Source organism: Rhodococcus sp. NPDC059969 (genome assembly GCF_042738325.1).
Lineage (GTDB): Bacteria > Actinomycetota > Actinomycetes > Mycobacteriales > Mycobacteriaceae > Rhodococcus_F.
Window position 1 is genome coordinate 1 of sequence record NZ_JBHWUF010000003.1, and the last position, 57,671, is coordinate 57,671.

46 protein-coding genes, 1 tRNA gene, 1 rRNA gene and 1 pseudogene (1 of these 49 running past the window's edge) are annotated in these 57,671 nt (G+C 61.3%); 33 read left to right on the top strand and 16 right to left on the bottom strand.

Annotated elements, in window-relative coordinates; all coding sequences use genetic code 11:
* The first annotated feature begins 206 nt into the window (after window positions 1–206).
* From rrf to ACFWAD_RS11790, 19 genes are all read left to right on the top strand, one after another.
* Window positions 207–323 (top strand): 5S ribosomal RNA (gene rrf / locus ACFWAD_RS11700).
* Window positions 324–384: 61 nt separating this feature from the next.
* Window positions 385–1,326 (top strand): hypothetical protein, encoded by a 942-nt coding sequence (locus ACFWAD_RS11705; protein WP_230817910.1) that lies wholly within the window; start codon window positions 385–387, stop codon window positions 1,324–1,326.
* Complete coding sequence (locus ACFWAD_RS11710; protein WP_378543882.1) at window positions 1,323–2,306, top strand: HAD-IIA family hydrolase; 984 nt, start codon at window positions 1,323–1,325, stop codon at window positions 2,304–2,306. Before ACFWAD_RS11705 ends, ACFWAD_RS11710 begins: the two co-directional genes overlap by 4 nt.
* Before the next feature lie 76 nt (window positions 2,307–2,382).
* The gene (locus ACFWAD_RS11715; RefSeq protein ID WP_317829110.1) at window positions 2,383–2,625 is read left to right on the top strand and encodes a hypothetical protein; all 243 of its coding nucleotides are present in this window, start codon (window positions 2,383–2,385) and stop codon (window positions 2,623–2,625) included.
* 1 nt (window position 2,626) lies between these two features.
* Window positions 2,627–3,484 (top strand): TlyA family RNA methyltransferase, encoded by an 858-nt coding sequence (locus ACFWAD_RS11720; RefSeq protein WP_378543885.1) that lies wholly within the window; start codon window positions 2,627–2,629, stop codon window positions 3,482–3,484.
* Window positions 3,481–4,428 (top strand): NAD kinase, encoded by a 948-nt coding sequence (locus ACFWAD_RS11725; protein ID WP_378543890.1) that lies wholly within the window; start codon window positions 3,481–3,483, stop codon window positions 4,426–4,428. Before ACFWAD_RS11720 ends, ACFWAD_RS11725 begins: the two co-directional genes overlap by 4 nt.
* Window positions 4,429–4,430: 2 nt before the next feature.
* Entirely contained in the window at window positions 4,431–6,209 is a 1,779-nt protein-coding gene (recN, locus tag ACFWAD_RS11730; protein WP_003946143.1) for a DNA repair protein RecN, read from the top strand.
* A gap of 86 nt (window positions 6,210–6,295) precedes the next feature.
* Complete coding sequence (gene steA / locus ACFWAD_RS11735; protein WP_378446107.1) at window positions 6,296–7,480, top strand: putative cytokinetic ring protein SteA; 1,185 nt, start codon at window positions 6,296–6,298, stop codon at window positions 7,478–7,480.
* Window positions 7,477–8,430, top strand: a complete 954-nt coding sequence (locus ACFWAD_RS11740) for a copper transporter (RefSeq protein WP_378543893.1) — start codon at window positions 7,477–7,479, stop codon at window positions 8,428–8,430. The genes steA and ACFWAD_RS11740 overlap by 4 nt, the downstream gene beginning before the upstream one ends.
* 155 nt (window positions 8,431–8,585) lie before the next feature.
* Window positions 8,586–10,346, top strand: a complete 1,761-nt coding sequence (locus ACFWAD_RS11745; protein ID WP_003946139.1) for a CTP synthase — start codon at window positions 8,586–8,588, stop codon at window positions 10,344–10,346.
* A gap of 6 nt (window positions 10,347–10,352) precedes the next feature.
* Entirely contained in the window at window positions 10,353–10,985 is a 633-nt protein-coding gene (locus ACFWAD_RS11750) for an NUDIX domain-containing protein (protein ID WP_378446106.1), read from the top strand.
* A gap of 1 nt (window position 10,986) precedes the next feature.
* Window positions 10,987–11,910, top strand: coding sequence for a site-specific tyrosine recombinase XerD (xerD, locus tag ACFWAD_RS11755; protein WP_378543896.1), 924 nt, complete (start codon window positions 10,987–10,989; stop codon window positions 11,908–11,910).
* Between the two features lie 143 nt (window positions 11,911–12,053).
* On the top strand, window positions 12,054–13,067 hold the full coding sequence (locus ACFWAD_RS11760) for a ParA family protein (protein WP_003946138.1): 1,014 nt from the start codon (window positions 12,054–12,056) through the stop codon (window positions 13,065–13,067).
* A gap of 50 nt (window positions 13,068–13,117) precedes the next feature.
* Window positions 13,118–13,939, top strand: a complete 822-nt coding sequence (locus tag ACFWAD_RS11765) for a ScpA family protein (RefSeq protein WP_046379919.1) — start codon at window positions 13,118–13,120, stop codon at window positions 13,937–13,939.
* A complete protein-coding gene (gene scpB, locus ACFWAD_RS11770; protein WP_378446103.1) occupies window positions 13,936–14,664 on the top strand; it encodes an SMC-Scp complex subunit ScpB in 729 nt (242 codons plus the stop codon). Before ACFWAD_RS11765 ends, scpB begins: the two co-directional genes overlap by 4 nt.
* Window positions 14,665–14,741: 77 nt before the next feature.
* On the top strand, window positions 14,742–16,211 hold the full coding sequence (locus ACFWAD_RS11775) for a pseudouridine synthase (RefSeq protein ID WP_378543899.1): 1,470 nt from the start codon (window positions 14,742–14,744) through the stop codon (window positions 16,209–16,211).
* An 11-nt stretch (window positions 16,212–16,222) separates the two neighbouring features.
* Window positions 16,223–16,903, top strand: a complete 681-nt coding sequence (cmk, locus tag ACFWAD_RS11780; protein WP_378544585.1) for a (d)CMP kinase — start codon at window positions 16,223–16,225, stop codon at window positions 16,901–16,903.
* Complete coding sequence (der, locus tag ACFWAD_RS11785; RefSeq protein ID WP_003946199.1) at window positions 16,900–18,327, top strand: ribosome biogenesis GTPase Der; 1,428 nt, start codon at window positions 16,900–16,902, stop codon at window positions 18,325–18,327. The genes cmk and der overlap by 4 nt, the downstream gene beginning before the upstream one ends.
* A gap of 102 nt (window positions 18,328–18,429) precedes the next feature.
* Window positions 18,430–18,503 (top strand) — tRNA-Pro (locus tag ACFWAD_RS11790).
* 58 nt (window positions 18,504–18,561) lie between these two features.
* On the opposite strand, the gene ACFWAD_RS11795 is transcribed toward ACFWAD_RS11790, so the two are convergent.
* Window positions 18,562–18,723, bottom strand: coding sequence for a hypothetical protein (locus tag ACFWAD_RS11795; protein WP_378543902.1), 162 nt, complete (start codon window positions 18,721–18,723; stop codon window positions 18,562–18,564).
* Window positions 18,724–20,501: 1,778 nt separating this feature from the next.
* Between ACFWAD_RS11795 and ACFWAD_RS11800 the strand changes: the two genes are divergently transcribed.
* The 3 genes from ACFWAD_RS11800 (at window position 20,502) to ACFWAD_RS11810 (ending at window position 24,535) form a co-directional block, all read left to right on the top strand.
* Complete coding sequence (locus tag ACFWAD_RS11800; RefSeq protein WP_378543904.1) at window positions 20,502–21,176, top strand: hypothetical protein; 675 nt, start codon at window positions 20,502–20,504, stop codon at window positions 21,174–21,176.
* An 84-nt stretch (window positions 21,177–21,260) separates the two neighbouring features.
* A complete protein-coding gene (locus ACFWAD_RS11805) occupies window positions 21,261–22,697 on the top strand; it encodes a transcriptional regulator (protein WP_378543906.1) in 1,437 nt (478 codons plus the stop codon).
* A complete protein-coding gene (locus ACFWAD_RS11810; protein WP_378543908.1) occupies window positions 22,694–24,535 on the top strand; it encodes a DEAD/DEAH box helicase in 1,842 nt (613 codons plus the stop codon). The genes ACFWAD_RS11805 and ACFWAD_RS11810 overlap by 4 nt, the downstream gene beginning before the upstream one ends.
* 270 nt (window positions 24,536–24,805) lie before the next feature.
* Here ACFWAD_RS11810 and ACFWAD_RS11815 read toward each other — a convergent pair whose 3' ends face one another.
* Complete coding sequence (locus ACFWAD_RS11815; RefSeq protein WP_378543911.1) at window positions 24,806–25,510, bottom strand: HNH endonuclease; 705 nt, start codon at window positions 25,508–25,510, stop codon at window positions 24,806–24,808.
* A gap of 239 nt (window positions 25,511–25,749) precedes the next feature.
* Here ACFWAD_RS11815 and ACFWAD_RS11820 point away from each other — a divergent pair, with 239 nt between their 5' ends.
* Window positions 25,750–27,036 (top strand): DNA cytosine methyltransferase, encoded by a 1,287-nt coding sequence (locus tag ACFWAD_RS11820; protein WP_378543914.1) that lies wholly within the window; start codon window positions 25,750–25,752, stop codon window positions 27,034–27,036.
* A 9-nt stretch (window positions 27,037–27,045) separates the two neighbouring features.
* The gene (locus ACFWAD_RS11825; RefSeq protein WP_378543917.1) at window positions 27,046–27,372 is read left to right on the top strand and encodes a hypothetical protein; all 327 of its coding nucleotides are present in this window, start codon (window positions 27,046–27,048) and stop codon (window positions 27,370–27,372) included.
* A 3-nt stretch (window positions 27,373–27,375) separates the two neighbouring features.
* On the opposite strand, the gene ACFWAD_RS11830 is transcribed toward ACFWAD_RS11825, so the two are convergent.
* From ACFWAD_RS11830 to ACFWAD_RS11845, 4 genes are all read right to left on the bottom strand, one after another.
* Window positions 27,376–27,831, bottom strand: coding sequence for a very short patch repair endonuclease (locus ACFWAD_RS11830; protein WP_378543920.1), 456 nt, complete (start codon window positions 27,829–27,831; stop codon window positions 27,376–27,378).
* 316 nt (window positions 27,832–28,147) lie between these two features.
* Window positions 28,148–29,074, bottom strand: coding sequence for a NaeI family type II restriction endonuclease (locus ACFWAD_RS11835; protein ID WP_378543923.1), 927 nt, complete (start codon window positions 29,072–29,074; stop codon window positions 28,148–28,150).
* A gap of 108 nt (window positions 29,075–29,182) precedes the next feature.
* Window positions 29,183–29,548 (bottom strand): hypothetical protein, encoded by a 366-nt coding sequence (locus tag ACFWAD_RS11840; protein WP_378543926.1) that lies wholly within the window; start codon window positions 29,546–29,548, stop codon window positions 29,183–29,185.
* Window positions 29,549–29,742: 194 nt separating this feature from the next.
* Window positions 29,743–29,883, bottom strand: coding sequence for a hypothetical protein (locus ACFWAD_RS11845; protein WP_378543929.1), 141 nt, complete (start codon window positions 29,881–29,883; stop codon window positions 29,743–29,745).
* An 875-nt stretch (window positions 29,884–30,758) separates the two neighbouring features.
* Between ACFWAD_RS11845 and ACFWAD_RS11850 the strand changes: the two genes are divergently transcribed.
* Window positions 30,759–33,731, top strand: coding sequence for a hypothetical protein (locus tag ACFWAD_RS11850; RefSeq protein WP_378543932.1), 2,973 nt, complete (start codon window positions 30,759–30,761; stop codon window positions 33,729–33,731).
* Between the two features lie 9 nt (window positions 33,732–33,740).
* A complete protein-coding gene (locus ACFWAD_RS11855; RefSeq protein ID WP_378543934.1) occupies window positions 33,741–39,005 on the top strand; it encodes a DEAD/DEAH box helicase in 5,265 nt (1,754 codons plus the stop codon).
* A 305-nt stretch (window positions 39,006–39,310) separates the two neighbouring features.
* On the opposite strand, the gene ACFWAD_RS11860 is transcribed toward ACFWAD_RS11855, so the two are convergent.
* The 3 genes and pseudogenes from ACFWAD_RS11860 to ACFWAD_RS11870 all read right to left on the bottom strand — a co-directional run bounded on the left by ACFWAD_RS11860 (window position 39,311) and on the right by ACFWAD_RS11870 (window position 42,859).
* Window positions 39,311–40,444 (bottom strand): hypothetical protein, encoded by a 1,134-nt coding sequence (locus ACFWAD_RS11860; protein ID WP_378543937.1) that lies wholly within the window; start codon window positions 40,442–40,444, stop codon window positions 39,311–39,313.
* Between the two features lie 247 nt (window positions 40,445–40,691).
* Complete coding sequence (locus ACFWAD_RS11865) at window positions 40,692–41,555, bottom strand: hypothetical protein (protein WP_378543939.1); 864 nt, start codon at window positions 41,553–41,555, stop codon at window positions 40,692–40,694.
* 80 nt (window positions 41,556–41,635) lie between these two features.
* Window positions 41,636–42,859, bottom strand: a pseudogene (locus ACFWAD_RS11870) (IS3 family transposase).
* A gap of 585 nt (window positions 42,860–43,444) precedes the next feature.
* Between ACFWAD_RS11870 and ACFWAD_RS11875 the strand changes: the two are divergent.
* Entirely contained in the window at window positions 43,445–44,314 is an 870-nt protein-coding gene (locus ACFWAD_RS11875; protein WP_378543944.1) for a hypothetical protein, read from the top strand.
* 45 nt (window positions 44,315–44,359) lie between these two features.
* Here ACFWAD_RS11875 and ACFWAD_RS11880 read toward each other — a convergent pair whose 3' ends face one another.
* From ACFWAD_RS11880 to ACFWAD_RS11890, 3 genes are all read right to left on the bottom strand, one after another.
* On the bottom strand, window positions 44,360–44,716 hold the full coding sequence (locus ACFWAD_RS11880; RefSeq protein WP_378543947.1) for a hypothetical protein: 357 nt from the start codon (window positions 44,714–44,716) through the stop codon (window positions 44,360–44,362).
* On the bottom strand, window positions 44,716–45,264 hold the full coding sequence (locus tag ACFWAD_RS11885; RefSeq protein ID WP_378543950.1) for a hypothetical protein: 549 nt from the start codon (window positions 45,262–45,264) through the stop codon (window positions 44,716–44,718). Before ACFWAD_RS11885 ends, ACFWAD_RS11880 begins: the two co-directional genes overlap by 1 nt.
* A gap of 172 nt (window positions 45,265–45,436) precedes the next feature.
* Entirely contained in the window at window positions 45,437–46,081 is a 645-nt protein-coding gene (locus tag ACFWAD_RS11890) for a hypothetical protein (protein WP_378543953.1), read from the bottom strand.
* A gap of 577 nt (window positions 46,082–46,658) precedes the next feature.
* Between ACFWAD_RS11890 and ACFWAD_RS11895 the strand changes: the two genes are divergently transcribed.
* Complete coding sequence (locus ACFWAD_RS11895; RefSeq protein WP_378544588.1) at window positions 46,659–46,874, top strand: QsdR family transcriptional regulator; 216 nt, start codon at window positions 46,659–46,661, stop codon at window positions 46,872–46,874.
* 85 nt (window positions 46,875–46,959) lie between these two features.
* Here ACFWAD_RS11895 and ACFWAD_RS11900 read toward each other — a convergent pair whose 3' ends face one another.
* Together ACFWAD_RS11900 and ACFWAD_RS11905 are read right to left on the bottom strand one after the other, a co-directional pair.
* Window positions 46,960–47,781 (bottom strand): class II glutamine amidotransferase, encoded by an 822-nt coding sequence (locus tag ACFWAD_RS11900; protein WP_378543956.1) that lies wholly within the window; start codon window positions 47,779–47,781, stop codon window positions 46,960–46,962.
* 21 nt (window positions 47,782–47,802) lie between these two features.
* Window positions 47,803–48,246, bottom strand: coding sequence for a hypothetical protein (locus ACFWAD_RS11905; RefSeq protein ID WP_378532856.1), 444 nt, complete (start codon window positions 48,244–48,246; stop codon window positions 47,803–47,805).
* Window positions 48,247–48,587: 341 nt separating this feature from the next.
* On the opposite strand from ACFWAD_RS11905, the gene ACFWAD_RS11910 reads away from it, so the two are divergent.
* The 5 genes from ACFWAD_RS11910 (at window position 48,588) to ACFWAD_RS11930 (ending at window position 54,714) form a co-directional block, all read left to right on the top strand.
* A complete protein-coding gene (locus ACFWAD_RS11910) occupies window positions 48,588–49,322 on the top strand; it encodes a hypothetical protein (RefSeq protein ID WP_378543959.1) in 735 nt (244 codons plus the stop codon).
* Window positions 49,319–49,933, top strand: a complete 615-nt coding sequence (locus ACFWAD_RS11915; protein ID WP_378543962.1) for a class F sortase — start codon at window positions 49,319–49,321, stop codon at window positions 49,931–49,933. Before ACFWAD_RS11910 ends, ACFWAD_RS11915 begins: the two co-directional genes overlap by 4 nt.
* 93 nt (window positions 49,934–50,026) lie before the next feature.
* Complete coding sequence (thiD, locus tag ACFWAD_RS11920) at window positions 50,027–50,827, top strand: bifunctional hydroxymethylpyrimidine kinase/phosphomethylpyrimidine kinase (protein ID WP_317829079.1); 801 nt, start codon at window positions 50,027–50,029, stop codon at window positions 50,825–50,827.
* Window positions 50,828–50,875: 48 nt separating this feature from the next.
* Window positions 50,876–53,359: an aminopeptidase N gene (pepN, locus tag ACFWAD_RS11925; RefSeq protein ID WP_378543965.1), complete on the top strand. Its 2,484-nt coding sequence runs from the start codon at window positions 50,876–50,878 to the stop codon at window positions 53,357–53,359.
* A gap of 65 nt (window positions 53,360–53,424) precedes the next feature.
* Window positions 53,425–54,714 (top strand): alpha/beta hydrolase, encoded by a 1,290-nt coding sequence (locus ACFWAD_RS11930; protein WP_378543968.1) that lies wholly within the window; start codon window positions 53,425–53,427, stop codon window positions 54,712–54,714.
* Here ACFWAD_RS11930 and ACFWAD_RS11935 read toward each other — a convergent pair.
* On the bottom strand, window positions 54,676–56,943 hold the full coding sequence (locus ACFWAD_RS11935) for a DUF2254 family protein (RefSeq protein WP_378543970.1): 2,268 nt from the start codon (window positions 56,941–56,943) through the stop codon (window positions 54,676–54,678). The genes ACFWAD_RS11930 and ACFWAD_RS11935 overlap by 39 nt on opposite strands.
* Window positions 56,944–56,947: 4 nt before the next feature.
* Window positions 56,948–57,671, bottom strand: the final stretch of a protein-coding gene (locus ACFWAD_RS11940) for a bifunctional lysylphosphatidylglycerol flippase/synthetase MprF (protein WP_378543973.1). Its footprint extends 1,412 nt past the window's final position; only the last 724 of its 2,136 coding nucleotides appear in the window; its start codon lies beyond the right edge, outside the window — the gene reads right to left on this strand; it ends in the stop codon at window positions 56,948–56,950.

Genomic DNA, 57,671 nt, shown 5'->3' on the forward strand with positions numbered 1-57,671 from the left:
GTAATGCATGCAGGTGACTGGTACTAATAGGCCGAGGACTTACCACAAAGAAGCTACGCGTCCACTGTGCGGTATCTGAAACAACACACAGATACTGATGAGAAACCCTGTTTTCTCCGTCACCCATCCACCCGGTAACGGGTTCGGGTTGGTGCACGGTGAAACCAGGTGATCCAAGGTTGGTTACTGTGACAGTTTCATAGAGTTACGGCGGTCATAGCGAAGGGGAAACGCCCGGTCCCATTCCGAACCCGGAAGCTAAGCCCTTCAGCGCCGATGGTACTGCACTCGACAGGGTGTGGGAGAGTAGGACACCGCCGAACACCCGTTAACCGAAAGGGGACCCAACATACTGGGTCCCCTTTCGTGCGTTGTATGAAAGGAATGACTGTGTCGGAGAATGGCGACGAGCGTCGGTCCTTCCGTGGGGGAGGAGCGCCTCGATCAGGTGGCCCCCGTCGTGACAACGACGGGCGTGGATCACGCAGCGCTGCAGGCGGAGACCGCCGCGGTGGTGCCGGAGACAACAACCGTGGCGGGGCTGGAAACAGCAATCGCGGCGGCGGATTCAGTGGCGGACAGCGCCGCGGCGGCGAGGGTGGGTTCACCCCTCGTGGGCGCGACGGCGACCGCAACCGTCAGCAAGCTCGACCTGACGAACCAGATTTGCCCGATAACGTAGAGCCGACCGAGTTGGATCCGGCTGTTCGTCGGGATCTGCTCAGCCTCGACAAGGACAACGCCAACACAGTTGCGCGTCACCTCGTCATGGCGGGCAAGCTCGTTGACGAAGACCCGGAACTTGCACTGCTCCACGCTCGCGCTGCTCGTCAGCGTGCCGGCCGCATTGCTGTCGTTCGTGAAGCTGCCGGAATCACTGCCTACCACGCGGGTGAATGGGCCGAGGCTCTCTCCGAGCTCCGTGCTGCCCGTCGAATGGCTGGTGGACCGGGTCTGATCGCTGTGATGGCCGATTGCGAACGCGGTTTGGGTCGACCCGAACGCGCGATCGAACTCGGTCGCAGTGACGAGGCTGCGCTGCTTTCAGGCGACGAGGCTTCGGAGTTGCGGATCGTCGTCGCCGGTGCTCGGATGGATCTCGGACAGTTCGATCAGGCAGTTGTCACACTGCAGACCAAGGATCTTGATGCAGCGCGTACCGGTGAAGCTGCGGCTCGCTTGTTCTACGCGTACGCCGATGCCCTCGTTGCAGCCGGTCGTATCGAAGACGGTCTGAAGTGGTTCCTCAACGCTGCAGCTGCAGACCTCGAGGGTGACACGGATGCTGAAGAACGGGTGGCCGAGTTGACCGGAGAAGATCAGTGACCGTGCTTCGTACCCAGTACGACGTACTTTTGCTCGATCTTGACGGCACGCTGTACGCCGGAGCTCATGCGATTCCCGGTACCCAGGCTGCTTTGGCTCAAGGCTCGCAGGCTTTGTACTACGTGACCAACAACGCAAGTCGCTCACCTTCGGCAGTGTCGGCGCACCTGACCGAACTCGGTTTCGATTCCGAAGACGATCGTGTGGTCACCAGTTCCCAGACTGCCGTGCGTCTGTTGGCGGAGCGCCTCGAACCCGGTGCCGCTGTTCTGGTCGTCGGCACCGACGCGCTTGCGGACGAGGTGACGCGCGTCGGATTGCTGCCGGTTCGTGAGTTCGCCGATTCCCCGGTTGCTGTCGTTCAAGGACATTCGACGGAGACCAACTGGTCGATCCTTGCCGAAGCATGTCTGGCGATCAGGGCCGGCGCGCTGTGGGTGGCTGCGAACCTGGACACCACACTGCCGTCGGAACGGGGTTTGGTTCTCGGCAACGGCTCGATGGTGGCGGCTCTGCGCGCTGCGACGAGCCAGGAGCCCCTGGTCGCCGGTAAGCCTGCTGCACCTCTGATGGAGGATGCGCTAGCTCGCAGCGGGTGTTCGCGTCCTCTGGTGGTCGGCGATCGTTTGGACACCGATATCGAAGGCGCACATGCTGTTTCGATCGATTCGCTGTTGGTTCTCACCGGTGTGAGCACGCCGGGTGACGTACTGCGGGCTCCGATTCAGCAGCGTCCCACCTACATTGCAGCAACTCTGGATTCGCTCAATCAGCCGGCCGTCGAGTCGCTGGTCGGTGCGGACTCCAAGTGGTCCGTCTCGGTGAACGGGTCGACGCTGATAGTCGACGGCCCGGTTGTCGGGGACGAGATGTCACTTCTACGTGCGGTTGCGCCTGTCGCATGGGCTAATCCGTCGTTCCAGACCCTGGAAGCGTCCGATGCCGGCGTAGCGGATCTGTTTGCTTCCTGGCTTGTTTGATTCCTCGCAAATGTGTTCGACTCGCGGGGGTGCGGGTGTATGCGTAACCGAGAGTCATGCACTAACGTTGTGCCCGATGAGCACGCCGACACCGCACCCCGGAAACACGAGTAACGGATCTCCGTTGCCCGGGCCACGCCCTACCGTCGATCCGGAACGCATACGTTCTGACGTCGACGGTTTGCTGGCGCGCCTCGGCGGCATCGAACATGATCCGAACGATCAGCACGGAGCAGGTGTGATCCCGCAGAAGGCACATATTTTGGAACAGGCACACGAGGTGCTCGTCCAGGCACTCGCCTCTGTGGACAGGGCTTGACGTGGCACGTAGAGCACGGGTGGACGCCGAACTGGTCCGGCGCGGACTCGCACGGTCGCGAGATCATGCGCAAGAACTGATTTCCGCCGGCCGAGTTCTCATCTCGGGAGCGGTTGCTACCAAGCCTGCGACGGCGATCGAAGCCGGTACTCCGCTTCGGGTCGTCGAGGTGGAGCAGGAAGTCTCATGGGCCTCGCGAGGGGCGCATAAATTGATCGGCGCCCTAGACGCTTTCGGGTCCGAAGGATTGACGGTCGAAGGCCGACGCTGCCTTGACGCCGGCGCATCCACCGGTGGGTTCACCGATGTTCTGCTGACGCGTGGTGCGAAGGAAGTCGTCGCAGTCGACGTCGGTTACGGACAACTGGTGTGGCGGCTGCAGTCCGACGACCGGGTGCACGTCATCGACCGAACCAATGTTCGTGCAATTGATGCGGAGACCATCGGCGGAACCGTCGATCTGGTTGTGGCGGATCTGTCGTTCATATCTCTCAAGCTCGTACTCGGTGCGTTTGTCGCCTGTACTGCTGATGGTGCGGACCTGGTTCCGATGGTCAAGCCTCAGTTCGAGGTGGGCAAGGACCGCGTCGGTGCCGGTGGCGTCGTACGAGATCCGGAATTGCGAATCTCCGCGGTGCTCGACGTGTCGGAGGCTGCTGCAAAGGTAGGCCTGCGGACGTTAGGTGTGGTGGCCAGCCCACTGCCCGGTCCGTCGGGAAACGTCGAGTATTTCCTGTGGCTTCGAAAGACAGGTGTGCCCGGCGATCAAGAGACGGACACCGACACAGACACCGACACCGAGGGAGTCCCCACGGTGGAGGACATGATTCGCAAGGCTGTAGAGGAAGGGCCCCAGTGAACGCGGTCACGAACGGCGAGTCGCGCGAGATCCTTCTTGTCGCACATCCCGGCCGACGCGACATCACGGAAACCGCCAAGCGAGTCGGAAAGATCTTCGAGCGCGCGGGAATCGGACTGCGAGTCCTCGTCGACGAAGCCGACAGTTCGCGCATCGAAGCAATGACGGAGCCCGCGGGATTCTCTGCGCCGGGTCTGGACGTCACGGTTGTTCATCCCAGCCCTGATGCTGCTGTCGGATGCGAGTTGGTACTGGTTCTCGGTGGCGACGGCACATTTCTGCGCGCCGCCGAACTCGCGCAAGAAGCGTCCATCCCGGTATTGGGCATCAATCTCGGACGCATCGGATTTCTGGCAGAGACCGAGGCCGAGCATCTCGACGAGGCTCTCGCACAGGTAGTTCGCAAGGAGTATCGCGTCGAGTCCCGCATGACACTCGACGTCGTGATTCGGGTGGATGACGAAATCATCGACCGCGGGTGGGCGCTCAACGAAGCCAGTATCGAGAACCGTTCGCGCCTCGGTGTTCTCGAAGTTGTTCTCGAAGTCGACGGCCGACCCGTTTCTGCCTTCGGTTGCGACGGCGTTCTCGTGTCCACTCCGACCGGCTCGACCGCCTATGCATTTTCCGCAGGCGGCCCCGTCGTGTGGCCTGAACTCGAAGCATTGCTCGTCGTACCCAGCAACGCGCATGCGCTGTTCGCGCGGCCGTTGGTCACGAGCCCAAATTCGATCATCGCGGTGGAGACCGTCGCCGGTAGCCACGACGGCCTGGTCTTCTGTGACGGCCGTCGTACGTTGGAACTGCCTGCCGGCGGCCGTGTCGAGGTCGTTCGCGGCGCCACTCCCGTCAAGTGGGTCCGGTTGGACTCTGCGCCTTTCGCTGATCGGATGGTTCGCAAGTTCGAGCTTCCGGTTACCGGATGGCGAGGAAGGAAGCCTTAATCGTGCTCGCAGAGATCCGTATCGACAGTCTTGGTGTGATCTCCGAGGCCAGCGCCCAGTTTCACGAGGGCCTGACCGTCCTGACCGGTGAAACCGGCGCGGGTAAAACCATGGTCGTCACGAGCTTGCACCTCCTCAGCGGTGCGCGAGCCGATGCCGGTCGCGTGCGGTTGGGTGCGTCGCGAGCCGTCGTCGAGGGACGATTCATCGCCGATGATGTCTCACCGGCCACCGAGCGTGAGATCGTCCGAATCCTGGAATCGTCCGGCGCCGAGCGCGACGAGGACGGGACCATCATCGCCGTACGCACTGTTGGCAGCGACGGGCGTTCACGTGCACATCTCGGCGGTCGAAGCGTGCCGGCGGGCGTCCTCTCCGAATTCACGGATCCACTTCTGACGGTTCACGGACAGAACGATCAGCTGCGTTTGCTTCGTCCCGACCAGCAACGCAATGCGCTGGACCGCTTCGGGGACAAAGCAATCGGGACACTCCTGACGCGGTATCGCAAACACCGTCGTGAGTGGTTGGATGCTCGTTCGGAGTTGATCGAGCGCACGTCGAAAGCTCGTGAACTGGCGCAAGAGGCAGACCAGTTGACCTTCGCGCTCAACGAAATCGACGGCGTGGCACCCGAGCCGGGTGAGGATACGGCCATCGTTGCCGAGGTGCGTCGACTCAGCGAACTCGATTCACTCCGCTCCGCTGCCGAAGAGGCGCACGCTGCGCTCGCCGGGAGTGACGATATGGCCAGCGGTGACGTCGGGGTCATGCCGGCGCTCGACCTGATGTCCGAAGCGCGAGCGCGTATCGAGTCGGTCACCGATGCCGATCTGGACGGCCTCGGTTCCCGTTTGGCCGACGCTATTGCCGTCGTCACCGATGTTGCCGGAGACCTCAACACCTATCTCTCCGGGCTACCCGCCGATCCGGGTGCTCTGGACTCGCTGCTGTCGCGGCAGTCCGAACTGAAGACTCTGACTCGCAAGTACGCCGCCGATGTCGACGGTGTTCTCGAATGGGCGGATACCGCTCGCGCTCGTCTGTCCAAACTCGACGTGTCCTCGGATGCGTTGTCGCTGTTGGCCAAGCAGGTCGAGGAAACGGCTGGACTGACCGCGGAGGCAGCTACCAAGCTGAGCGCCGCCAGAGTCAAGGCGGCGGCAAAGCTCGCCAAGGCTGTCAGCGCGGAACTCGCCGGTCTGGCGATGGGGCGTGCGGGCCTCGAGGTGACGGTTCGTTCGCAGCCTGCGGGCCCGCAGGATTCGGCGCCGCTCAGTGTCGGGGGAGTAGACCTGCATGCCGGATCTGCCGGCGTCGACGAGGTGGAATTTCGTCTGTCCGCGCACAGTGGGGCGCCCTCGTTGCCCATCAGTAAGAGCGCTTCCGGCGGCGAGCTTTCGCGCGTCATGCTTGCGCTCGAGGTGGTTCTCGCCGGTAGCGACACCGGCGCGACGATGGTTTTCGACGAGGTGGACGCTGGGGTCGGTGGCCGTGCTGCCGTCGAGATCGGCCGCCGATTGGCGAAACTCGCTCGGACGCATCAGGTTATCGTCGTCACTCACCTTCCGCAGGTCGCTGCGTTTGCCGACACCCACCTCGTGGTGGACAAGGTGGACGACAAGGGCGGAGTGGTCAGCAGTGGTGTGCGGACATTGTCGGATTCTGATCGTGTGGTCGAGTTGGCCCGTATGTTGGCAGGATTGGACGACACCGAGACCGGGCGTGCACACGCCGAAGAACTGCTCGAGATCGCGAATGCGGCCCGCGTCACAGATTGAAGGTTCTGTGGTGTTGGTGTGACTGATGTGGTAGTTGTCGGCGCGCCTCCACCGGTCAAGGCGGTTTCAGGTTCATCATCGAAGCCATGAAGATGCCCGGATTGCTCTCACGTAACACCGAATCCTTGCCTGGGATCAGTGGCATCGCCAGGGCCGATCGGAACACGGCGAAGCTTTTACGCCGTGTCGGTCCTGGAGACATCGTGATCCTCGACGAAGTCGACATCGATCGCCGGACCGCCGATGCTCTGGTGAAAGCCGGAGTCATGGCCGTGGTCAACGCGTCACCGTCGATTTCGGGGCGCTACCCCAACCTCGGACCGGAAGTGATCGTCGCCAACGACATCGTTCTGATCGATGCCGTCGACGGTGACGTCTTCAAGAACGTCAAGGACGGCAGCAAGATCCGCCTGCACGAGGGCGAGGTCTTCAACGGCGAGAAGAGTCTCGTCAAGGGTGAAGAGCAGACCGAGGCCGAGATCTCCGACCGGATGATCGAGGCCAAGACCGGCCTGGTCGATCACCTCGAAGCGTTCTCGGGCAACACCATCGAGTTCATCCGCACCGAAAGCCCGTTGCTGATCGACGGAATCGGTGTCCCGGACATCGACATCGATTTGAAGGATCGCCACGTCGTGGTCGTCTCCGACGGCCCCGAACACGAGGCCGATCTGAAAAACCTCAAGCCCTTCATCAAGGAGTACTCGCCGATTCTGATCGGTGTCGGTGCAGGTGCGGACGTGTTGAGCAAGGCCGGATACCGCCCCGATCTGATCGTGGGCGACCCGGAAGAAATCACCAGTTCCACCCTCAAATCCGGAGCCGAAGTTGTTCTGCCCGCAGACCAGGACGGTCATGCTGCAGGACTTTCCCGAATCCAGGATCTCGGTATCGGGGCGATGACGTTCCCCGCGACCTGCTCACCGACCGACCTTGCTTTGCTCCTTGCCGATCATCACGGGGCTTCGCTGATCGTGACGGTCGGCAACGTGGTGTCCTTGGACGAATTCTTCGACCGCGGACGCCGTGAAAGCAATCCGTCGGCATTCATGACGCGCCTCAAGGTGGGACCGAAACTGGTCGACGCCAAGGCCGTCGCCACGCTGTATCGAAGTCGAGTGTCCGGCGGCGCGATCGCGCTCCTGGTGCTTGCCGCCCTGGTGGCAGTGATCGTCGCCCTGGTCGTGTCCAATGCCGGTAGTGAAGTTCTCGACTGGGCAGTCGCAACGTGGAACAGCTTCGCGCTGTGGGTTCAGGGGCTCTTCAAGTGATTTCGATGCGTCAACATGCAATTTCCATAGCGGCAATCTTCCTGGCCCTCGCGATCGGCGTGGTGCTGGGTTCCGGAATGCTGTCCAGTGGATTGCTTTCGGGTCTGCGTGACGACAAGGCAGACCTGCAGAACGAGATCGAAGACCTCAATCAACAGTCCAATCAGCTTCAGCAGCAACTCAATTCCGCGGACGGCTTCGATGCCGCTGTCGGTGGTCGCGTCGTGCGTGACAGTCTCGCTGGTCGCACCGTCGTCGTCATCACGACGCCGGATGCCGATCCCGGTGATCTCGACGGTGTCAACCGACTCGTCACTGCCGCCGGCGGCGCCGTGACCGGACGTGTCTCGCTCACCGATTCGTTTGTCGACGCCACGGGTGGTGACCGCTTGCGGACCGTCGTCACCAATGTCATTCCTGCGGGCATCACCCTCAAGACCGGTGCGGTCGATCAGGGCAGTCTCGCGGGCGATCTGCTCGGTTCGGTTCTGCTTCTCAACGGGCAGAGCAGCGAACCGCAGAGCACTCCGGACGAGATGAATCTCGCGCTCGACTCGCTGCGCAGCGCCGGCTTCATCAGTTACGACGACGGCGCGGTCAAGCCGGCTCAGCTCGCGGTCGTTCTCACCGGCGACAACAAGAGCGAATCCGACGCGGCCACGGGTAACCGCGGCGCCGTCATCGCCCGGTTTGCGGGTGCTCTCGATGGGCGCGGCGCAGGAACGATTCTCGCGGGTCGGCCCGGCTCGGCCGAGGGCAGTGGTCCGGTCGCCGTCGCCCGTGCGGATGCGGCGCTCTCAGCGGGCTTGACGACCATCGACAACATCGATCGGGAGTCGGGCAAGATCACGACGCCGTTGGCACTGCAGGAACAGTTGAACGGCGGCGCCGGCCGCTACGGCACGGGACCGGGAGCGGCGGCGGTTACCGTCGGCGCACCCACCAACTGACACCCCGGTTTTGATACGCCGGTCACATCGGGGGCGGAAAGTCGGCGCGTTGTAGGCGCCGACCCCCGATAGGTGTTACCGTGAAATCCCGTGGGTCGGCAGGCCCCAGCATGCTTCATCAGACCAAGCCCTGCACAGTCGTCACGGGAGCCCCTTTGCCACAGTCACGCACTAACACGCGTACCGCCACCAAGCACATCTTCGTCAGCGGAGGTGTAGCTTCCTCGCTCGGCAAAGGTTTGACCGCCTCGAGCCTGGGACAGTTGTTGACCGCGCGGGGAATGCGCGTGACCATGCAGAAGCTCGATCCTTATCTCAATGTGGATCCGGGCACCATGAACCCCTTCCAGCACGGCGAGGTCTTCGTTACCGAAGACGGTGCCGAGACCGACCTCGACGTCGGACACTACGAGCGGTTCCTCGACCGTGACCTCTCCGGCCAGGCGAACGTCACCACCGGCCAGGTGTACTCGACGGTCATCGCCAAGGAACGCCGCGGCGAGTACCTCGGTGACACCGTTCAGGTCATCCCGCACATCACCGACGAGATCAAGCGTCGCATCCTCGAGATGAGCGGTCCGGATCTGCAGGGACACCGCCCGGACGTCGTCATCACCGAAATCGGTGGAACCGTCGGCGACATCGAATCGCAGCCCTTCCTCGAAGCCGCTCGCCAGGTCCGCCACGACGTCGGCCGCGACAACGTCTTCTTCCTGCACGTCTCCCTCGTGCCGTACCTCGGCCCCTCCGGAGAACTCAAGACCAAGCCCACGCAGCACTCGGTTGCGTCGTTGCGCAGCATCGGCATTCAGCCCGACGCGCTGATCCTTCGTTGCGATCGCGACGTTCCGCAGGGCCTCAAGAACAAGATCGCCCTGATGTGCGACGTGGACGTCGACGCCTGCATCTCGACGCCCGACGCTCCCTCGATCTACGACATCCCGAAGGTTCTGCACCGTGAGGGCCTCGACGCTTACGTCGTTCGCCAGCTGGGTCTCCCGTTCCGCGACGTCGACTGGACCGTGTGGGGCAACCTCCTCGATCGTGTTCACCAGCCGCGCGAGACCGTGCGCGTCGCATTGGTCGGCAAGTACGTCGACCTGCCCGACGCATACCTCTCCGTCACCGAGGCACTGCGCGCCGGTGGATTCGCGAACCGGTCCAAGGTCGAGATCTCCTGGGTCCCGTCGGACGCCTGTGAGACCGAAGCCGGAGCGCAGGCCGCTCTCGGTGACGTCGACGGTGTTCTGATCCCGGGCGGCTTCGGCATCCGCGGCATCGAAGGCAAGCTCGGCGCGATCCGTTTCGCACGTTCGCGCAAGCTGCCGCTGCTGGGTCTGTGTCTGGGTCTGCAGTGCGTCGTCATCGAAGCTGCTCGTAGCGTCGGTCTCGACGATGCCAACTCGGCCGAGTTCGAGCCGGACACCAAGCACCCGGTCATCTCGACGATGGCTGATCAGGAAGACGTCATCGCCGGTGACGCCGACCTCGGTGGCACCATGCGTCTGGGTGCTTACCCGGCCGTGCTGACCAAGGGTTCCGTCGTCGCTCAGGCCTACGGAACCGAGGACGTTTCCGAGCGTCACCGTCACCGCTACGAGGTCAACAACACCTACCGCGATCGGATTGCCAAGTCCGGCTTGCAGTTCAGCGGAACCTCACCGGACGGCCACCTGGTCGAGTTCGTCGAGTACCCGCGTGAGCAGCATCCGTTCTTCGTTGCCACCCAGGCACATCCGGAGCTCAAGAGCCGCCCGACGCGCCCGCACCCGCTGTTCGCGGCCTTCGTCGAAGCAGCGTTGACGTACAAGCTCGAAGAGCGCCTGCCCGTCGACGTCCACGGTGACGAGAAGATCGACACCGCTGCCACCGAGACGGCGCTCGACGCTGCAGTCGAGAACGTGGAAAAGGTCTAGCCACACATGAGCGATCCCGGTCGGCACGAATTCGACACCCTCGGCTCCAAGACGGTCTACACCGGCGCGATCATCGCGTTGCGTGTCGACACCGTTGCGATGCCTGGTGGTCAGCGTGCCGATCGGGAGGTCGTCGAGCATCACGGCGCCGTTGCCGTCGTGGCACTGGACGAGCGCGACAATCTTGTGCTGATTCACCAGTACCGTCACCCGCTCGGGCACCGGTTGTGGGAAATTCCTGCCGGTCTGCTCGACGCTCCGGGGGAGAGCCCGGTCGAGGCGGCAGCGCGCGAGCTGGGCGAAGAAACCGGACTCGGCGCCGATCGATGGTCGGTGCTGGTCGATGTCGCTCTCTCACCCGGGTTCACGGACGAGGCGGTTCGCGTCTTCCTCGCCGAGGGGCTGCACGAGGTGGAGCGCGACGATCCCGAACACGAAGAAGCCGATCTCGAGATTTCGCGGGTTCCGCTCGCCGACGCCGTCGACATGGCGCTACGCGGCGACATCGTCAATGCCACAGCGGTATCGGGCATACTCGCGATCGCCACCGCACGCGCGACGGGCAAGCCGTTGCGCCCCGCCGACGCACCGTGGCCTGATCGTCCGCGCGCATTCGGAGAACGCAAGTCGCGAGCCTGAAGTGCTTGCCCGGCAGGTGGACTCGTATCTCGACCATCTAGCGGTCGAGCGAGGATCGGCGCGCAACACTCTACTTTCGTATCGCCGCGACTTGAATCGGTACGCGGAGTACCTGAACGGACGCGGCATCGACGACGTCGCGGGCGTGACGGAAAACGACGTCACCGAATTCGTGACACATCTGCGCCTGGGTGACAAAGATGCCGGCGTCGTACCGTTGGCGGCCAGTTCGGCAGCACGCACCCTGATCGCGGTTCGCGGATTCCACAAGTTTTCCGCCGCCGAGGGTCTGGTCAGCGTCGACGTGGCCCGAACGGTCAAGCCGCCGACGCCCGGACGCAAGCTGCCCAAGGCCCTGCCTCTCGACGACGTGATCGCCCTGCTCGACGCTTCGGGTGGCGGTGCGGCCGGCGACGGGCCCCGCGACCTGCGGGATCGCGCTCTGCTCGAGCTCCTGTACTCGACCGGAGCGCGAATCACCGAGGCGATCGATCTGGACGTCGACGACATCGACACCGAAACCCGTTCCGTGCTGCTCAAGGGCAAGGGCGGCAAGCAGCGGATCGTCCCCGTCGGCAGGCCGGCGATCGCCGCGGTGGACGCGTATCTCGTCCGGGGGCGCCCCAGCTTGGCGACGCGCGGTGTTCCTGCCCTGTTTCTCAACGCTCGCGGTGGACGCCTCTCGCGTCAAAGCGCGTGGCAGATACTTCAGGATGCGGCGGCGTCGGCCGGGATCAAGGCGGACGTCTCACCCCACACGCTCAGGCACTCGTTTGCCACACACCTGCTCGACGGCGGCGCGGACGTACGCGTCGTGCAGGAACTTCTCGGTCACGCTTCGGTAACCACGACGCAGATCTACACACTGGTCACCGTCACCGCGTTGCGCGAAGTGTGGGCTCAGGCACACCCGCGTGCCCGTTAGGGGTTGGTTGGCTCATGCGTGTCTGCGAGACCATTCGGTGATGTAAGCGGTAGCGTTCAAGGAGCGCGAGCGGCCTCCACCGCAGTTTCGGGGGTTTGCCGGCGCCGAGAGCAACCGCCGAAAGAGTAGGGGAGCATCGGACCGTGTCGACATCGCAGCCACCAGCGGCGGAGTCCGCGCCGCCGCATGTCAATGCCCAACTCTTCGAGCGCGTGAACGAATCAGCACCAGCTGTACCCTCCGAACCAGAGGCGATGTTCGAAATAGATACGACGCCAGTAGCCTCTCCACCTGCGGAAACCCTGACCGTTTCCGCGGAAGAACTCGGCCCGACAGGCCGACCGGTCCGCGAGGTGCCGCAACCGACACCGTTGGCGCACCACGGACCCGCGATGATCATCGCGATGTGCAACCAGAAGGGCGGCGTCGGCAAGACGACGTCGACCATCAACCTGGGTGCATCGTTGGCTGAATACGGTCGTCGAGTGCTCCTGGTGGATCTTGACCCCCAAGGCGCGTTGTCTGCCGGACTGGGCGTTCAGCATCATGACCTGGAACTGACCGTCCATAACCTTCTGGTCGAACCACGTGTGTCCATCGACGATGTGTTGATGCGCACTCGGGTAGACGGCCTCGACCTGCTCCCCAGCAACATCGACCTTTCGGCCGCCGAGATCCAATTGGTCACCGAGGTCGGGCGTGAGCAGACCTTGGGGCGCGTGTTGCACCCTGTTCTCGATCGGTACGACTACGTGCTCATCGACTGCCAGCCGTCGCTTGGCCTGCTCACCGTGAATGCGCTGGCCTGCGCCGATTCGGTCATCATTCCGATGGAATGCGAGTACTTCAGCCTGCGCGGCCTGGCACTCCTCAACGACACCGTCGAAAAGGTGCACGACCGTCTCAATCCGAAGCTGGAGTTGGCCGGCATCGTCGTCACGATGTTCGACGCTCGGACCCTGCACGCTCGTGAGGTGATGGCGCGCGTCGTCGAGGTGTTCGGCGACGTCGTCTACGACACGGTGATCAACCGCACCGTTCGATTCCCCGAAACCAGCGTCGCCGGTGAGCCGATCACGACGTGGGCGCCGAAATCGGCTGGGGCCGAGGCATATCGAGCATTGGCCCGCGAGGTCATTCACCGGTCTGGTCGTTAGTGGAACTGATTGCATCGCAAGAAGATTCGGTCGAAGTCGAGCCGGATTCGATCGACCCGAACGTGCCGACCGACGCTCAGACCGCAGCCAAGGCTGCCGGTTTCCGAGTCACACTCAGGAACTTCGAAGGCCCGTTCGATCTGCTGTTGAACCTGATCAATCAACGGCAACTCGATGTCACCGAAGTCGCCCTGCACACCGTCACGGACGATTTCATCGCGTACACCAAGGAACTCGGCAGTGCGATGGGCCTCGATCAGACGACAGAGTTTCTGGTCGTCGCGGCCACGCTTCTGGACCTGAAAGCCGCAAGGCTGTTGCCCGCCGGGCAGGTCGAGGACGCCGAGGATCTGGCGCTTCTCGAAGCCCGCGACCTTCTCTTCGCGCGACTGCTGCAGTACCGGGCGTACAAACAAGTTGCGGCGCTGTTCGGTGAGTTGGAGGAAGCTGCACTGCGGCGCTATCCGCGGTCGGTTGCCGTCGAGGATCAGTTCACCGAACTCCTACCCGAGGTGTTGTTGGGCGTCGACCCTCAGCGTTTTGCGGAGATCGCGGCGACGGTGTTCACACCGCGTCCGGTGCCGACGGTGGGCCTCGATCACCTCCATGTGTCCAATATCTCGATACCCGAGCAGGCCGAGCGAATTCTCGAGTTGCTGCGCGAGCGAGGCATAGGGGAGTGGACACCCTTCGGGGACCTCGTTGCCGAGTGTGAGATCACCGTCGAGATAGTCGCAAGATTTCTCGCATTGCTCGAGCTGTATCGCCGGCAGGTCATCGTGTTCGAGCAACCCGAAGCCCTCGGACCGCTGATGGTGAGTTGGACCGGAGACGACCCGGCCGCGCCGGTCACAGAGGAGGACTACGGATGAACGCCGAGCCGACGGAATCGGAATCTTCGCAGCTAGACGAGATGATCGAGCCTACTGACGACGCTGCGGTTTCCGAAGATTCTGCCCCCGATTTCGACCTCGACGACGATCAACTCGACGCAGTGCTGGAGTCGCTTCTGCTCGTCGTGGACTCACCGGCCGAAGTGAACCAACTCGCATCTGTCACCGGTACCGCACCGGAGCGCGTCGAACAACGTCTGACGTTGATGTCGGCCGCATTGACCGCTCGCGGCAGCGGAATGGACCTTCGCTACGCGGGCGACGGATGGCGTCTGTACACGCGACAAGAGTTTGCCCCGTATGTGGAAAAGCTGCTATTGGACGGCGCACGCACCAAATTGACCAGGGCGGCATTGGAAACTTTGGCCGTAGTCGCATACCGTCAACCGTTGACTCGTGCGCGGATCAGTGCGGTACGAGGCGTCAACGTGGACGGGGTGGTACGCACCCTCCTTGCCCGCGGACTGATCGCGGAAGCCGGGCCGGACCCGGACACCAACGCGACACGGTACTCCACGACCGAACTGTTCCTCGAACGGCTCGGCCTGGCCTCGCTGAGCGAGCTCCCGGAGTTGGCCCCGCTCTTGCCTGATGTCGATCTCATCGACGACATCAGCGAAAGCCTGGAATCCGATCCGCGATTTGCGAGAATGAACAAGGCAGACGTGCCCGCTGACGTAGTGGACACCGAAGTCGACGACTGACCGGAATTCCGGCGGTCGTCAGCACCGAGAAAGACCCGACCACGCTCGGGAAACAGTAGAAAACTGACAGGAAAAAAGTGAACAATCCCGCTCGCCGAGATGGCACACCGGACCGTAACAACTCCCGCGACAACCGCGGCGCACGCAGCGATGCACCTCGTGGTGGACGCAGTGACGCCCCCCGCGGCGCACGTAGCGAAGCGCCCCGTGGTGGACGCAGCAACACTTCCCGCAGTACCTCCGGATACGACCGCAACGCCGGATCCGACCGTCCCCGCACGGACGACCGTCGCGGTGGATTCAATGATGACCGTCGCCCGCCGCGCAGTGATGACCGTCGCCCGCCGCGCAGTGACGACCGTCGCCCGCCGCGCAGTGACGATCGCCGCCCCGCACGTACGGACGACCGCCGTGGCGGTTACAACGACGATCGGCGCGGACCGCGCACGGACGATCGGCGCGGCCCGCGCACGGACGATCGCCGCGGACCGCGCAGCGACGACCGTCGTACTCCCCACGTCGACGCCCGCCGCGCACCGCGTGGCGGCGCTGACCGTCGTAGCGACGATCAGCGCGGCGCACGCCCCGACGCTCCTCGCGGCGGTGCATGGTCGAACGCACCTCGTGGATCCAAGTTCGACGGACCTCCGCGCAAGCGCCCGGCAGCCCCGACACCGCCGGCGACCAACAAGCGTGGCAAGCCGAAGACCGAGAAGCCGCAGCGCGTGGTCTCTCAGAACCCGTTGGTGTCCAACGCCAAGCCGGCGCGTCATCAGCACGCCGAGGTCACCAAGCACGACGGCCCGCCGAAGGGCGACGGCGTCCGCTTGCAGAAGGTGCTGGCTCAGGCCGGCGTCGCATCACGCCGCGCTGCTGAAGAACTGATCGACCAGGGGCGCGTCGAGGTCGACGGCCGCATCGTGGTCGAGCAGGGGCTGCGTGTCGACCCCGAGAACGCAGTGGTTCGCGTCGACGGCGTCCGTGTCGTCGTGCAGAAGGATCTCGTCTACCTCGCGATGAACAAGCCGCGTGGCTGGCAGTGCACCATGTCCGACGATCTCGGTCGTCCGTGCGTCGGCGACATCGTCTCCGAGCGCGTTCAGTCCGGTCAGCGACTCTTCCACGTCGGCCGCCTCGACGCCGATACCGAAGGCTTGCTCCTCTTCACCAACGACGGCGATTTGGCTCACCGCCTGATGCACCCGTCGTTCGAGGTTCCGAAGACGTACCTCGCCACGGTTCACGGCGTTGTCGAGCGCAGCACCGGCAAGCAGTTGCGCGACGGTGTCACCCTCGACGACGGTCCGGCCAAGGTGGACGCGTTCACCGTGCTCGAGATCAACGAGGGCAAGACGCTCGTCAAGCTCGTTCTGCACGAAGGTCGCAAGCACATCGTGCGTCGTCTCCTCGATGCCGTCGGTCACCCCGTTGTCCGTCTGGTTCGCACCAACGTCGGAGTTGTCGCCCTCGGCGATCAGCGTCCGGGAACGCAGCGCGTCCTCGGACGTAGCGAGGTCGGTGGACTGTACGAGGCGGTCGGCCTGTGACCGATTCGTCCATGCCGCTGGTAGTCGCGATGGACGGACCGTCCGGAACCGGCAAGTCCAGCGTCTCTCGCGCGTTGGCGCAGCGTTTGGGCGCTCGCTACCTCGACACCGGAGCCATCTACCGGATCGCGACCCTGCACGTGCTGCGTCAGGGAATCGATCTGGCGGATTCCGCCGCGATCACGGCCGCCGTTGCGGCTTTGCCGTGGTCCATCGGTACCGATCCGAGCAGCGAGCAGGTGCATCTCGACGGCGCGGACGTCAGCGAGGAGATCCGCGGCGACGCGGTAACCAAGGCTGTCTCCGCAGTGTCGGCCGTACCCGAGGTTCGCGACCTGCTGGTTGCCACTCAGCGTGAGTTGGCGGCAAGCGCAGACCGGATCGTCGTGGAAGGTCGCGACATCGGAACCGTCGTACTCCCCGATGCAGACGTCAAGATCTTCTTGACCGCATCGGCGGAAACCCGTGCGGCACGGCGCAATACGCAGAACATCGGCCAAGGCCGTGAAGACAATTACGAAGCGGTGCTGGCTGATGTGCAGCGCCGTGACCATCTCGATTCGACTCGGGCAGTGTCGCCGTTGCGCCCTGCCGAGGATTCCATTCTGGTGGATACGAGCGAATTGGGAATTGAAGATGTGATCGCCAAGTTGCTGTTGGTGGTCAGCGACAGAACTGGAGCAGTGCAGTGAGCGACGATCTGGTAACCGAATATGCCGGTGACGGAACTTGGTCCGAGGAATCGGAGTGGGATTACGCCGATCTCGAAGCGGACGGCGAAGGCGAAGCGCACATTGCCGTCCCGACCTTGGCTGTTGTCGGTCGACCGAACGTCGGCAAGTCGACGCTCGTCAACCGCATCATCGGCCGTCGTGAAGCGGTAGTCGAGGACATCCCCGGCGTTACCCGTGACCGTGTCTCGTACGAGGCGAACTGGGCCGGACGACGCTTCCTCGTCCAGGACACCGGCGGATGGGAGCCCGACGCAAAGGGTCTTCAGCAGGCCGTCGCACGTCAGGCAGAGTTGGCCATGGGAACGGCTGACGCCATTCTCCTGGTCGTCGACGCCGTTGTCGGCGCTACGGCGACGGACGAAGCTGTGGCTCGCGTGCTTCGCCGCTCGAAGACTCCGGTCATCCTCGTTGCCAACAAGGTGGACGACGGACGCACCGAGTCCGAGGTTGCAGCGCTGTGGTCCTTGGGCCTCGGTCAGCCGTACTCCGTGAGTGCGACCCACGGCCGCGGCACCGGGGACCTGCTCGACGAGGTTCTCGAGAAGCTGCCGGAAACCCCGCGAGAAGGTATCCCCGGCGGCGGTCCGCGTCGTGTCGCTCTGGTCGGAAAGCCGAACGTCGGAAAGTCCAGCTTGCTCAACAAGCTGTCCGGTGACGAGCGGTCCGTCGTGCACAATGTTGCCGGCACCACCGTCGACCCGGTCGACTCCATCGTCGAACTCGGCGGGCGCCCTTGGCGTTTCGTCGACACGGCTGGTCTGCGCAAGCGCGTCAGCCATGCCAGCGGCGCGGAGTTCTATGCGTCGCTGCGTACGAAGAGCGCGATCGAGGCCGCTGAGGTCGCGATCCTGCTCATCGACGCACACGAGCCGATCACCGAGCAGGACCTGCGTGTTCTGAGCATGGTGGCCGACACGGGTCGTGCATTGGTGATCGCATTCAACAAGTGGGACCTCGTGGACGAGGACCGTCGACTCATGCTGGACAAGGAAGTGGACCGCGATCTGGTCCGCGTTCCGTGGGCTCAGCGAGTCAACATCTCTGCCCACACCGGTCGCGCCGTGGCGAAGCTCGTGCCGGCGCTCGACACGGCTCTCGAGTCCTGGGACAAGCGCATCCCCACGGGTCGCTTGAACACCTGGCTCAAGGAAGTTGTGGCGGCCACACCGCCGCCGATGCGTGGTGGCCGCCTGCCTCGCATCATGTTCGCGACGCAAGCAAGCACGCGCCCGCCGACATTCGTTCTCTTCACCACGGGCTTCCTCGAGGCCGGCTACCGCCGCTTCATCGAGCGGCGTCTGCGTGAAGAGTTCAACTTCGACGGGAGCCCGATCCGCGTATCCGTCCGAGTGCGCGAGAAGCGTGACCGCAAGGGCCGCTGATTCTGCGTCCAATTCGGTACTGAAACGGCTCTGACCAGCCGATTGGTACTTCGGCCCGTCCCTGATGTAATCTTTCCAAGCGCCCGAAACAAGGGCGTGGGACGGGCTGTGGCGCAGCTTGGTAGCGCACTTGACTGGGGGTCAAGTGGTCGCAGGTTCAAATCCTGTCAGCCCGACCGAAGTTAGATCAAAAAGGCAGTTTCTCAGAAATGAGAAACTGCCTTTTTTGTGCCTTCAGAGGTTCGGCAACGGATCATGTGGGAAGTCCTGCGGTGACGTGACCTTCGCGTCGGCAGCGTTCACGACTGCAACATATTCTTCGTCGATCTCATCCGTTATGCCCGCCGCGGTGAAGTGCGGCGTGGACGCAGTATCGACCGGTCCGAGAACGGTCATTCTCGGAAACTGGGTGAGGATCGACCTCGGCACTTTTCTGGACCGAAAGCTCGTCGAGAAGACGGTGATCGCCTTTCGGCTCACCACGACAAACACACTCGGTTTCGCGCTCATCAGAACGTCCGCTGGAAATACGTACCGGATCTCGTCATCTGGATCCAAGTAAGACCGAAGGCGCTCGCGAACATTCGCAGAAACCGGCATGGGCGGAAGGCTAGCAGCACGAGCACAAGAGCTTGCAAAGTTCGTGGTGTCGAGATGAATTCCCAATGAATGACTCTGCCAACCGAACCCGCCGCGCCGTAACTGTCGCGGTCGCCGCGGTTGGGCTGCTGTCGCACCGCATGTCAAAGCGACGACACGAGTGCAGTCGCCGGGGTGCCCGCCTCTCCCAAGCGGAACGGCCGTCACAGACTCCACCGACGATCGCCCGGCCAGGTCGACGTCAATGCCGCCGCCGATGCGCCGGTCGGCTGGAACCCCCCACCCGTAGCAGGGAACTCCTACTCGTCCTATCAAGTCGACTGCACCTGACCAGAAAAGGAGACTCAGTCGACTCCGGTGCAGGAGGTGAGCCGGGTCTGCGCGCGAGGACGAGCTCAGGGGATATATCGGTGCCAAGTTTTCCAAGGGCGAGAGGCTGCGGATCGTTCTTTCGATAGTGCGAGTACTGGCGTTCCGTCACTTGCGGGAAGTGCTTCCGGGGAAGCCAGAATTGAGTTGGCATTATTCCGGCATCGAAAGCGCTCGGTTCAGTAGCGAGTCAGCGTCGTCTCGTCGGTCTCGTTGATTGAGCGAGTGAATGATCTGCAAAACGTCGCGTCTATCTCGGGCGCCGGCGTAGCCAATGATCGTGGCGGTTGCGTCGAGGAGGCCAAGATCTCGGCACGAGATGATGGCATGTGCAGTTTCAGTGGGGGAAGCTTCGGTGCCTACATGGCGGATGAGACCGTTTGCGCTCTCGAGTGCGCCGGCGGTGAGGTATTTGGATACGTCAGCTGCGGCAGGCCACGGCAACTCCGCCGACTGTCTTTTGCGCCGGTCCCCCTCCTGTCGGGGGACCGGCGCAAAAACAGAGGTTAAGGGCGTCGAGGCGGTAGCCGGCACGTCGACCGCGGATTCCTCACTTGCCGTCGAGACGGTGCTGTATCTCTGGTCGAGGCCGCCGCAGGTAGGACAGAGATCCGACTGGGACGCATCAGGTTTCGGGGGAGCCAACTGGGCTAGGAGTTCGGTGAGCTCTTCCCAAGATATGACTGTTTCCCCGGACTTCGCATTGCTGACTGCGAGTTCCCAAAGCCCGTGTAACGGTTCGGTGTGTCGTGGTTCTCGCTTGCGTCTGCCATTGATGAGGGCCGAGAGGGCAGATTTGCTCAGGCAACCCGCCGTTTGTAGGTATCCGCCGTATTCCGCCCGTTTCTCCAGTTTCACCGCAATGCCCCGGCAAGGAAGATCGATCTGCCGGACTAGGCCGCGAACTGCCACCGCGAGTTCGCGCTGGGCCGACGTCAAATCAGGATTGAGCTCGGCGAACTCGCCACACTTCGGCAAATGTTTCCCTCTGGTAGTTGGACCGTCAGTTGCACTAGATAATCCCATCGTCTGTCCTGCGGCGTTGCTTACACCCGATATGGCTGTCCCGATTTCTACCTGGACACGATTTGGCTTCCAGTTGTGCGACAGATGATGTTGAGTTGGCCTTATCGAAATCGATTGCCCGTCACCTTCCGTCTCGTGGCATCGGCTGCTCTTTTGGAATCAAGAAAGTTGGACCAACCATGTCTGCGCCATCCTGGAAAGACGAGAAACTTGGCACCAAGAAGCGTGTCGCACTCTGGCTCGTAGAGGAAGTAGGAGTCGGTGAGCTTTTTACCAAGAATCAGCTACGTGAAGCGTTCCCTGACACCTCGCAGGTTGATCGGCGCATGCGTGAGTTGCGCGACCACGAGTGGCGTATTGACACCAGTCGCGAAGACCCTTCGTTGGGGTCACACGAGCAGAGATTTGTCAGACAGGGCACCTCGGTATGGGAGCCAGGCAAGGCAACGAGTCGGCATGGAATCAAGGTAACGGCCACCGATCGGCACGCGTTATTACTGCGAGACGGTCACAAGTGCCGCTCCTGCGGGATCGGCCCCGGGGAGCAGTACGTCGGGACATACGTCGCGTCGCAGCTCGATGTTGCACGGCGCACGGTGAGGATGCCGGGTGGCAAGACCAGCGTGCAACTGGTGATCGAATGCAATCGGTGCCGGGTTGGAGGTCGGGAGCTGACCGCAGACCTTGACGATGTTCTTGCACGTATTGATCGCCTGCCTGTCTACGAGCGAAAGATGTTGGCCGGCTGGCTTGATCGCGATTCACGTAGCTTCAGTGAGGCGGAGGATCTGTGGGCGGCCTATCGGACGCTCCCTGGAGATAGCAGGGATGCGGTTCGCGCTGCCCTGAACTAGTTCGAAGCTGCAAAGTTATCAAGGCCGGCGTCGCCGGTTGTCTCCGATGTTTGATCCCGCCATCTTTGAGGAGTAGACACAATCATGTTCACCGACTTTGGAACTCCCCCAAATGCTGCTGCCTTCCGTTCGATAGTTGAGACACGGCTTAAAGATCAACGCGACAACGCCGGCGTCGCTGAGACCCTGACTGTGGAATGGCGCGGCGCTTCTCTGCACGTCGAAGTCATCGATGTGCCGCTAAAGGCCCTCTTCTACAATCCCGGCACGCATCGCATTCGAGCGCAACGTAGCCTCATTCCGAAGCTTGATGGCGAACTCACGGCAGATCCCTGGAGTTCGGAAAGTCAGGATTATCTGAAGCACCTGCTGACGATCCGGCCTTCCGAGCCCGACCACCGGGATCCGGCATTCGACGAGTTGAAAGAGAGCCTCGCAGAGCACAAGCAGATCGAACCAGGCCTGATTACGCGGGACGGGATTCTGGTCAATGGAAACACACGCTGCGCGGCGCTTCGGGAACTCAACTCTGCAACGCATATGCGCGTCGCAGTACTGCCGGCGTCTTGTACGTGGGGGGATATCAATGATGTCGAGTTGTCGCTGCAATTACGTCCCGATACGCGGCGCGACTACTCATATATAAATCGGCTCCTTGCTATCGATGAGCAGCGAGGCCAACTCAACCGAGACCTCGCGGCAATCGCCAAGTCGTTTCACACCACGGTATCGGCCTGCGAGCGTGACCAATGGGTCCTTGCGCAGCTTCGGGATTTGATCGAGCGCAGCGTTACGGACGAAGGAGCATCCTTACGTCTCATGGACTTCGAAGGCGCTCAGGAAAAATTGGCCGAGCTCTACCGGGCCTACGACAAAGAGCATGGCAAAAGTAAAGAACGGGCAGACTTGATGAAGGAGGCAAGACTCTCTGCGATCACACTTGACTTCTCCAAGACCGATGTCAGAAATATCAACGCTGACTTCCTGAGCAATTACCTTGAATCGACTCTGCCGCAACAGTATAGGGAAGATGGGGGAGCTGCTGCCCCTTCGTCGGTTTCGATCCCCGGGCTGAATCGCAATGTGAAGGCGGCTGGTCCGAACGTCAGTGCCGCACGCGCAATTACTAACAAGCTGCTCAAGGCTAAGGCCGTTGAGGCAGCTGGTGACGCCGCCACGCCTGCTCAAAGTTCTGCTGCGTCGACCATCGTTGACTCCTACAAGAAGGCATTCGAAACCGCTATCGACAGCGCTGATCGGGATGAGCGGCTGCGTAAGAAGCGCCGGGCGGCACCGGACCGGGTAAGCGACGCCTGTAAGCACCTGGAACAGTCGATCACTGACGTGGTGATGTCCAGGGGTAATTCCAGTCTTGACGAAGGCGCCTTCGACGATTCGCTCGAACAGTTGCGTGGCGTCCTTGCAAAGCTAGCTGTCGAAGCGCAACGCAGCATTGACCTCCCCGGGAACGGGCTGGCCTGGCTGATCGGTGCAGTCGAGCCGAAGCAGGCACAACAGTGATCCGTCCGGAGAGCGCGCCTTCCTTGTACCTGGGTTTCGACATAACTCGCACGAGTGTCGAACTGCGTACCCAGCCGGCGTTTCAGTCGGATTTCACCCAGCTGACGGCACGAATCGCCACGAAAGGTCAACGAGGACCGCTATCCGCAGTCGTCGACCTTGATGATTTCCTGGTAAATCTTATCGAGCTTGCTACATGGGTCCATCCCGATGTCGATTGGGATGACGACCTCATGGCGCTTGTCAACGGCGTTCTTGACGACGCCGAAACTGTGGAACGCAGTCTTGATGATGGAATGTCCGGAAACGCGACAGACATCGTCCGGTCCGATGACGTCACTCGGTTGCTGGGCCCACGGTGGAAGGCAGATCTCACGCCGTTCCAGCAGCGAGATATCGCTCGGTTGCTTTCTCTGCGTCACGGCGCAAACTTCAGCGTCCCGGGCGCCGGCAAGACCCGTGTGGCGCTCGCGGTCTACGCCGCGATGCGCGACCGCGGAGAAGCCCGACGGCTCTTGGTCGTTGGCCCGAAATCGGCCTATGAATCATGGGAGTTCGAGAGCGGCTTCTGCTTCAATGAACCACTTCGGACCGCAATCACCGGGCGTTCGGACGACCACCTCGCGGAGCTACGCATCGTAAATTACGAACGCCTGGATCGCACAATGGGAAGCCTGGCAACCTGGTTGCGAGCCGAGCCGTCGATGATCGTGCTGGATGAGGCCCACCGTATGAAGCTTGGTGCCAGCGGCGCATACGGCGCCGCGTGTCTGGCACTTGGACCGCTTGCCGACAGACGACTGATCTTGACCGGAACGCCAGCGCCTAATGGGGCAAAGGACTTGGAGAATCTTCTGTCCTTCGTGTGGCCGGGCCACGGTAAACGTGTGGTGACGGAGGCGGTCGGTGGGGGTGACTTGGCTTATGCCAGCTCGGTACTGCGCCCGTTGTTTACCCGCACGACTAAACACGAACTCGGCCTGCCCCCGTTCGAACCGAAAATCCGCTACCTGGACATGCCGCCCGTCCATGCCGAGGTCTACGAGGCACTGAAGGGCAACTTCTCGACTCGGGCAGAAGGCTCACGAGACGGCATCGAATCGCTGGGCCGGTCGATGCTGCGGCTACTAATGGCTGCGATCAGCCCAGCGTTGCTTCTGGAGGGTGCAAGCCAGTATGAACCGCTGGAGTACCAGCTGCCACCGTTGCAGCCGTCCCCAGGCGATTCGCTTTTCGAGCTTCTACAACAACTCCCGAGCCTTGGGCTGTCACCGAAGTACCAGGAAACACTGAAGATTGTCGCCGACAACGCCGCGAACGGTCGTAAAACCCTGGTGTGGACCACATTCGTACGCAGTCTCACCACCCTCGAAAAGCTGCTTGAGGGCTACGGTCCGGCCGCGGTGTACGGCGGAACTCCCGATCGCGATGAGCAGATTCGCCGCTTCCGCCAGGATCCGGACTGCCATGTCCTAATCTCCAACCCGGCCACCCTCGGGGAGGGCATCAGTCTCCACCAAATCTGCCACGACGCCGTCTACGTGGACCGTGACTTCATGGCAGGCCGGTTTCTGCAAAGCCTGGACCGGATTCACCGCCTCGGATTGGCCCCCGATACCGAGACGCGTGTGACGATCCTGGCGACCCGCGGCACGGTCGATGAGGTCGTGCGGCTGCGGTTGGAGCAGAAACTTGAGTTCATGGGCCGCATCCTTGACGACCCCGGGGTCCAGCAGCTTGCCGATCTGCAAGAGGAACCGGCAGCCGGTGCGGGAATGGACGCGGCCGACGTTCGTGCACTCCTCCAGCATCTCAATACGCCGGTCACTCGGGTGTAGGGCCGTCGGCCCATTCCCGGCGCGATCAATGTCGAACCTTATCCCACTGCCTCACTGCGGGACAGAAGCACCGGCGCCCTCCATCGTGGATCAACTTAGCCGATTGCCAATTTTCGAGATGGGACCGATAAAGTATTGCGAACTAAGGTGTTTCACTCGTTTAAGACACCGGTCTACTCGATCCTGGTGCCACGACGTGTGCAACGAGATCCGCGACCTTATGTGTGGACTGGCGCCGCGGAGTCGACTCGGAGACATTTATTAGGGTTGTCAGTCGTCCATGGACCTGAGGACCTGGTTCGAGAAGGCCGCCATCACATGGTCCTGGTCGTTGCGGGGGAGCCGGCGCCATTGGGTGAAGATTCGTTCGATGTCGTCCGCGGTTCTCCGTTTCGCGATCATCCACGACAGGAGCCGTGCTTTGTCGGCCTTCGCGCCGATGTCCTGGGCTTGCGCCAATACCGATTCCCACTCCGGTGGATTGGCAGTACTGTCGTGCCCTTCGTTGCACCGGTGGCACTCGGCTTGCAAGTTATTCTCGTCGCCGGGGCCGGATGGGTTGTCCGATGCGATCTGCCCGATGGTCAGTACTGCCCGGCGCCCTGGCAGGTCGGGGTACGAGCCGCCCGCAGGGACACCGCAGATTGCGCAGAGGTTCCCTGTCCGTTCGAGGATCTCGCGTCGTTTCGCTCCGCTGATCGTTCTGCGCTTTGGCGTGGGTGGCCGTTCACCCAGGTCGATTCGAACACCGATTTTCTGCACGAGGTACTCGTTCGGTTTCAGAGACGGGTTCACCTTGTAGTTGTCGATGACCCAGCGGCACTCGCGCAGGTCGCGCATGCGTCGATCCACCTGCGAGAAGTCCGGTACAGCCGCGTGCAGCTCCAGCTTCGTGAACTTGTGTCCTTCGCCGATGTTCGCGATGAATGCCGCGACGAGCACTTTCGACGAACGGCGGATCTCTCCCTCGGGCACGAGGTCCTCCTGACAGTGTGAGATTGACGATCGTTCGGCAGTGCGGCAGTGCGGCAGAAACAAACATACGTGAATGACGGTGCCGAATGCTAGCCTGGCAATGTCCGGCATCGTCCGGCAGAAATATGCACCGCTGATACTGGCGCAAGAGAGAGCTGTATCACTTGCGGTATAGTCGAACAAACGTTCGAGTTCGTAGTGTGGACTGTACTTCGTTTCAGGTATAGGAAGATGGAGCAATGCCAGCCAAGAAGAAAACCGTGCCACCGGCGACTCGCTACAGGGTTGTCGAGATCTGTGCGGGTGCTGGTGGCCAGGCTCTGGGGCTCGAGAAAGCCGGTTTCGAGCATGAGTTGGCTATCGAACTCGACCGCAACGCCTGCGACACCCTCGAGCTCAATCGGCCGGGATGGAAGGTCGCCTGGGGCGACGTCGCGAACCCCGATACCTGGAACCCGAGCGACTACGCAGGCATCGATCTGCTAGCGGGCGGCGTGCCATGTCCTCCGTTCTCCATCGCAGGCAAGCAACTCGGCGCATCGGACGAGCGTGACCTATTCGCATGGGCTGTGGAGACGGCTGTACAAATCAAGCCCCGCGCCCTGATGCTCGAAAATGTGCGAGGGTTGTCCGCGCCGCGGTTCGCGGCGTATCGGCAACGCATCCTCGACCGGCTCACAGAGGCTGGATACGTCGCCGATTGGCGCTTGCTGCAAGCCTCCGATTTCGGTGTGCCGCAGCTGCGCCCGCGATTTGTCCTCGTGGCACTGCAACGCGAGGATGCCGCATATTTCCATTGGCCCAAGCCTTCTCCGACGAAGAAAACCGTTGGCACTGTGCTGAAAGACCTGATGGGGCAGGAAGGCTGGCGGCACCTCGATGACTGGGTGAAGCTGGCAAACGACATCGCACCAACCCTTGTCGGTGGCAGCAAGAAGCACGGCGGCGCTGATCTCGGCCCGACACGCGCCAAACGGGCCTGGCTGAACCTCGGCGTGAGCGGAATGGGAATCGCAAACGAGGTACCGGCCAAGGACTCGCCGCACCCCCTTGATGCCCCACCAAAGCTCACCATCCCGATGGTTGCGCGTCTCCAAGGCTGGAAGGACGGGGAATGGAAATTCGCTGGCCTCAAGACCGCGACATATCGCCAGATAGGCAACGCCTTCCCGCCGCCGGTCGCTCAGGCAATCGGTACGTCCATCATCGCGGCCTTCAATCGGACCGCCGAGCGACGGGACATACCCGAACTAGCCGCCAGCGCTGTCCATGACTCCGTCTACCGGGCATTGCAGTCCACCGACGGATTCATGACGGCAAAACGCCTCCTAGCCATCTCGGAGGACATTGCCGAAGAGCACGAACTCGAACGCAGAATCGCAGATCTCTCCCGCGACTTCGAGGTAGAGATCAAGCAGAACAAGACCGGTGTCTCATACCGTCTCGGTGAGTTCAAGGGATTCGTCGGGCAAGAGGACCACCATCGGCATGAATACATCGCCGAGTATCGTTCGCGAGTCAGTTAGGAGCACGGCATGAGTGAATCGAACGTCTACGGCCAATCGATCGAGTACGGCACTCTCCAGTATCTCGATGTCTTGGATCTGCTGTCGTCGAACGGGTATCGCGCGACGTTCACGCAGACGGGTGGCATGAGCGCAGCAATCGAACTCGCCATTGACGAGAACAAATTTGCGCTCATCACCGACGCGGATGGTCCGCTTGCCTGGGAACGTGCGGATCATCAGGGGTGGGCTGTCGGTGTCTACGAGTACCAGGACACGTCCGACGCGGTGACGTATGAATCGACAACGAACAGCAACGTGGAAGCACTGATGGGGATTCTGCCGCCTGCGAGTTGACGATCAGCAGCGAGCCCGCGACTGCTGTTCGCCAAGAGCGGCTTGAACTTTCGGTACCGCATCCTCCATCAGCTCGTGTTCCCAGATACGGATCACTGTCCAGCCCTCCTGCCCCAACAGCAGTGTTTGAACTTTGTCCCGCTCGGCATTTCGGCGAAGCTTCGGTGACCAGTACTCCTGATTTACTCCCGGATCCCGGCCATGTTCAGGACAGCAATGCCAGAAACATCCATCCACAAAGATCGCCACGCGCCAACGTGTGAATACGATGTCGGGCCGGACAAGCCGCCCGCCGACACGGATGGGGAAATCCTTGCGATATCTGAGGCCCAGTCCGTGAAGAGCAAGTCGAAGTGCCACTTCCGGTTTCGTGTCAGTTCGGCGAATTGCCCGCATGTTTCGTGATCGGCCCGGGCTCAGTTGGTACGCGGAGTCTTCACCCGTGCCGCTGGTGGACATGAGGCGAGTCTAGCCGGGCGATGCTCACTCAAGGCTGACGCAATGTCAGTACCTAGTTGGCCGATCCCCGGTACTCCCGCTGTTGGCGGGAGTACCGAAGGACCTCCTCGCTACATCATCCTGGTACTTGCAGGGGAAGGACAGGTCGGCCCACCGATGTCGCTACGGTGTCGTAGCTAGTTGCACCCCGTCCGGTCCTCGGCGTTCGCACCCCGGATGCCATGTCCGCAGGCTAGTGCGATTGTTGCCTCGTCTCGGTGCTGGGGCTCAGACATCCGCGGCGCCAAGACATCTGAGCCGATCGCACGCAGCGTGGCTACTCCTCGGTCTTGCCGAACAGTGGTGCAGGTTTGGTCGAGACTTCACCTGGGGTGGCCCGCCGCCACTGCTCCCCTTTGATCTCGACGCCGAAACCAGGTCCGGCGGGCACTATCCGGACGGCGATGTATTCCGTCCTGCTCGGCACAGGGACCCCGAGGTCTGCGGCGATCTGCTTCTGTTCGTCCCTCGTTCCGCTGAGGATGATGTATCCCTCGGGGGCGAGTGCGGAGCGGGCGCCGCCGTTGGTCCGGACGCGTTTCTGGTCGTCGAGTTGCATCGCCACGGTGCGGACGGCGCTGCGGTGCACCAGTTGTCCTTCGGCGAGTCGGAATAGCTGGTTGGTCCGCTGGGTGCCGTACTTGCGGGTGAAGAGGTCGTCGACGTTGGGGCGGGGGAGCTGCAAGAGAATGTTCGCGGGCATTGGGGAGTCCTTCCACAGCCAGCGCACTGAGGATCTGCCGAGGGAGTTGAGGGTGGTCTTCTTGTCTCGGTTCGCTCCTTCGGAGCGGTATTCCTGCCGGACGCGGACCAGGCCGAGGGACCAGATCGCACGTTCGTCGTTGCCGGTGGCGACGAGGGCGAGGCGGCCGAACACCTCGGGTGGAAGCATCCAGGAGCCTTCCTTCTGGCTCCACTTGGCGTCGACCTGGTGTCCGGCGATGCGGTAGTCCGTCTGGTCACCGCCGTCAAACTCGAATTCGCGCTGGGCATTGATCTCGAACAGCGTGCCGAAGTGGGTTTTCTCGGTTTTCATCAGTTGGTCCCAGCGGTAGCGCCCGGTTTCGGCGCCGTTGTAGATCATGTCGTAGGTGTGCCGGACCACGGCGGCCCAGCGGGCTCCGTCGGGGTCGGTGCGCAGGAGTTCGTCTGCAACAGCCTCCATTTCGGGGTCTGGTTCTGCGAAGGCGTCCATGGTGGTCATGGGTCGGGTTCCTTTCCGGAAAACGATCGGTGCCGGTTGGGCGCGGGGTGATCGCGCGGGGTGCTTGTTGCGCCTCGCGGTCGTCAGGGTGTGAATAGGGGTTGGCGGTTAGCCGTCTTCGTCGGCGAGGATCTCCTTTCCGGATTCCTGCCCCACCCGCACCTGCTCCGGGTGGGGCAGGCGGCACGAGTCGAGGAGGACCAGCACGGCGTCATCTGGGCTTCTGCGGTTGGCGACCGTCCACGCGAGAAGCCGCTTCCTCTCCTTGCGGTTGCGGACGTTCCTCGCCCGGGTCAGGACGAAGTCGGTGATAGGCGGGTCGACGGTGTTGTCCCTGGACTCTTCACCGAAGCGCTGCCATTCCGCGCGGAAGTTGTTCTCATCATCGGTGCCGCGGGCAATTGGAATGAGGTGCCCGATAGTGAGCACCGCCCGCTGACTGGGGGCGTCGGGGCACGATTCACTGGCGGGCACGCCGCCGATGGCACAGACATGCCTGTCGCGTTCGAGATTCCGGCGGCGTTTGGCTCCGCCGGCGGTGTGCGTGCGGCCCTGGGCGGGCGCTCGTCGATGACGCTCCGGTTGCGATCTCCCGGACGAGATATTCGTCCTGCGCCAGGGATGGTTTGACCTTGTAGTTGCCGATGAGCCACCCATATGCACGCAGGTCACGCATCCGACGATCGTTGTGCGCGTACGGAGACCGCTCTGTTCAGGTCGGGCGTGGTGAACTTCTTTCCCTCGCCAACCGTGACGAGGGACTCGGCGGCAGAGACCTGCGAGGAGCGGCTCACTTCGCTGTCCGTCATGAGCAGTGCCTTTCACGAGGTGTCGAGCTCGGGGACGGTTGGCCCCGAACAACAAATACATGCTCATCACCGCAGAAGTTTCGGGGGCATTTAGGGCAGCGTCCGGCGAATCTTCGGCGCTGTCCGGCAACCCGGGATGGTGTGAGACGCCTATGAATGCGACATCAAACCGGTCTTCGAAGGAGGAGGTAGTACCGTCGGAGTTCCGAGTAAGGGCAGATAGGGCCATGTCAGCGGGGAAGCGAAGCGCCACGCCGAAAGCCCGACTTCGAGGTCATCGAGATCTATTCCGTCGCCGGGAACACAGGCTATGGGCCTGCCGAGGGATGGCTTTTCACAAATACTGACCGTCGCGCTATGGCCAACGCGTACGTGACTCCCAAGTTGAATCGGCCGGACGGGGACATCGAAAAGGAAGACATCGCTGATCTCACAGTGAAAGTTTCGCCAGATCGCTGAAACGGCAGGGCAGGCCAAAGATGGGTATGTCACGCTTGACGGCTGTTGCGGGCATCGGACTGCGGGGTCCGGCAGTTTCGCCCGCGGTTCGTCCTTGTCGTACTGCGGCAGGCATCTCGGATCGGCTCGATAGCCAAAGAGCTGCATTCGTGTTATTTCGATGAGAGTTGTCGGCGCTGCTGAGAAAACCTCCATGTGGAATTTTGGCGAAATGCAATGACAGTTGTTCCCTTTGCGTAGAAAGCCGGGTTTCTGTCACAGTCCTGCGCTAGGGTCACCGGCAGGTATACCCCCTGGAGCTTGGGAGGACTCAGAAGGTGCACCTCTCTAGCGATAAAAGGCGTCAGATCGAATTCCGGCAACCGTCGGGTACGCCCGCTCAGCGTTGGCAGCGATACCTTGCATGGAATGCTGCCGTGGCCGAGGTTATCTATCCTGAAACCGATGAGGCAGTGCCGGCCTATATGGATCTCGAACAGGATCTCATTGACAAGATAGCGGCCGCAGCTAAGGAAGGTCCTGCGTCTTCCCGTGCGGCCCTTGTAGAAGTTGTTCGAGGCGCCACTATAGATCGAGATGGTGCTTTCTCACTGAGCAAGATCGCATCGCAAACTCGGCGATTGCCCGGACGATCGATCGAGGAGCCGCCGTGCCTCGCTTTTCTCGCGGTGACGGTAATCGCAGCTGAAGAGATGGGCAACACTGAGGAAGGGCTTGCCCCTCATGCCTACTATGCGCGGCTCGCCCGGATACTCAGCCTCGACGACGGTGATTCCGCTCTCCGAAAGGAATATCGGCAGTATGCGGAGTTGCTGTGGAAGCGAGTCAACAAATGGCTTGAGAACCTCGAAGGCGAGCGCGGGATTCCGACGGCGTTTGCACTTACCCACAGATACGTCGGATTGCCGATGGCGCAGGCACTCGTCAGGGAAGCGGACCGCCGCCGCTTCGGCTTGATGTTCACCCAGTACGGTTTGAGCCCCGGCATGCGATTAGCACCCGAGGACCTTATTCCTTACCTCGGAATGTGGTTGACGTCAGCCTCGTCTGCGCCCTCAGGAAATCTGCGCCGTCTCTGGAAACGTACGGACTCCCACGATCGTATCGCAACAATTGCAGCGGTCGAACTCGCGAACTGGGATGGCGGTCAACAAGATTCCCATAGCTCGGTCACTACTGGGCGCACCATTCTCGTTGCGAATATGCGTACTGGTTTCCTCGGCTCGTCACTCGATCTTTCGCTTGCTGTACGTCCAATTGGTGAACTCATGGACGGGCACATGGAAGTCCTGGAGACCGCCGGGAGGTGGTCAGCAATCGGCTTCATTCCAGGCACAGCCGGCCTATGGCGGACAAGCTATACCGAAGAGATCGACTTCGGCTCAATTCTGGATGGACTCGTCCGGATCCGGCACGCGGAGGCTAACGAAGGACCTGAATACAAGCGGCACCCCCGAAGAATAGTGCCTCTAATTTATGACGATCTCCAGTCCGCATATGTACAAGCGGAGCGTCTGCAACTCGGGGTCGACTCCTTGCTCTTGGTGCGCACTACCGGGACGACGGCAGCTGCAAGCGGCGCTGTCGAAGAGGTGCAGCGGGTCCTCAGTCATTGCGCACGGCCAGGATTCACGACGGCGACGTCGATCGAAGGGCTCCCTGACGGATGGACGTTGTTCAGCAACGTCCAGCTCTTCACAGCTCCGGTCTCTACCAAATTCAATGAGCTCGTTCCACTCGCTCGCAACCAGCTCACCGTTGCCGGCGGTCTCCAGATTCCCTCGCGGATTCGCAAATGGTCGACTGTGAGCCCGCCAGAGATTCGGGCCACTGTGCAGAGTGAGAAGAAACTGCGGGTAACCCTGGCCGACGTGGAAACCGAAGTGCCTATCGAGTCTTGGGAATCCTCTAGCGGCTCACTCGTTGCGCCACTCTCGGATCTGGATCTGCAGGACGGTGACTATCAGATATCACTGTTCACGGGTTCGAATACGAATCCTACCCAACAGATTTCGGTACGATTGCGCTCCGGGGCCGCAATTGACGAGATCACGTGGAATCGTGCACCCAGGCTCACATACAATCTCGACAGCCCCCTCGGCGCTCTCTGTGCTTCCGAAGAGATGGCGTCGCATATCGTTGTCGATGGGCTGGTATGCGACGGTGACGCAGGCATTCCCGCCACGGAGCCTGCGACGAGCAAAATATTCTGGAGTAAACCCCGAACGCTTAGCCAGCCTCATCGAGTGAGCATTGGTACTCCAGATCCGAAGTCATGCGTCGTCACCGGAGCGCACCACATTAGTCTCCCGACGTGGTACGGCGGTCATGCAACTAAAGTCATTGAGGGTGAATGCAGTTCGTGCGGGCTGGTCAAGCGCTTTCCTGGCTGGCTCCCGTCTCGTCGACAGAAGGGCATTCCAGCAAACGCTAGGGAAGCTGGCGATGACCTAGTCAGTGTTACGGCTCTGCCTGTCGTCGCCAAAGCCAAGTTCAACTGGGATGCCGCGCTCGACACGCTGATCCACCTCGGCGGAGGGCCATTCAGTTCACTCGACCGCGTGGCGCGGCAGCTGGAGGGATCGGCACTGTTTGTCGACACCTTTACCCGGACTCTGGAAGCACTCGGCCACATAGCTATTGAGCGCGATCACCGAGGCCGGCCGACAAGGTGGGAACTTTCACCGTCTTGCCTCGCTCAAGTAGCGAGTGGTCAGTACCGACTCACTGGAGGATGGTCGCGACCCACAATTGCTACTGTCAGATCGCAGTTCGGTTCCGAGGTTCTGAAACAGATTGCCCAGGAGACTGGCCCATCAGAGAACCTGGTCTCGCCTCTCACGACTGAGCAACTGGAAATCATCGCAAACCTCGAGGATGCAACGATAGTGCCGGGCTCAGGCGCGGAACTCCTTCGTGCGCTTCCCCGGCTGTCCGAGGTCGGTGCTGCAATCGAACGAGTGACCGTGCCTGGCTTCGAATCTGCAGAACGATTCGATCTCGCGTCTGCGACGTGGATGTCAACCGGCGACATTGCCAACCCAGGTGCGTACCGCATCAAGCGCGGATTCGAAATTCTCTATATTTTTCGTGATGAGAACGACATCAACGACGGCCTGGCTGCCATTACCAGCGTCCATCTCGCGAAACACCTGGCTGCGAACTCTATTGGAAAGACATTCGCGTTCTACATCGAGAAGTCTGAAGCACTCCTCACACCGCGCGGTTGCGAACTGCCGGGTCTGTACGACCGTGCGGCGGTTGCCTTTACTGGGCACCTCCCCTCCCTGAAATCAGTCGCCATTGCCCAGGAAAAGCGAAAGTGTCTCATGTACTCGTCGATCGACAAAGCAAATGCAGACCTCTTGACAACCCTCTTGACTACGTAAGGTTTTCGCATGGACCCGATTAATCCCGTAGCCCTCGCAGATGCGTTGCGCGATACATATCTTCGCTACTTCGATACGGCGTTCTGGCTCAACAACGACGCCGTCATGGCGGAGCGTCGCGAGTTGCTCGGCAAACCCGGTGCGCTCGTGGGCAAGGTCATGATCGAACCGGTCATGCCTTACCCCAACATCGCCCGGCTCGATGAGGTCGCAGCCAAGGCGGGTATATCCCACTCGATAGCTCAGCGAGTGGCCACCGCGTTGTTCCCCGGCGCGCCGGGGGGTGAAATCTCCCTGCGAGAGCATCAGGCGAACGCCATAATTCACCACTTCCTGCAACATAACTCCGCTGGCCGGAACGTTGTTGTCACATCCGGGACCGGCTCCGGAAAAACCGAGTCCTTCCTGCTACCTCTGCTCTTGAGAGTGGTAGGAGAGTCCGCGCAATGGAAACCTCAAACACCATCCACATCATGGTGGGAATCAGCCAAGCCCAGCTGGACCCCGATTCGGGGCAGTGAAGATCGCCTGCCTGGCATACGGGGCCTCATCCTCTACCCGACCAACGCGTTGGTGGAAGACCAGATGACACGACTGCGAAGGGCAGTCCGGACATTGCGGCAGGATGATCCGTTGCACCCGATCTGGTTCGGGCGCTACACCGGTAACACCATCGGCACGGGTGAGAAGTCGAATACGAACGTCAATGAAGTTGCGCAGGAGTTGCGTGCCTACGCTCATGAGTACGATTCCCTGGTCAAAGCTCAGCAACAGGGCAGATCGGATGTCGATCTGAGCCAATTCCCCGATCCGCGCTCTGGTGAGATGATGACCCGCTGGGACATGATCGCGCACGCTCCCGACATCCTGGTAACGAACTACTCCATGCTCAACACGATGATGATGCGCCATCGGGAGGAGGAGATATTTGTACAGACCGCCGCGTGGCTTGCCGCCAGCAGCGAGAACGTGTTCACACTCGTCGTCGACGAGCTTCACCTTTACCGCGGCACACAGGGCAGCGAAGTCGCGATGATCTTGCGGGCCTTGCTGAGAAGGCTCGGGCTATCCGCCGACAGTCCGCAGCTGCGGATTATCGCGACGTCGGCGTCACTCACCGATACAGACGAAGGGCGTAAGTACCTCGAGGAGTTCTTCGGCGTTGACTCGGATAGTTTCACGGTAGAGACAGGTCAGCAGATCTCCATCTCGCCACTCGAAGCAATTGACGCTCGCTTGCTCTCGACAGGTGCCATCGACTCCGGCAAGCTTACGCACGCCATTGCCGCGGCATGTCATGACGACGGTGAGCGCCGTATACGGGCTACTTCGCTGGAAACGATTTCCGGCCGACTGTTCCCTGAGGACAAAGAAGGTCAGCTCATCACAACTGCCTTAAGGCAACTAGCAAACGCTGACCTGGCCACCGCAACCATCACCCCCATTCCTTTACGTGCCCACCTTTTCGTCCGAGTGCCCCGCGGGATGTGGGCCTGCACTAACCCCGAATGTTCGGGTGTTACAACGGAATCGGAAGACAGGATGATCGGTCGTCTCTTCACCACTCCGCTAGGTGCGTGTTCAGACTGCGGCGCACGTGTCCTCGAGCTCCTGTACTGCTACGAGTGTGGCGATATCAGCCTCGGTGGATACATCATCGAGACCCAGGGGTCCGACACCCTCCTCTCTCCGACCCCTCTGGGCGAGAACCAGAGCGCAAAGCCGGTCTTCCTACGTCCGGCCAAACAGTTCTATTGGTATCGCCCAGGCACCCTCAGCGGCTACGATTCCTGGACCCGTGAGGGTGTCAAGCTCGCATTCGCGCCAGTATCTTGGAACCCGTCGCTGGGTACCGCGTCCACCGGTGGTGCACCAACCGGAGTTCGGCTCGCCTTCACCGGAGCCTCTCCGGAGGACCAGATTCCAGCACTCCCGGACCGCTGTCCTTCATGCGCATACAAGCCCGGGGGCAAGTCCCCGAAGGGAACTTTTCGGGCGGGGCAAGTGACGTCCGCAATTCGCGCCCACACTTCCGGCGCAGCTGCCGCAACGCAGCTCTACCTATCGCAGCTCATTCGATCCCTCGACGAAGGGCAGGGCACGGTGAGCGGTGCGAACTCAAAGACCATCGTCTTCACCGACAGCCGGGATGACGCAGCCCGCACCGCCGCCGGCGTAGCCCGCAACCACCACCGTGACCTCATCCGCCAGGTACTCCGGCAGGAGCTGGCAGAAGGCGCCGACCCACTGGCTGCGCTCGACGCGATCATCGCAGATCCAACCCAGCTTCAATCGAGGCAGGAACTCCTCGGCGGCGCGATGGCTCGTATGAAACAACGAGCAGGCGTTGAGCTCTCGGGGGAGGAGCAGTCGGCCATTGAGCAGGCCCTGGCGCAACTCAGCTCGATTCCGACTGTTGCCTTCGGCGATATGTGCGAGCGCATTACTGGTGTTCTGGTAAAGCTTGGCGTTAACCCGGCAGGGACAGACCCGTGGAACCAGCAACTCGAGGACTCTCTCGACGGCGAAACTCCCTGGTATCGGGCATTTCGACCACCGCAGAACGGCCTTTGGGCCGAGCCCCCGATTACAATGGGGCAGGAAAAGCTCAAATCGGCTCTCCGGTCTTCAGTTGTTGATGCAACTTTCGACCGTGCGCGGCGCGATCTCGAATCTGTCGGTATTGCGCGCATTGACGTCGACGGATGGACGCCCGTCCCCGGCCCATTAAATGACGTTCAGCAGGCACAGCTGCTTCACACGGTTCTACGCATTCTCGGGCTCATGGGTCGGACCGAGGGTAGTAGCCGCGGCGGAGTGGACACCGTTGCGATCACCCCAGCGCCCATCCGCAAGTATCTTGCTGCCGCGGCCAATGCCCACAGTTGCGACGAAGATCAGCTCAACACCCAGCTCATAGCTCTCATGGCCGATCCGGCGGTCTCTCGTGCGGTAAGCGGATGGCTGCTCAAGACAACCTCCGCGGATTCGACCCTCAGATTCCATCCACCGGGCGAATCAGAATGGCGCTGTACCCGCTGCAACTTTGCACACCTGCAACCCAGCCTCGGAATATGCGCCAACCGGCAGTGCTTCGCTCCAAGCCTGGAAAAGCAACCCGCTCCAGCAGAAGCAGACGACTACTACTCGTGGCTTGCGCATCGTGATCCTCGGCGGCTAACTATTGCGGAGCTCACCGGGCAGACAAGGCCCCTCTCGGTTCAAAGGGACCGGCAGAGATGGTTTAAGGGCGCTTTCACCCAATCCGAGAATCGGCTCGCCGATGAACTGGACGTGCTGTCGGTCACCACCACAATGGAAGTGGGAGTCGACATCGGATCACTCCGCTCTACACTCATGGCAAATATGCCGCCACAGCGATTCAACTACCAACAACGAGTCGGCCGTGCGGGCCGCTCCGGGCAGGCGCTAAGTTTCGCGCTCACGATCTGCCGCGACCGAACTCACGACGAATATTACTTCAACAGGCCAGAACGCATCACCGGCGACGTTCCCCCTCAACCCTTCCTCGACCTCGCACGTACCCGGATAATCCAGCGTGTGGTTGCTAGCGAGTGCCTGTTCGAGGCATTCGCCGCGCAATCGCCCCCTCCCACCTGGACACCCAGCAGTAACCACGGCACATTCGGGCAGATGGACGAGTGGTTTCCGCTCCTCCGGGACGGTGTCGCTGAGTGGCTCCGGACATCCGCAGCAGTCGATTTGATCGTCAGCAGACTGGTTGCCCACACACCTCTCCCCGCAACTGATTGCAAGGCCGTTCTCGGCTTCGTCAGGACGACACTCGCGAGCCGAATCGATGAAGTCGTGAATGCCGAGACGGGCTCGGCTGATACCGAACTTAGTGCTGGACTTGCCAGGCATGGTGTTGTGCCAATGTTTGGCTTTCCTACTAGAGTTCGGACCCTGTGGAATAAGCAGGTGCACAACCCGCGCGAGATGGAACGCCACGCAGTCAGTGACAGGGCGCTCGAGCTGGCCATCCGAAATTTTGCGCCGGGAGCCGAGATTGTCAAGGATGGACTTGTCCATACTGTCAATGGCTTCGCTGCATACACAGTAATGGGCGGCCGAGCCGTACCTGCTGACCCGATCGGCAAAGCGCGCCCAGTCAGCACCTGCGACGCCTGCGGCCAGACCACACTATCTGCGCTCGCTAAATGCAACGCCTGCGGAAGCACGATGACGCAGATGAATCTCTACGAACCTCGCGGCTTTCGGACCACATACACACCTCGAGCCTTCAACGACGACCAGGAAGTACTCAACACGATATCGTCGCCCGCACTGATACCTGGTGATGCTCCGACCGGATCAACTCCGCTCGAGCATCTCAAGATCGACTTGTATGAGCAGGCGCAGCTGGTCTCTATCAATGATAACTTCGGGCGCGGATACGAATTCCGCACGCAGGCCGACAAATCAATCATCGCAGAGACTCCGACCGCGGCGATCGGCACGATGGATACTATTGGTGAGGTACGAGTTACCGATGCGCTCCTCGTGACACCTGGCCCCCTTGCTATCGGATCAGGGACAGTTGCGCTCTACGACCTTCCGTCGGGGAAGGCCGCCTACATATCCTTCGCTGAGGTGCTCCGTCGCGCCGCGCAAGTTCTGCTCGATCTCGACCCTGTCGAGATCGCAGCGGGCCTTGTACCTATGCGATTGCCGACCACAACACGCAAAGGCGAGTCTGGAGACCAGGTCGGCGCCGGCGTCTTCCTCGCCGACACAGCCGAAAACGGTGCGGGCTACGCCATAGAGATCGGCGAGGGTGCAGCATTCCAGCGACTTCTTGCCGGTGCTCTGGAAGAACTCCGCACTGCCTGGGAGGACCCTGGACATGCCGACAACTGCGATACGTCCTGTCCTGACTGCCTCAGGTCGTACAACAATGCACGCCGCCACTCTCTCCTCGACTGGCGGCTCGCTCTCGACATGTTGGAACTCACTACTGGAGAGCAACTTACGATCTCGCGATCTATGCCCGATCGCGCCACGTGGATCGAGGCCGCCGCAACCGCCCTTCCGAATACCACCGCACTATCAATTGACGGCGTGCCGACACTGACATGCGAACAGAAGTGCGTATTGCTCACGCATCCGCTCTGGCGAGGAGAGGACCACTACCTTTTAGCTTCCCAAGAGCAGGCCATTATCAGCGCTCAACAACAGTACTCGTCTGTTTTCCTTCTCGACCTGCGCGAGTTTCGGCGAAATCCATTCTCAGCATGGAGACTCCTCGCCTAATTTTCCACGGTTAAAGGAGTGCAAAGTTGTGATGGGAGAGAACGACTCGACCGCTGATCGAGGCTTGGGTATACCAGACAGGGCCTCAAAGACGCGCGCATCCGGAACTGCGACAGAGAATCGCACGAGCGAGAATTTAGAGAAGTCCTACCGTTTTGAATCGGCCGCACCGAAGTGATTGCCTCCCAATCGGTTCGGTGACGGTGCGCAAGAGCAACCGATTTCTGTACGGCCAGGGTCGGCACGGAAGGAATGGGGGTCAAGTGGTGGAGTTTAATAATCGCCACGCTTTCCGTTGTCGTGACCTATTGGCTGTGTCTGCCCCGATCCGGAGGGAGAAGTCCAAGGATTTCTAAGCACTTGTAATGTGCGAACTCGTCGGCGCCCGGTCCCACGATGCTAATTGTCTTAGACATATACGGATGCAGGCCGGGTGGAGTAGTGGTCAGGAGGTCTCCATTGTCTTGCAATTCGTGAACCGTGACGCCTGGAAGTGCTCGAGGGTTCAAAGGTATGTGTGCCCAAGGGTTGAGGAAAAGATGTAGGCCCTCGCTGAAACTCTCCCTCTCCTCGGTTGCGGTGTTACTGATGACGTATGCAAAGAAGGCAGGTTCGGAGGCGTCGGGATCGGAAGCGTAGCGGCTTCCGAAGCGGAGTTGGGCTGTATTGGGGGCGGCTAGTCCACGCTCCCCGCCGATGCGGTTGAACATCATGGCGGTGTGATTATTGCTGAACAGTACCCCTGCTAGATTTCTGCCATCGATTTGTCGAAAAAGACCACTAGGAATCTCTTTTTCTTCGAAATTGTGTTTGGTAACGGTCTCATGTCTAAGCGTCAATTTGCCGGTCTTGTCGTAACTGGCGATATCGCGCGTTCCGTATAGATACTCGGCGACGAGACCCATCGGGTGAAGTTGGGCGTGCTGGTCATGAAAGGCCCCGACGGCGATAACGAACGGAGCACCTACGACATGGGGAAGCTCCCAGTAAGGTAAGCCGTGGACACGATGGTTGATCTTACGGCGAAGAGCTTTTCCTATTTGAAAGACAAACGCGAGAGCCGCAGCTTCTAGGTTATCCGGTAGCTGTGTAAGCTCCTTGCGCGTCGCGTCCTGTGTGGGGTTGGTGGTGGTAACTTCGATCGCACAGCGTGGATCCCCATCGAGTAGAAAGTCGGGAGACGCGTGGGTGCGGTCTAGAGTTAGTCCCTTTTCTCTGGTATATGCGAACAACGCAAGTTCAAATACGCGAGCTGAGAACCCACCAGTTTGGAACTCGCGGACGAAACTGTGATCGATATCGTGGAAATTCGCGAATTCCTCATTCATGATCACGCGTGCTGCCTCAAATCTGAGGTTTTGCATCAACTCAGCGAATTGGGGATCAAGTTTGGTGGGGGAGACAACCGGCTTGAAGAGGTCTCGATTGGACTTAGTCACATGGGCTCCGTCATAGTTTGGGCGGCGGTGTTTCGCGGGTCGGATACTTTGGCCGCCTCAGGGCTTCTTGCAAGGAGCGCGGAATTTAAAAAATGAATCGCATCGGCGAGTCCGGAGACTTTGATGTTCCTCGAGTCGCGTGGAGCTGAAACATTTGACTTCAGGCTTCGCCACCGTCGAGCAGAGCGGTCGAAGGGTAGCGATCCGTGAAGCGGAGGAGCTGTACCACTGGCTTGAGGCGCTCTGTCTACGCAGTCTTAACCTTCTCCTCCGCGATCTGCGCTAACACCGTCGGGTCGGGTGGAACAAGCATCATATCCTCGATTGACATGTCATCCGGGTACGCGATCAAGGGGCCTCCGCGACCGAGTTCCCGTCGCGCGAGAATCACTATCGGTGATTTGAAATCATTGATTTGATCGAACTTCTCGTTCAGGGCGGATGTGTCCGTTGGCTTGTCGTCGAAGCATCGGTGCAGGGCGCCCGCGACCTCTTCGTGAAGTGTCTTCAATCGTTTGTAAAGCGTTGCGATCAGCCTCGTGACCTGTTCATTGTCGATGACAAGTTGCGCGGTCGTGAACGAGGTTTCAACTCGTACAAAGGCGTCCATCCATGCTGATGATGTGATTCGGACATCTTCGAGCTCATGCCGCTGTAGGGTGCGCCCGTCCAGCCGACGCTCCTCGCTTGCTGCGTTGAATCGTGCCAAGCTCATCAGGAAGTCTGAGGTCGGCAAAGTCAACCTGGTCATCGAGGCCCAAATCGGTGGAATCGACCGGATCTGCTCGAACCGTCGCTGTAGGTCAAGCTCTTGTTCAAGACGATTGTTGGCCTCTTTCATCTCACGCTCGTGTCGTCCCCGCTCTTCTGCGAGCTTGCCTGCGGCAGATTCCGCGTCGCGTTTGGCCTTACTCTTGGCTTCGAAGGCCTGCCACAGAGAAACGCTGATTGCAGTAGCTGTAAGCAGCGCACCTACCCACGCCGCAGCTGGCCCCCACTGACTTGAACCGAACTGGTCTGCGTTCACCCGGTTGGCAGTCCAGTGGCCGGCGAATGCACCTACTACAAAGAGGAGGATGCACAAGATCCCATACCGCCAGCGACGAAGCATAGAGCGACTGTAAGCGCAGTCTGATCTTGATCGAACAATCGGTGGGTCTTGACCCCGGAAGTTGGACACGGAGTTCGTGATTACGCGGCATGCCGCAAGCTATCGGATGCGTGGGCGGTTTCGTAGTTGTCAGGACTGAGATAGTCGCAGTACGAGTGCCGACGCCGGGTGTTGTAGCGGGTGATCCACCGGAACACCGCCAGCCTCGCCGCCCGGAATGATTCCCAGCGGGTTGCGCCTTGCAGGGTCTCCCGTTTGAGTGTCGCGTTGGACGACTCGGCCAGGGCATTATCGGCGCTCGTGCCCACCGCTCCCATCGATTGCGCGACACCCAACTTTGCGCAGAGCATCGCGAAACCCTTTGAGGTGTAAAGGCTTCCGCGATAGGTATGGAATACTGCACCGGCCAGGCCGCCGCGGGTCAGTGCTGTGGCGCTCAAGGCGTTCTCGACGAGTGCGGTGCGCATGTGCTCGGCGATCGACTACCCGACCAGTCGGCCGGAGAAGCAGTCGATCACCGTGGCCAGATATAGGAAAGCGCCTTCTTCGCACGGCAGATACGTGAGGTCGCCGACGTATCTGGCGTTCGGTGCGGCTGCGGTGAAATCACGGTTGAGCAGGTCCGGGGACGGAGTGTCGGCTGATTCTGCGCTGGTGGTGCGGTGTTTTCAGCGCAGCCGCAGGCCCTCGATGTGGTTCTTGCGCATGATCTGTGCGATCCGTTTGTGATTGATCCGTTGGCCGGCAGGTTGTCGGTGATTGATCTCGGCGGTGATCGGGGGCCGCCCCTAGGTGTTGTCCACCGTGTGGACGGCGCGGATCTTCTCGGCGAGTTCGACGTCGGCGGCGGCGCGGGCAGCCCGCGTGACGGCAGCGTTGATCCAAGCCTAGTACGACGAGCGAGCGATATCGATGACCTCGCATAACCGCTTCGCCGGGTAGGTGTCGGAGTGGTCTGCAACGAATTGGAAGCGGTTCACCAATTCGTCTCTCCGGCGAAGTATTTGGCCACCGACCGCAGGATGTCTCGCTCGGTCTCGAGCTTGGTTTTCTCCGCGCGTAGATGCGCGACCTCGGCGCGGAGCCTGCCGGCTTCCTGCTCGGGTGTTTCGCCGGGGTCTGGCCGTGGTGCACTGCTGGTGCTGTGTCTGAATCGGAATACCCGCGTTTTTCAGCCATGTGGTCAGGGAGCTGTGGGATATGCCGAGATCGGCGGCAATCCCGGCTACGGTCGCACCGTCGGTGTCGCGGTAGAGCTCGACTGCGTCGCGGCGGAACTCTTCGGTGTAATTCCTTTTGGTTATCGGGTGAGATCTTCTCGCTTTCCCTGGTCTGACACCAGGATCAAGCGTGTCCATCACACGGGGTCAAGGCCCGATTATCTTGCGAGTAGGTTCGCGCCGCCAGTTCGTGAGGGCACTGTGGAGTCGAACTGTCGATAGATCGCCGCGACCATCCGTTTGATCTCCCGGTACGCCTTCCGCGATGATCGCATATCTCAGATCAGATTCTGTTAGACGCTGGACCCGAGCGGCTTCCCGCTCCGCCCACGCTTCCATGACCAGGCGTGGTGACACCGGCACTGATGCGCAGATCGGTTTGCGCCCAAGATCAAGGTACACCTGAACGTGAATGTGCCAAAGCGGACCCCTCGACAGGCGATGCGCCGGTGGCAGTGAGAATGGGGCGTGCGCCTTACAGAGTTGACTAGACGATCGGGCATCAACGACAAAGACCAGATTGACCGTCCGACGAGTGACACCAACCAAAGAAATTCTGTGAACCACGGGTGGAGGAGTTGGCTAGCGAGTGCTTCCTCGCTTCCAGCAAATGCAACGACGGCGGAGAAGGCGGCTAGAGGTCGCGACTTTGAACGTGCGCTCGTAGGAATGTTCCACGAGGCGGGTCTCGAACCTCGGGCCAGCTTTCGGCCGAGCGGCGAAGAAGTCGACGGATCTATATGGCTGGATGGCCGAACTTACCTCTTCGAAGCCAAATGGACGGCCGCGTCCCATCCAGCCTCAAGTCTCTACCAGTTCAAAGGCAAGATCGATGGCAAGCTCTCCGGATCAGTCGGCTTGTTCTTCAGCATGAGCGGGTACAGCACCGATGCCGTTGAAGCTCTTATAGCCGGTAAGGACCTCAACTTGGTGCTTTTCGACGGTGCCGACGTGCGTCTCCTGGCCGACGGCGGGATCGGCATCGCGGACGCCATTCGATTGAAGCTTCGGGCAGCGGCGGAGTCGGGCACACCTTACGTGACACTTGGAGATCTCCTGAGTGCCCGCGGAACGGTTCCTTCCGTGCGGACCGTTTTCGTTGAGGGTCGATTTGATCAGCTGGTGATTGAATATCTGCGTGAGTTCCGAGCCGCGACCCTACCCGTGAAGTTGGTAGCGAGCGCTGGACCAATGAACATGGCGCCGATGATCGACGCAGTCGCCCAGGCTGCAGAGAAGCCAATCTCGTTTGTGGCGATCCTTGAAAGTGACCAAGTGGGCAGCAAGGCGGGTCGCGAGGTCCAGGACCTGGTGGCCCTGGTCAACTCAGTGGGCGGGAGTGCCCAGATGCTGTGGATACCTGGCACACTCGAAGAATGCTTGGGCCTGCATGAACCAGGCATGAGGCCGGCCTGGCGTCTGCACCCTGCTCAACTTCGCAACCGAGTTGCGACGGTTGATCTTGATGAACAAGTGAAGAACAACCCCGGTCTGGCATCAGTCCTTGATGCTGTTGGCATTTCAGTGTCTACGGGCTGACGCAGCAGCAGTGGCATCCGTGCCAGGGCTAGGTCTGAACGCGAGTCACTGGTTTCGATGCAACATGGCGAGAAGAAGGTCGTTGGGACCGTGGTAGTACAGCGTGATCGAGAATTCGTCTGGGCTGCGGCGGGCGTACAAGGCGCCCTCCCGGTCGGGATCAATTTCGACGCGAGCCTCACCCAGGTAGGCGAATCCTGTCGACCACAGTTCGACCACACCTGGGCTAAGGTCTGTGACCCGTAACCGAGCCTCAGGATCGGGCAACTCTTCATCCCATTGGACATCCTCGACCGCGTACGTTCGAAATTCCCAGGGGAAGGCGCGTGACGCACGCGTATGCGTTACGAATTGCAGCCAGGCCCTACGTGATTCGGCAGTCGGCAAGACTGGATCGGACATCAGGGAGGGGGTAGGTCTCGGATCCAGAGCCGCATTCTGGTGCTCGTATTGAATGTTGACTCGACGCTTTCGACGGCTTTGATAGCAGCGGATCGGTAGTCGAATCCCCACCGGATGATTATCGCAGCCTGCGGGTTGAGTGTCCCGGTTTCAACTGCGGCTGTAGCTGTGCCGGCGATCAGTGCCGTGTAGGGATTGAGCTGCGCTTTCTCGTAGACTCTTGCAGCTTCCATCCCCCATGCCAGCCGATAGGCGAGGTCCGATTCGATGAACTGAACTATGTCATCTCGGTTGCCGATCAGTTCCTCTGAGGCGCGACCGCTCAACCAGTGAGCTAAGACTGACCGCCACTTGACAGATGTTTCGGGTGCGAGTTCTTTGGTCTCGGGTGTGAATGTGTCGATGGTGAACAGCGACTCGGCGATGCGAGTAATCAGATCGACTGCAGTATTGGAGTCGTCAGCTGCGATAGTGGCTTCGGCGTCAACGATCATGGCGACGACGCCGGATGCAACCACAGCCAGCGCCGATCCGGCGCGGTTTCTCACGCCAGCTAGGTACCAGCCGCGGCGTTGACTTGGGGTGCACCCAATCATCAATACACGATGCAGTACAGGGGAATTCGACTCCAAAGGATCGGTCGTAGTCGCCCAGGTCCCGCATCAACCGGTCTTCGCCGGCGGCAGTCGGCATCGGCCTTGCTCGATTCGGGACTTTTCGTTAAAGGGCAGTTTTGGTCCACGAGTGTTGATCTGTGATCGCGACATCGCCACTCGCCAGCCACGCTTTCATCATGCCGACGACCTCCGGCGCCGCTACCACTTCGGTACCGAAATGCTGGTCTGCAGATCCTGCTCGGTGCTCAATGGCGAAGGCTTTGATATCAACGCGCGTGGTTTGTATGTAGACCTCGTCACTGGTTTCGACGACGACGAAATCGTCCACCTTCATTGCTCCAACGAAGTGGTCGATCAAATCTGGAGTGATCGTGGGAAAGGTCCCTTCGCGAGAGGTCGAGAACCTGCCGGCGACCGAACTGCGCGGACTGAGCACTATGTCGAGCTGTGGGTCATACATGCCGTAGTCGGCGGCGAATGCTCGAGGCACCATCACATCGCGAGCATCCTGTATGCGTCGCCACGGAGATGGAACAAACACCGCGGCGCCGGTTCCACTCAATGGAGTGACCGACAAGAATCCCTGTTCTTCCGTCAGATCTGCGTTGACTGCGCTGATGTCCGCGGCAAGGCTGGAGGCAATCGATGTCGCCGGTTCGTCGGCCTCGTCCTGGGCCAGTGCGAAGGCACGGGCGGCTGCGGCGGGTTGGCAGTGCTCGGCAGGCAAAAGCCAGAAATCGTAGCTCATCTCACGATGTTAGTCATTTCCCGGGCCGCTGTGAGGCAGGCGTTGTCCAAGCGCGGCATCGAGCTTCTCAGCGGGCTGATCGTCTACGAGCTCGAGCCTCAAAAGCTTGAACGCCGACCGCAAGATGTGTGCGATGACCCCCGAAGAGTAGGCCGACGACCGCCGGAAGGCTGGCGCGGAGTCAATCCTCACATCGGCCACCTTCGCTAGCCTTGTTGCGGGATGCGCTGACGATGCCGGTACCTCGACTGTGGCAGGCACCGACTCCGACACCTCCGGCGTCACAACTGCTGGGGCGACTACGACTGCTCCGGCGATTCGCCCACCGTTGCGCGGATCCGATGTCGCTGGTTTGGTGGCCCACGAGTCGGTTGCGCAGATGGCGGTGCGAGCCGCGATTTCCAGCCGTCCTTGTGAAGATCCGTCCCCGGAGCGGTTGTTGTGGGTGTGTGGGACTAGCGTTGGGGCTCTGTCTATTTCCGGTCCTCGCGCTCCGTGCGTCCCGGGCGTTGGACATTGCTGATCCCTTTGCGACTCCGGGGCCGACGCCGACGTCGTACCGGGTCTTACAACGGGGCTGGGGCCGATTCAGGGCACGACGGTCGAATCCGTGCGAAGGCTGATCGAAGCTGAAATACCAGAGCAGATTCGGCCCGACCTGCCCGTCGAGGACATGGCATATCTGCTGGTTCGCGTAGGTGAGTCGTTCATCTACAACGATTTGCTCACCGGTGGCACTCCGGATACGGAGAAGGCTCGCTTGGCGTTCCGGCTCATCCTCTCGCGTGACTAGTGTGCCGCGTTTCCGTTTTCTCAGTTTTCGTGAAAGCGCTTCGAATGCAGGCTATTTCACAGCTATGCCTGGTTATATGACCCACTCAGGCGGGTGGGCTCGGCACAAAGGTCCGCATCTCGTCCCGTCCGGGCCGGATGACGCCTGCGGCGGATTCGGGAACCTCGTTCCAGGCGCCAGGAAGGTCGCGCAGAGGCTCGGAGACGACGATTCGGGTCTCCTCGCTCAGATGGTGCAGTGCTTCCACCTCTGGATGGAGCTTGCGCAGCGTGGAAATCTCGGTGGAGAAGAACAACGACCTCGACTGGTGCTCGCTGGAATAGCGAAAGATCCAGGTGGAGATGCCATCCGACGTGGCGACAGTCATCTGAACCGGATTGTCGATTCCCTGAGAGCGAGCCGTGTGCTCGACGAATCCGACGGCCCTCGCGACACCTTCGAATGGATCGTCGCTCAGGCCGAACGTCAGCGCGAGGAAGAACAGAGTTTCCGAGTCCGTCGATCCTTCGAGATCCGGAAAGAGCGACGGATCAATGGCAGTCACCAATTCCCGTTTCATGTCGTGGAATCCGTGTAGTGAACCGTTGTGCATCCACAACCACCGCCGGTGCCGGAACGGGTGGCAGTTGCTGCGCTGCACTGCAGTTCCCGTCGAGGCGCGGATGTGGGCGAACAGCAGAGGGGTACGCAATTGGGAGGTGACCTCGCGCAGGTTCGAGTCGTTCCACGCGGGTTCGATGCTCTTGAACACTGCCGGTTGTGGGCCTTCCCCGTACCAGCCGATTCCGAAGCCGTCGCCGTTTGTCGTCGTGGCCCCGAGTTGAGAATGAAGGCTCTGGTCGATCAGCGAGTGCTGTGGTCGGAACAGCAGGTCATGGGCGAGTATCGGTTCTCCCGAATACGCCATCCACCTACACATACTTTCAACTCAAGCAGATCGAGTCGGCGTTGACGATGTGTGCGCCGCGGCGTTTGTCGAATGGCTTGGCTTCCATGTCGACACCGCCCAGATCACGACGATGTTCAGCGCGATGATGAGAGTCGACCACCAGGGGTAGTACGGCAGCCACAAGAAGTTCGCGATGATCGAGATCGCGCAGATCACGACGGCCGACACCCGTGCCCAGGCCGCTCCGGTGAACAGTGCGAGCCCGACGAGAGCGACGAGCGCGCCCAACACGAGATGGATCCAACCCCACGTCGTCAGGTCGAACTGATAGACGTAGTCGATCCCGACTACGAACACTTCGTTTTCGGCGACGGCAGCAAGTCCCTGGAAGAACTGCACGATGCCGACCGTCACCAAGATGACGGCTGCCCCGATCGAGGTTCCTACCGCGAAACCCTGCTTGACTGACGTTGTATCCGACATGACGGTTTCCCTTGATTCGGTGGGGTGACCGGACACGTGCCCGGCACGCTCGTTGTAGTGATCGTTGTTCCACCGGCTGACCGCTATGAAACGGAAATACCTGTCCAATGCGGTGAGAAATCAGTGCGTTCTGCTCCGATGTGCGGGCGAAATGTAACTTCTGGCCCCTGTGGATGCGATGTATCCCTTGCCGGAACGCGTGTGCGGAGGAATTGCTCGTAACCGAAGTTCACAGAAAACAAGAAGAATTCGGCACGGAATTCGACCTATTTGTCCAGCTGTACTGGTATTTTGACTGAATTGACCGGAAGCTACGGTCCGCGGAAAAGAGTAGCGAGAGAATGACGATCTTCGGCAGGCGTACCGCGGGCATCACCGCGACGGCCTTCGTCTTGGCGACCGTTGTGTCGACAGCACTCCCCGCTGTGGGATCGGCTGCCCCCGTCGCGCTCACCCGCGCATGCAACTCGGAAATCAACGAGAATTCGATGTCACTCGATCCGGCCGTGATCGACGGTTGGTACGACATCTCGACTAGTTCACCGGGAACGAAAATCAACTCGATCGAGGCATGGCGAACCGTGCCCGGAGACATCCTCGAGTTTCGCGCGTCGGTGACGATCAGAGCCCACGGAAGCCCCGTCCGAGGCACGCTTCGGATCGACGGCGCCGGCTTGACCGGAGATCAGGATTTGATCTCCAGAATGACGTTGACCCAAGATCTCGGCCGGTCAGGATCAACGGTCACCGACGCTGACGACGGTTCGGTCATCCCCGTACGTGCCAAGCTCGCTTTCGATGTCACCACTCCGGGCCAGGTAGCCCAGAATCGGACAGTCAACCTCTCTGCGGTCAAGATCGTTTTGAGCGGAGACACTACCGATCCGGGAGGTGAATGCCCAGGCCCAGGCCCAGGCGGCGGCGGGAATGGCGGTGGCGGGAACGGCGGTGGAGGGAACGGCGACAACGGTTCCGGCGGGGGCGTCGGGGACAACGGCGGCGCGCTTCCCGGTCGCGACGTCGGAAACCGCGTTCCGATTTCCCAGGTCCCGTCCGGCCCGACTTCTCGTCCGTGACAGCGACACACGGATCTGTGATCCGTCGGACATGCGTCGCTGCGGCAGTGGCAACGATGTTCCTGGTCGGCGGATGTTCCGACGACGGGAACTCGCCGACTCAAGTCCTCGCGACCGGCCAGGAAGATTTGCCGCCGGCAGTTCGCGCCTCAGTCGACAGTCCGGATGTCCCGAGCACGCTGCGCATAGGCGACAGCACCGCTGACATCCTGCCGATCAAAACGACGACGGACGGCTCGCTCGTTCCGCCCGAGGACGTCAACGAGATCGGGTGGTGGGCGGACTCGGCCTTTCCCGGCTCCGGCGCGGGCACCGTGGTGATCACCGGCCACATCAACGATATCTATCAAGGCGACGGTTTCGGGAAGAAGTTCTCCACCTTGGACATCGGCTCGATCGTGACCGTGACGGGCGCCGGGGGACAAGTCTGGAACTACCGCATCGATGCGGTCGATCACTACGGCAAGGACGGCGAGCTGCCGGTCGAGCGATTGAACACTCTCGACGGACCCGAGACCATCGCTCTGATCACCTGTGGTGGCGAATTCGTCGGTCCGCCGTTCGGGTACGAGGACAACGACGTCGCGTGGGGGACCCCGGTGGCCGCATAGGCGAAAACTCGACGTCGGGCCGGTTGATAAACTGGGCCCCGCGTTCGTGGCCATCCACGCGCGTTTCGAAAGTCCGAAGAAGGAGATTGTGCTGTGGTTGACCTCGCCTATGTCATCGCTGGGTCCGAAGCGACTGGCGGTGCCGGCCTGCAGGTCGACCTGAAGACGTTCCAGGCATTGGACGTCTACGGCGTAGCGACCACCACGTGCATCGTCTCGTTCGATCCCAAGAACAACTGGGGTCATCGCTTCGTGCCCATCGCTCCTGACGTGATCGCTGATCAGATCGAGGCTGCCACTGCGGCTCACGATCTGGACGTCGTCAAGATCGGCATGTTGGGCACGCCCGCCACCATCGAGGTTGTGGCAGAGGGATTGCGTCGGCAGTCCTGGCGCCACGTCGTCCTCGACCCGGTCCTGATCTGCAAGGGCCAGGAGCCCGGTGCGGCGCTCGATACCGATACGGCACTTCGTGATTCGATCCTTCCGCTCGCCACTGTCGTCACACCCAACCTTTTCGAGGCACGCACCCTCGCCGGAATGGACAGCATCGAGAGCGTCGACGAGCTCATCGAGGCCGCACGTCGTATCCACGACCTGGGACCCAAGTACGTGCTCGCAAAGGGCGGGGTCGAACTTGCCGGTGGCGACGCTGTCGACGTGTTGTTCGACGGGACCGACGTGACGGTTCTCTCCGCCCCCAAGGTCGGCGAAGAGCGCGTCTCCGGCGCCGGTTGCACGCTGGCCGCCGCAGTGACCGCCGAACTGGCGAAGGGCGCCGACGTGGGAGAAGCCGTCGCTCTGGCCAAGAAGTTCGTCACGGCGGGCATCGAAGGCCGCGTCTCGGCACACACCCCGTTCGACACCGTCTGGCAGGGCGCTTTCAAGGGATAGGCACACTGCGGCTCACATCGCCGCGCGCGGCCTGGCAGGATCGAGTGCGTGAGTACTGCGAACCTGAATCGAAGCGAAGTCGCCGAACGATCTCGAATCATTGACGTCACCGGGTACCGGGTGGAGTTGGATCTGCGATCGGCGGCGGACTCTGCCTCGAAGACCTTTTCGACCGTCACGACAATTGATCTGACGTCGTCTGCGGAGTCCACGTGGCTCGACTTCATCGGTGCTGCAGTCGATTCCGTAGAGGTCGACGGTGCGTCGATTCCGGTGGAGTACGACGGATCCCGGATCGTGCTGCGCGGGCTCGGCGGATCGAACGTCGTTCGGGTGGCAGCACACGGCCACTACAGCCGTTCCGGCGAAGGGCTGCACCGATTTGTCGACGACGCTGACGATCAGACGTATCTGTACACGCAGTACGAGCCCGCCGACGCCAGACGTGTTTTCGCCTGCTTCGAGCAGCCGGACCTCAAGGCGCCCTTCACGTTCGAGGTGACAGCACCTGACGGCTGGGAAGTCCTGTCGAATCAGCCCGCGACCCAGACCCTCTCCGTGGACGGTGCACAACGCGTCACTTTCGCCCCGACGCTGCCGATCTCGACCTACATCACCGCGATCGCGGCCGGGCCGTATCACCGCGTGGCCTCGTCGTGGAGTCGCGGCGAACTCACTGTCGAGTTGGGCGCTTTGTGCCGGGCGTCGTTGGCTCCTCATCTCGATGCAGACAACGTTTTCGACATCACCCGTCAGGGGCTGGACTTCTACGCCGAGCACTTCGACTATCCGTATCCGTTCGGCAAGTACGACCAGATCTTTGTCCCCGAGTACAACCTCGGCGCCATGGAGAACCCGGGACTGGTGACCTTCACCGAGGCATACGTGTTCCGCGGCACCGCAACCGACGAGCAGCATCAGCGTCGCGCGAACACGATCCTGCACGAAATGGCGCACATGTGGTTCGGCGATCTCGTGACCATGGTCTGGTGGGACGACCTGTGGCTCAAGGAATCTTGCGCCGATTTCATGGGATCGCTGGTCAGCGCCGAAGCCACTCGCTTCACCGATGCCTGGGTCGCCTTTGCCATCAAGCGGAAGGCGTGGGCGTACCTCCAAGATCAGCTGCCGACCACGCATCCCATCGTCGCCGACATCGTCGATCTCGAAGCCGCGAAGCTGAACTTCGACGGAATCACCTATGCCAAGGGTGCCAGTGTCCTCAAACAACTTGTGGCGTTCGTCGGGCGTGACGCGTTCTTCGAAGCGGCACGCCGGTACTTCAAGGCTCACGCGTACGGGAACACCACGCTGGTCGATCTGCTCGATGTGCTCGCGGAGACTTCCGGGCGCGATGTGCGCGAATGGGCCCGAATCTGGTTGCAGACCACCGGGGTGTCCACGCTGTCGCTCGACGGAACCGATGTGGTCCAGACGGACCCGAGGCCGCATCGGCTCGCAGTCGGAATCTACGACTACAACGAGTCCGGAGATCTTGTTCGCACCGAACGCGTCGAACTCGACATCACCGAATCCCGGACGTCTGTCAATCTTCCGCCCGGAGCGCTCACACTGCTCAACGACGAAGACCTCACGTACGCGAAGGTGCGATTGGACGCGGAATCTCTGTCCACGGTCGAGACATCACTGGACCGCGTGAGCGATCCGCTCGCGCGCGGGGTGATCTGGTCGTCGCTGTGGAACTCGGTGCGTGATGCGCAGCTCTCGGTGTTCCGGTACCTCGACATGGTGGAACGATTCGCTCCCGCTGAGACAGATCTTGCAATTCTCAGCTCGATCCTGACCGATGCCCACTACGCGGTTCTTCACTACGTTCCGAAAAGCTTGCGGCCCAATGTAAGTGCAGGCTGGTTGGAAACGACCTGGAAGGCGGTGTTCGAAGCCGAACCGGAGTCCGGAAGACAGCTGGCATGGGCACGGGCTCTGTCGGCCGCTGCAGCGGTCAACGATGCTCGCGCCGACGAGTTGCGGTCGATACTCGACGGCAACTGCCCGGGGCCGGTCGGACTGGCTCTCGATCCTGATCTGCGGTGGGCATTGTGGATCGCCCTGTCGGCGATCGGCCATGCGAGTGTGAGCGACTTCGACGGTGAGCTGAGCAAGGACAGCACGTCGGCGGGTCGAACGGCGTACGTCCGCGCTGTGGCGTCGATTCCCGATGCCGCGACCAAGGCGGCTGCCTGGGCGTCGGCGACCACTGACGGCTCACTCTCCAACGACCGCCTGGATGCGACGATTGCCGGATTCCGTTCGGGCACGGACGCGTCATTGATCGAGGGATATGCGGACGAGTACTTCTCGTCTCTGGGGAAGTGGTGGTCCGAACGCAGCATCGAGATTGCGCGACGGTTGGTGAACGGACTCTTCCCGGCAGCTGACGACACCGCTGCAGTCGATTCCTGGATCCAGGCGAATACGGAGGCGCCCGCGTCGCTGCGGAGGCTTGTTCTCGAGCGGCGAGATCACTCGGCCCGGGATCTGCGTGCACAGGCGTCGAACGCGGTGATCTGAGGCCATCAGCTCCGAAATGTCCTGTTCTTGGATATTGTCTAGGCAGGGCTGCGACGGGAGACGACGTGCACAAGATCACGGATCTGTCGCTGGTCACGGGCCCCGTCCCGCCCGTGGTGACGGTGCTCGGAATTCTGGCACTTCTGTGGCTCATGTTTTCGAGGTCGAGGCGTCACGTCCTGATTTCGATTCCCGTCTGTATCGTCGCGGCAATCGGGATAACCCTGGTGCTGTACTGGCTGATCGAGAAGGTGTGGCATCCGTTCCCGGATCCGATTGCCCGTCCGGTCTACGTGTGGATCGGGCTGGGCATTCTGGGTGTGCTGCTGGGTGTTTCGAGGATCTTTGCCGCGACGCGAATCGACGGCCGTGTGCTTACCGTGGTCTCCGTACTGCTGGTGGTCGTGTCGAGCGCGGCTCACGTGAATCTGCAGTTCCAGTCGTACCCGACTGTAGGAACAGCGCTGGGACTCTCGGACGCGGAGCAGGTCTCGCTTGCAGACTTGGACGACGGCAAGGACGGCGCAGTTCCGGTATCGCAATGGAAGGCGCCGGCGGACATGCCGTCGGCCGGCAAGGTCAGCACGGTCACGATTGCGGGGACGGTTTCCGGATTCAGCGCCCGTGACGCCGAGATCTACCTACCGCCCGCGTATTTCACCAACCCGCGACCGGAGTTGCCGGTGTTGGTACTGCTTGCCGGTCAACCAGGCGCGCCCGAGGACTGGCTGCAGGGTGGCCGCCTCGTCCAGACGATGGACGCCTACGCCGCTGCGCATTCGGGCTTGGCTCCCGTCGTCGTCGTAGCTGACGGGACCGGATCGGAACTGGCGAACCCGCTCTGCGTCGATTCCCAACTCGGAAACGTCGCGACGTACCTATCGCGTGATGTTCCCGAATGGGTCCGCGCGAACCTGCAGGTGGATCCCGACCCGAGGAAGTGGGCTATCGGGGGCCTTTCCTATGGCGGAACCTGCGCATTCCAGATGGCGACGAACTTCCCCGCCGTGTATCCGACGTTCCTGGACCTGTCCGGTCAGATCGAGCCCACCCTCGGTGACCGGAAGCAGACGGTCGATGCCGCGTTCGGCGGCAACGAAGCCGCGTTCGTGGCAGTGAATCCGCAGGATCTGCTCCGGGAGAAGAAGTTTCCCGACAGCGCCGGAGTGTTTGTCGTCGGTAAGCAGGACAACGACTACCGCCCAGGGCTGCAGACGCTCTACGAAGCAGCCAAGGCTGCAGGAATGGACGTCCAGTACGCCGAGGTCGACGGTGGACACAGCTTCCAGGTGTGGTCTGCCGGTTTGGCGAGTCAATTAGGTTGGCTGGGAACGCGACTCGGTCTGCCCGGGTGAACGATCGTCCGGAAGTTCCGAGGATCCGATGATCAGCGGGTGAATTCGTCCGGTTGCCCCGGCTTCGGAACCCAACCCCTGCGGATCTGCCACACTCGCGAGCCGAAGGTCGAGCGCACCGGTCCATTCACGGGTCAACTGCGCATCGAGAGCGTCGACGCGCTCGAGCAGCGGAGGATGTTGGTCCGGCGGGCAGGCCTCGAGCAAGGTAGCGAAAACCGCGCGTAGACGCCGCTGGACCTGTGCGGAATTGGTGCTGAAGTGGCGGATCTCGTCGGTGGCGACCGACACGTAGTCAGCCCACGTGCGTTGCTGCCCCCGAATCAGTGTGAGATCCGAGGTTGATGTGTCGAAGCGGACTCTCGGGGCTAGCAGGACGAGAAGATCCTCGATGTGATCGAGCGCCTGGACGGCTCGGCCCGGATCGTTGATGGCAGGTGAGAGCGCCTTGAGCGCGATGTCCACGATCGACTGCAGCGCTGCACCGGGGCTGACGACCGGGCTGTGCGTGTCGCCGAAGATCAGGCACGACATCAATGTGTCCGGACGAACCTTCAGCGACGGCCCGCGAACCTCGAAGAGGGGCGCGTTCTGGGCGACGAACTCGCCGATGCTGGGCACCACCTCGACAGCGACGCCCCAGCGACCGGCCAACCGCTGCAATCGTGCGAGATCGATCGCCAGCAGAATCCGGCCGTTGGGAGAAAGATGGCGCAGCCGAATCACCAGTGCGTCGGTGTTCTCGGAGTTTGCGGGCTCGCTCGACTGGATCAAGGGGAGTGGCCGGCTGGGTTTCGGTGCGCCGGAGGGTAAGTCCTCGTACAACGGATAGGCGCGGATTGTCGCGCTGCGACCTTGGGCCGCTATCCAACGCAGTAACCGACTGGAATTGAGAATCGACCCGACCTTCGCCACCAACGCGATGAACAGGATCGCACTGGCCAATGCGAGAAGCAGTGCGATCGCCGTGGAGATGGTCGGTGAGGAATTCTCCGAATCGAGCGCCAGATCGAGCGCAATGATCAAGGAGAAGACGAACGTCGCCAGAAACATGCCGATCGACCACCGCATGACTCGCTGCTGCGCGAGCATCGGGACGACCCGCACCGAAATCTGCGAGGCACCGAACTGCATGGCGAGAGTGATGGCGGTGAACACCAGACCGGTGAGAGTGATCATCCCGCCGGCGATGACGCTGAGCAACGTCGCAGTGGCCCCGGCGTCCACGCCCTCGGAAATGGTACCGACGTCGCCGTCGCTGACGAGATCTCCGTCGATCCCGACGAGGATGTTGGCGGTGACGACGGACAGGACGACGAGGATCACGGGGAGGCGCCAGACGGGGACTGTTCGTAGTCGTCGGCGAGTTCGGCGCCAGCGAATTCTGTCCGAGAGCCGCCGCGACAATCCGACCTTCGACGTGGGGGTTGTGGTGTCGACGACGGGGAGCGGCGGTGGGGGCGGGGGAGTGGAACCGAAACTTCCCGACACCGTTTCCTGAACGTAGATCTTCGCGTGAATCATCGGCTCGCGATAGCGCTGCTCACGGGCGACTGCCCGGCTCATCTTTGCCGGCTTGTCGCGGTAACGCGAGCGCGCCCACGGCGCACCCGGGCGACTCAACCGAATTGCCCCGACCAACAGAAGCGGGGTGAAGAACAGCCCGATCAGGCCGGTCCAGAGTTTGCCCTTCATCAACGTGATCACGGCGAGTCCGAGTTGGATCACGATCGCGACGACAACACTGATCAACGTCGCCAGGCTGCGGTCTTGCTCGTACGGGTCGAACTCTCCCGCGAACCCGATGGGGTGGACTCCGAGAAGGAAAAGGAACGAGATCGCGATGGCAACGAACACCGCGTCGATGGACGAGCGACCCTCCTCGGCCCAGTAGACATCGCGCAGATGCAACACGAGCGCGTACTCGTCGAGGACCAGCGCGCTGCCGATACCGAAGACCGACGCGAGAACACAATTGGCGATCGGGGTGTGATAGTCGGCCAAAGCGATGAAGGCAAAGCCGGACACGAGCATCATCATCAAACCGAAAACCATGTGGTGGATGTGCATTCCACCGGGCGTGACATTGCCGGGCCACCATGAGACCTCCGCCCGGATCATCCGGACGCTGAAGCGGATGAACAGGAACGTCAGGACAAAGGCGAGTAGGAGGAAGAACAGCGGGAGCCTGCCGGTGTCGACGACCGTGTGCTCGAACCAGGACCGCACGGCGTCAACTCTTGCTGGTAGCGAGCTTGATCAGCTGAGGAGCCGTCGCGTCGGGCAGGTAGGCACGCGTCAGTGCGATTCCGATCCGAGGCAGGTCGGCCTCGTCGCGGAAACACAGGAAAACGGGTTCGTACCTCGGCTTGAACTTCTTCTTGAACGCATGAAGAGACCGGAAGCCGTACAGCGGTTCCATCGCGGCTCCGAGCATGTCCAGCAGGCGGTCCATCGATGCGGCGTCGGCGCCGTCGTCGCTGCGGGCGAGCGGTGCTCCGGACAGTGAGACGAATTGGGCACCTTGTTCTTTGAACTCGAGGGCCGACGATGCGATGAGGAACTCGACCACCGGACGGAACCCGTCGGGACGTCGACGCATGACGTCCAGTGTCCAACCCTGAACCACGCCGCCTTCGCCGTACACCGGCAACCACGAGGTGACGCCGTGAATGCTTCCGGTCGGGTCGACGGCCAAACCGACCCGGACGTCGCGATCGAGCGCCTCCTCGACGCTTCCGAGGGTGAACCCCATCTCGGGTAGTCCCTTGTCGCCCACCCATTCCTCGGAAATGGCGCGCACCTGAGCCAGCACGGAGAACGGCTCGTCGGCCAGAGTTGTCATCCGAAAGGTGATGTCGTCCTTCTTGGCCTTGTTGAGCGCCGAGCGGATGTCCTGCCAGGATTTACCGGTGAACTGCAATTCCGGCAGGTCGACGATCGTGTCCTCGGCGACT

Bases quoted from the DNA above. Each gene is read 5' to 3' on its own strand.
- ACFWAD_RS11705 (WP_230817910.1), top strand. From the start codon at position 385: ATGACTGTGTCGGAGAATGGCGACGAGCGTCGGTCCTTCCGTGGGGGA.
- ACFWAD_RS11715 (WP_317829110.1), top strand. From the start codon at position 2,383: ATGAGCACGCCGACACCGCACCCCGGAAACACGAGTAACGGATCTCCG.
- steA (WP_378446107.1), top strand. From the start codon at position 6,296: ATGAAGATGCCCGGATTGCTCTCACGTAACACCGAATCCTTGCCTGGG.
- ACFWAD_RS11750 (WP_378446106.1), top strand. From the start codon at position 10,353: ATGAGCGATCCCGGTCGGCACGAATTCGACACCCTCGGCTCCAAGACG.
- scpB (WP_378446103.1), top strand. From the start codon at position 13,936: ATGAACGCCGAGCCGACGGAATCGGAATCTTCGCAGCTAGACGAGATG.
- cmk (WP_378544585.1), top strand. From the start codon at position 16,223: ATGCCGCTGGTAGTCGCGATGGACGGACCGTCCGGAACCGGCAAGTCC.
- ACFWAD_RS11795 (WP_378543902.1), bottom strand. From the start codon at position 18,723: ATGACCGTTCTCGGACCGGTCGATACTGCGTCCACGCCGCACTTCACC.
- ACFWAD_RS11800 (WP_378543904.1), top strand. From the start codon at position 20,502: ATGTCTGCGCCATCCTGGAAAGACGAGAAACTTGGCACCAAGAAGCGT.
- ACFWAD_RS11805 (WP_378543906.1), top strand. From the start codon at position 21,261: ATGTTCACCGACTTTGGAACTCCCCCAAATGCTGCTGCCTTCCGTTCG.
- ACFWAD_RS11820 (WP_378543914.1), top strand. From the start codon at position 25,750: ATGCCAGCCAAGAAGAAAACCGTGCCACCGGCGACTCGCTACAGGGTT.
- ACFWAD_RS11825 (WP_378543917.1), top strand. From the start codon at position 27,046: ATGAGTGAATCGAACGTCTACGGCCAATCGATCGAGTACGGCACTCTC.
- ACFWAD_RS11830 (WP_378543920.1), bottom strand. From the start codon at position 27,831: ATGTCCACCAGCGGCACGGGTGAAGACTCCGCGTACCAACTGAGCCCG.
- ACFWAD_RS11835 (WP_378543923.1), bottom strand. From the start codon at position 29,074: ATGACCACCATGGACGCCTTCGCAGAACCAGACCCCGAAATGGAGGCT.
- ACFWAD_RS11845 (WP_378543929.1), bottom strand. From the start codon at position 29,883: ATGACGGACAGCGAAGTGAGCCGCTCCTCGCAGGTCTCTGCCGCCGAG.
- ACFWAD_RS11855 (WP_378543934.1), top strand. From the start codon at position 33,741: ATGGACCCGATTAATCCCGTAGCCCTCGCAGATGCGTTGCGCGATACA.
- ACFWAD_RS11865 (WP_378543939.1), bottom strand. From the start codon at position 41,555: ATGCTTCGTCGCTGGCGGTATGGGATCTTGTGCATCCTCCTCTTTGTA.
- ACFWAD_RS11875 (WP_378543944.1), top strand. From the start codon at position 43,445: ATGTTCCACGAGGCGGGTCTCGAACCTCGGGCCAGCTTTCGGCCGAGC.
- ACFWAD_RS11880 (WP_378543947.1), bottom strand. From the start codon at position 44,716: ATGTCCGATCCAGTCTTGCCGACTGCCGAATCACGTAGGGCCTGGCTG.
- ACFWAD_RS11890 (WP_378543953.1), bottom strand. From the start codon at position 46,081: ATGAGCTACGATTTCTGGCTTTTGCCTGCCGAGCACTGCCAACCCGCC.
- ACFWAD_RS11900 (WP_378543956.1), bottom strand. From the start codon at position 47,781: ATGGCGTATTCGGGAGAACCGATACTCGCCCATGACCTGCTGTTCCGA.
- ACFWAD_RS11905 (WP_378532856.1), bottom strand. From the start codon at position 48,246: ATGTCGGATACAACGTCAGTCAAGCAGGGTTTCGCGGTAGGAACCTCG.
- ACFWAD_RS11910 (WP_378543959.1), top strand. From the start codon at position 48,588: ATGACGATCTTCGGCAGGCGTACCGCGGGCATCACCGCGACGGCCTTC.